This window comes from Amycolatopsis sp. lyj-84, assembly GCF_046549075.1.
In the GTDB taxonomy this organism is placed as follows: domain Bacteria; phylum Actinomycetota; class Actinomycetes; order Mycobacteriales; family Pseudonocardiaceae; genus Amycolatopsis.
The window spans coordinates 110,148-165,120 of record NZ_JAJPWO010000001.1; the positions used below are offsets into that span (position 1 = coordinate 110,148).

The 54,973-nt window shown below is 68.9% G+C and carries 56 protein-coding genes (2 of these 56 only partly in view); 26 read left to right on the top strand and 30 right to left on the bottom strand.

Going from position 1 to position 54,973, the window contains the following annotated elements; translation table 11 throughout:
- The 3 genes in view from ACLJRM_RS00545 to ACLJRM_RS00555 are tightly spaced (at most 9 nt apart) and all read right to left on the bottom strand, a layout consistent with a single transcriptional unit that may run on beyond the window.
- Nucleotides 1-136, bottom strand: the start of a protein-coding gene (locus ACLJRM_RS00545; RefSeq protein ID WP_101606578.1) for a pseudouridine-5'-phosphate glycosidase. It extends 782 nt beyond the left edge of the window; the window shows 136 of its 918 coding nt (coding positions 1-136); its start codon is at nucleotides 134-136; its stop codon lies beyond the left edge, outside the window.
- Nucleotides 137-145: 9 nt separating this feature from the next.
- Nucleotides 146-790 carry a hypothetical protein gene (locus ACLJRM_RS00550; protein ID WP_101606579.1) on the bottom strand — a complete coding sequence of 215 codons (645 nt, stop codon included), beginning with the start codon at nucleotides 788-790 and terminating at the stop codon, nucleotides 146-148.
- On the bottom strand, nucleotides 790-1,596 hold the full coding sequence (locus tag ACLJRM_RS00555; protein ID WP_410661892.1) for a sporulation protein: 807 nt from the start codon (nucleotides 1,594-1,596) through the stop codon (nucleotides 790-792). The genes ACLJRM_RS00550 and ACLJRM_RS00555 overlap by 1 nt, the downstream gene beginning before the upstream one ends.
- A 58-nt stretch (nucleotides 1,597-1,654) precedes the next feature.
- Here ACLJRM_RS00555 and ACLJRM_RS00560 point away from each other — a divergent pair, with 58 nt between their 5' ends.
- The gene (locus ACLJRM_RS00560; protein ID WP_005164469.1) at nucleotides 1,655-1,897 is read left to right on the top strand and encodes a DUF3039 domain-containing protein; all 243 of its coding nucleotides are present in this window, start codon (nucleotides 1,655-1,657) and stop codon (nucleotides 1,895-1,897) included.
- A gap of 124 nt (nucleotides 1,898-2,021) precedes the next feature.
- Entirely contained in the window at nucleotides 2,022-2,858 is an 837-nt protein-coding gene (locus ACLJRM_RS00565; protein WP_410661893.1) for a hypothetical protein, read from the top strand.
- A gap of 63 nt (nucleotides 2,859-2,921) precedes the next feature.
- Here the strand turns inward: ACLJRM_RS00565 and ACLJRM_RS00570 are convergent, their stop codons facing one another.
- Nucleotides 2,922-6,065 carry an efflux RND transporter permease subunit gene (locus ACLJRM_RS00570; protein WP_410661894.1) on the bottom strand — a complete coding sequence of 1,048 codons (3,144 nt, stop codon included), beginning with the start codon at nucleotides 6,063-6,065 and terminating at the stop codon, nucleotides 2,922-2,924.
- A gap of 134 nt (nucleotides 6,066-6,199) precedes the next feature.
- On the bottom strand, nucleotides 6,200-7,324 hold the full coding sequence (locus ACLJRM_RS00575) for a YihY/virulence factor BrkB family protein (protein WP_101606583.1): 1,125 nt from the start codon (nucleotides 7,322-7,324) through the stop codon (nucleotides 6,200-6,202).
- A 264-nt stretch (nucleotides 7,325-7,588) separates the two neighbouring features.
- Between ACLJRM_RS00575 and ACLJRM_RS00580 the strand changes: the two genes are divergently transcribed.
- The 5 genes from ACLJRM_RS00580 to ACLJRM_RS00600 all read left to right on the top strand — a co-directional run bounded on the left by ACLJRM_RS00580 (nucleotide 7,589) and on the right by ACLJRM_RS00600 (nucleotide 14,333).
- The gene (locus ACLJRM_RS00580) at nucleotides 7,589-9,343 is read left to right on the top strand and encodes a DEAD/DEAH box helicase (protein WP_101606584.1); all 1,755 of its coding nucleotides are present in this window, start codon (nucleotides 7,589-7,591) and stop codon (nucleotides 9,341-9,343) included.
- A gap of 324 nt (nucleotides 9,344-9,667) precedes the next feature.
- A complete protein-coding gene (locus ACLJRM_RS00585) occupies nucleotides 9,668-10,801 on the top strand; it encodes a sugar ABC transporter substrate-binding protein (RefSeq protein ID WP_101606585.1) in 1,134 nt (377 codons plus the stop codon).
- An 87-nt stretch (nucleotides 10,802-10,888) separates the two neighbouring features.
- Nucleotides 10,889-11,662: an ATP-binding cassette domain-containing protein gene (locus ACLJRM_RS00590; protein ID WP_101606586.1), complete on the top strand. Its 774-nt coding sequence runs from the start codon at nucleotides 10,889-10,891 to the stop codon at nucleotides 11,660-11,662.
- Between the two features lie 17 nt (nucleotides 11,663-11,679).
- Complete coding sequence (locus ACLJRM_RS00595) at nucleotides 11,680-13,140, top strand: sugar ABC transporter permease (protein ID WP_101606587.1); 1,461 nt, start codon at nucleotides 11,680-11,682, stop codon at nucleotides 13,138-13,140.
- 11 nt (nucleotides 13,141-13,151) lie between these two features.
- Nucleotides 13,152-14,333 carry an ROK family transcriptional regulator gene (locus ACLJRM_RS00600; protein WP_101606588.1) on the top strand — a complete coding sequence of 394 codons (1,182 nt, stop codon included), beginning with the start codon at nucleotides 13,152-13,154 and terminating at the stop codon, nucleotides 14,331-14,333.
- On the opposite strand, the gene ACLJRM_RS00605 is transcribed toward ACLJRM_RS00600, so the two are convergent.
- The 3 genes from ACLJRM_RS00605 to ACLJRM_RS00615 form a co-directional block, all read right to left on the bottom strand.
- Nucleotides 14,330-14,929 carry a TetR/AcrR family transcriptional regulator gene (locus tag ACLJRM_RS00605; RefSeq protein ID WP_410661895.1) on the bottom strand — a complete coding sequence of 200 codons (600 nt, stop codon included), beginning with the start codon at nucleotides 14,927-14,929 and terminating at the stop codon, nucleotides 14,330-14,332. The genes ACLJRM_RS00600 and ACLJRM_RS00605 overlap by 4 nt on opposite strands.
- Nucleotides 14,910-15,773 (bottom strand): alpha/beta fold hydrolase, encoded by an 864-nt coding sequence (locus tag ACLJRM_RS00610; RefSeq protein WP_410661896.1) that lies wholly within the window; start codon nucleotides 15,771-15,773, stop codon nucleotides 14,910-14,912. The genes ACLJRM_RS00605 and ACLJRM_RS00610 overlap by 20 nt, the downstream gene beginning before the upstream one ends.
- A gap of 105 nt (nucleotides 15,774-15,878) precedes the next feature.
- Complete coding sequence (locus tag ACLJRM_RS00615) at nucleotides 15,879-16,058, bottom strand: hypothetical protein (RefSeq protein ID WP_016332937.1); 180 nt, start codon at nucleotides 16,056-16,058, stop codon at nucleotides 15,879-15,881.
- Nucleotides 16,059-16,397: 339 nt separating this feature from the next.
- Here ACLJRM_RS00615 and ACLJRM_RS00620 point away from each other — a divergent pair, with 339 nt between their 5' ends.
- From ACLJRM_RS00620 to ACLJRM_RS00630, 3 genes are read left to right on the top strand one after another with little or no spacing between them, the layout of a single operon-like run.
- A complete protein-coding gene (locus ACLJRM_RS00620) occupies nucleotides 16,398-17,192 on the top strand; it encodes an EamA family transporter (protein WP_101606590.1) in 795 nt (264 codons plus the stop codon).
- A 46-nt stretch (nucleotides 17,193-17,238) separates the two neighbouring features.
- Nucleotides 17,239-17,655 (top strand): GNAT family N-acetyltransferase, encoded by a 417-nt coding sequence (locus ACLJRM_RS00625; RefSeq protein WP_101606591.1) that lies wholly within the window; start codon nucleotides 17,239-17,241, stop codon nucleotides 17,653-17,655.
- Nucleotides 17,655-18,323 (top strand): DUF6885 family protein, encoded by a 669-nt coding sequence (locus ACLJRM_RS00630; protein WP_410661897.1) that lies wholly within the window; start codon nucleotides 17,655-17,657, stop codon nucleotides 18,321-18,323. The genes ACLJRM_RS00625 and ACLJRM_RS00630 overlap by 1 nt, the downstream gene beginning before the upstream one ends.
- Here ACLJRM_RS00630 and ACLJRM_RS00635 read toward each other — a convergent pair.
- The 3 genes from ACLJRM_RS00635 to ACLJRM_RS00645 form a co-directional block, all read right to left on the bottom strand.
- Entirely contained in the window at nucleotides 18,298-19,737 is a 1,440-nt protein-coding gene (locus tag ACLJRM_RS00635; RefSeq protein ID WP_101613061.1) for an APC family permease, read from the bottom strand. The genes ACLJRM_RS00630 and ACLJRM_RS00635 overlap by 26 nt on opposite strands.
- A 67-nt stretch (nucleotides 19,738-19,804) precedes the next feature.
- Nucleotides 19,805-20,467, bottom strand: a complete 663-nt coding sequence (locus ACLJRM_RS00640) for a response regulator (RefSeq protein ID WP_101606593.1) — start codon at nucleotides 20,465-20,467, stop codon at nucleotides 19,805-19,807.
- Complete coding sequence (locus ACLJRM_RS00645; protein ID WP_101606594.1) at nucleotides 20,464-21,663, bottom strand: sensor histidine kinase; 1,200 nt, start codon at nucleotides 21,661-21,663, stop codon at nucleotides 20,464-20,466. The genes ACLJRM_RS00640 and ACLJRM_RS00645 overlap by 4 nt, the downstream gene beginning before the upstream one ends.
- A 109-nt stretch (nucleotides 21,664-21,772) precedes the next feature.
- On the opposite strand from ACLJRM_RS00645, the gene ACLJRM_RS00650 reads away from it, so the two are divergent.
- Nucleotides 21,773-22,363 carry a hypothetical protein gene (locus ACLJRM_RS00650; RefSeq protein WP_101613062.1) on the top strand — a complete coding sequence of 197 codons (591 nt, stop codon included), beginning with the start codon at nucleotides 21,773-21,775 and terminating at the stop codon, nucleotides 22,361-22,363.
- Nucleotides 22,360-22,569 (top strand): hypothetical protein, encoded by a 210-nt coding sequence (locus ACLJRM_RS00655; RefSeq protein ID WP_101606595.1) that lies wholly within the window; start codon nucleotides 22,360-22,362, stop codon nucleotides 22,567-22,569. The genes ACLJRM_RS00650 and ACLJRM_RS00655 overlap by 4 nt, the downstream gene beginning before the upstream one ends.
- Here the strand turns inward: ACLJRM_RS00655 and ACLJRM_RS00660 are convergent.
- On the bottom strand, nucleotides 22,561-23,763 hold the full coding sequence (locus ACLJRM_RS00660; RefSeq protein ID WP_410661898.1) for a hypothetical protein: 1,203 nt from the start codon (nucleotides 23,761-23,763) through the stop codon (nucleotides 22,561-22,563). The two genes, ACLJRM_RS00655 and ACLJRM_RS00660, sit on opposite strands and share 9 nt — an antisense overlap.
- Nucleotides 23,760-24,560: a class I SAM-dependent methyltransferase gene (locus ACLJRM_RS00665; RefSeq protein WP_101606597.1), complete on the bottom strand. Its 801-nt coding sequence runs from the start codon at nucleotides 24,558-24,560 to the stop codon at nucleotides 23,760-23,762. Before ACLJRM_RS00665 ends, ACLJRM_RS00660 begins: the two co-directional genes overlap by 4 nt.
- A gap of 85 nt (nucleotides 24,561-24,645) precedes the next feature.
- On the opposite strand from ACLJRM_RS00665, the gene ACLJRM_RS00670 reads away from it, so the two are divergent.
- The gene (locus tag ACLJRM_RS00670; protein WP_101606598.1) at nucleotides 24,646-25,845 is read left to right on the top strand and encodes a hypothetical protein; all 1,200 of its coding nucleotides are present in this window, start codon (nucleotides 24,646-24,648) and stop codon (nucleotides 25,843-25,845) included.
- A gap of 2 nt (nucleotides 25,846-25,847) precedes the next feature.
- Here ACLJRM_RS00670 and ACLJRM_RS00675 read toward each other — a convergent pair whose 3' ends face one another.
- From ACLJRM_RS00675 to ppgK, 3 genes are all read right to left on the bottom strand, one after another.
- Nucleotides 25,848-26,366 (bottom strand): pyridoxamine 5'-phosphate oxidase family protein, encoded by a 519-nt coding sequence (locus ACLJRM_RS00675; protein ID WP_101606599.1) that lies wholly within the window; start codon nucleotides 26,364-26,366, stop codon nucleotides 25,848-25,850.
- Between the two features lie 94 nt (nucleotides 26,367-26,460).
- Nucleotides 26,461-27,861, bottom strand: a complete 1,401-nt coding sequence (locus ACLJRM_RS00680) for an RNA polymerase sigma factor (RefSeq protein WP_101606600.1) — start codon at nucleotides 27,859-27,861, stop codon at nucleotides 26,461-26,463.
- Nucleotides 27,862-28,107: 246 nt separating this feature from the next.
- Entirely contained in the window at nucleotides 28,108-28,869 is a 762-nt protein-coding gene (gene ppgK, locus ACLJRM_RS00685; protein ID WP_168214538.1) for a polyphosphate--glucose phosphotransferase, read from the bottom strand.
- A gap of 67 nt (nucleotides 28,870-28,936) precedes the next feature.
- Between ppgK and ACLJRM_RS00690 the strand changes: the two genes are divergently transcribed.
- On the top strand, nucleotides 28,937-29,755 hold the full coding sequence (locus ACLJRM_RS00690) for an inositol monophosphatase family protein (protein ID WP_101606602.1): 819 nt from the start codon (nucleotides 28,937-28,939) through the stop codon (nucleotides 29,753-29,755).
- Between the two features lie 79 nt (nucleotides 29,756-29,834).
- Here ACLJRM_RS00690 and cei read toward each other — a convergent pair whose 3' ends face one another.
- On the bottom strand, nucleotides 29,835-30,518 hold the full coding sequence (cei, locus tag ACLJRM_RS00695; protein WP_101606603.1) for an envelope integrity protein Cei: 684 nt from the start codon (nucleotides 30,516-30,518) through the stop codon (nucleotides 29,835-29,837).
- 453 nt (nucleotides 30,519-30,971) lie between these two features.
- Between cei and ACLJRM_RS00700 the strand changes: the two genes are divergently transcribed.
- Entirely contained in the window at nucleotides 30,972-31,280 is a 309-nt protein-coding gene (locus ACLJRM_RS00700; RefSeq protein WP_005164528.1) for a DUF4193 domain-containing protein, read from the top strand.
- A 102-nt stretch (nucleotides 31,281-31,382) separates the two neighbouring features.
- Here ACLJRM_RS00700 and ACLJRM_RS00705 read toward each other — a convergent pair whose 3' ends face one another.
- A complete protein-coding gene (locus tag ACLJRM_RS00705) occupies nucleotides 31,383-31,877 on the bottom strand; it encodes a DUF3093 domain-containing protein (protein ID WP_168214272.1) in 495 nt (164 codons plus the stop codon).
- Nucleotides 31,878-31,901: 24 nt separating this feature from the next.
- Here ACLJRM_RS00705 and dut point away from each other — a divergent pair, with 24 nt between their 5' ends.
- Together dut and ACLJRM_RS00715 are read left to right on the top strand one after the other, a co-directional pair.
- Entirely contained in the window at nucleotides 31,902-32,384 is a 483-nt protein-coding gene (gene dut / locus ACLJRM_RS00710; RefSeq protein ID WP_007033571.1) for a dUTP diphosphatase, read from the top strand.
- On the top strand, nucleotides 32,384-33,046 hold the full coding sequence (locus ACLJRM_RS00715) for a DUF3710 domain-containing protein (RefSeq protein WP_101606604.1): 663 nt from the start codon (nucleotides 32,384-32,386) through the stop codon (nucleotides 33,044-33,046). Before dut ends, ACLJRM_RS00715 begins: the two co-directional genes overlap by 1 nt.
- Here the strand turns inward: ACLJRM_RS00715 and ACLJRM_RS00720 are convergent.
- On the bottom strand, nucleotides 33,043-33,756 hold the full coding sequence (locus ACLJRM_RS00720) for an alpha/beta fold hydrolase (protein ID WP_199193127.1): 714 nt from the start codon (nucleotides 33,754-33,756) through the stop codon (nucleotides 33,043-33,045). The two genes, ACLJRM_RS00715 and ACLJRM_RS00720, sit on opposite strands and share 4 nt — an antisense overlap.
- 103 nt (nucleotides 33,757-33,859) lie before the next feature.
- On the opposite strand from ACLJRM_RS00720, the gene ACLJRM_RS00725 reads away from it, so the two are divergent.
- Nucleotides 33,860-34,240: an OB-fold nucleic acid binding domain-containing protein gene (locus ACLJRM_RS00725; RefSeq protein WP_034316985.1), complete on the top strand. Its 381-nt coding sequence runs from the start codon at nucleotides 33,860-33,862 to the stop codon at nucleotides 34,238-34,240.
- 9 nt (nucleotides 34,241-34,249) lie between these two features.
- Entirely contained in the window at nucleotides 34,250-34,993 is a 744-nt protein-coding gene (locus tag ACLJRM_RS00730; protein ID WP_101606606.1) for a DUF3159 domain-containing protein, read from the top strand.
- Here the strand turns inward: ACLJRM_RS00730 and ACLJRM_RS00735 are convergent.
- A complete protein-coding gene (locus tag ACLJRM_RS00735; protein ID WP_007033567.1) occupies nucleotides 34,990-35,646 on the bottom strand; it encodes a potassium channel family protein in 657 nt (218 codons plus the stop codon). The two genes, ACLJRM_RS00730 and ACLJRM_RS00735, sit on opposite strands and share 4 nt — an antisense overlap.
- A complete protein-coding gene (locus ACLJRM_RS00740; RefSeq protein WP_101606607.1) occupies nucleotides 35,646-36,311 on the bottom strand; it encodes a potassium channel family protein in 666 nt (221 codons plus the stop codon). Before ACLJRM_RS00740 ends, ACLJRM_RS00735 begins: the two co-directional genes overlap by 1 nt.
- 98 nt (nucleotides 36,312-36,409) lie before the next feature.
- Here ACLJRM_RS00740 and ACLJRM_RS00745 point away from each other — a divergent pair, with 98 nt between their 5' ends.
- The 3 genes from ACLJRM_RS00745 (at nucleotide 36,410) to ACLJRM_RS00755 (ending at nucleotide 40,159) form a co-directional block, all read left to right on the top strand.
- Complete coding sequence (locus tag ACLJRM_RS00745) at nucleotides 36,410-38,443, top strand: APC family permease (RefSeq protein ID WP_101606608.1); 2,034 nt, start codon at nucleotides 36,410-36,412, stop codon at nucleotides 38,441-38,443.
- Nucleotides 38,440-39,645: a class I SAM-dependent RNA methyltransferase gene (locus ACLJRM_RS00750; protein ID WP_410661899.1), complete on the top strand. Its 1,206-nt coding sequence runs from the start codon at nucleotides 38,440-38,442 to the stop codon at nucleotides 39,643-39,645. The genes ACLJRM_RS00745 and ACLJRM_RS00750 overlap by 4 nt, the downstream gene beginning before the upstream one ends.
- A 160-nt stretch (nucleotides 39,646-39,805) precedes the next feature.
- On the top strand, nucleotides 39,806-40,159 hold the full coding sequence (locus ACLJRM_RS00755) for a hypothetical protein (protein ID WP_233224235.1): 354 nt from the start codon (nucleotides 39,806-39,808) through the stop codon (nucleotides 40,157-40,159).
- A gap of 63 nt (nucleotides 40,160-40,222) precedes the next feature.
- Here ACLJRM_RS00755 and ACLJRM_RS00760 read toward each other — a convergent pair whose 3' ends face one another.
- Nucleotides 40,223-41,476, bottom strand: a complete 1,254-nt coding sequence (locus ACLJRM_RS00760; protein ID WP_410661900.1) for a DUF222 domain-containing protein — start codon at nucleotides 41,474-41,476, stop codon at nucleotides 40,223-40,225.
- 157 nt (nucleotides 41,477-41,633) lie between these two features.
- A complete protein-coding gene (locus ACLJRM_RS00765; protein WP_410661901.1) occupies nucleotides 41,634-42,107 on the bottom strand; it encodes a DUF6326 family protein in 474 nt (157 codons plus the stop codon).
- Nucleotides 42,108-42,268: 161 nt separating this feature from the next.
- Between ACLJRM_RS00765 and ACLJRM_RS00770 the strand changes: the two genes are divergently transcribed.
- Together ACLJRM_RS00770 and ACLJRM_RS00775 are read left to right on the top strand one after the other, a co-directional pair.
- Nucleotides 42,269-43,420, top strand: a complete 1,152-nt coding sequence (locus ACLJRM_RS00770) for a sensor histidine kinase (RefSeq protein ID WP_410661902.1) — start codon at nucleotides 42,269-42,271, stop codon at nucleotides 43,418-43,420.
- Nucleotides 43,417-44,064, top strand: a complete 648-nt coding sequence (locus ACLJRM_RS00775) for a response regulator (protein ID WP_410661903.1) — start codon at nucleotides 43,417-43,419, stop codon at nucleotides 44,062-44,064. Before ACLJRM_RS00770 ends, ACLJRM_RS00775 begins: the two co-directional genes overlap by 4 nt.
- A 143-nt stretch (nucleotides 44,065-44,207) precedes the next feature.
- Here ACLJRM_RS00775 and ACLJRM_RS00780 read toward each other — a convergent pair whose 3' ends face one another.
- Genes ACLJRM_RS00780 through ACLJRM_RS00790 form a run of 3 tightly spaced genes read right to left on the bottom strand, consistent with a single transcriptional unit; the run spans nucleotide 44,208 to nucleotide 48,769 of the window.
- The gene (locus ACLJRM_RS00780) at nucleotides 44,208-45,761 is read right to left on the bottom strand and encodes a GMC family oxidoreductase (protein WP_101606615.1); all 1,554 of its coding nucleotides are present in this window, start codon (nucleotides 45,759-45,761) and stop codon (nucleotides 44,208-44,210) included.
- Nucleotides 45,758-47,269 carry an APC family permease gene (locus ACLJRM_RS00785; protein ID WP_101606616.1) on the bottom strand — a complete coding sequence of 504 codons (1,512 nt, stop codon included), beginning with the start codon at nucleotides 47,267-47,269 and terminating at the stop codon, nucleotides 45,758-45,760. Before ACLJRM_RS00785 ends, ACLJRM_RS00780 begins: the two co-directional genes overlap by 4 nt.
- Before the next feature lie 15 nt (nucleotides 47,270-47,284).
- The gene (locus ACLJRM_RS00790; RefSeq protein ID WP_101606617.1) at nucleotides 47,285-48,769 is read right to left on the bottom strand and encodes an aldehyde dehydrogenase family protein; all 1,485 of its coding nucleotides are present in this window, start codon (nucleotides 48,767-48,769) and stop codon (nucleotides 47,285-47,287) included.
- 219 nt (nucleotides 48,770-48,988) lie between these two features.
- Here ACLJRM_RS00790 and dxs point away from each other — a divergent pair, with 219 nt between their 5' ends.
- A complete protein-coding gene (gene dxs, locus ACLJRM_RS00795; RefSeq protein WP_101606618.1) occupies nucleotides 48,989-50,893 on the top strand; it encodes a 1-deoxy-D-xylulose-5-phosphate synthase in 1,905 nt (634 codons plus the stop codon).
- A gap of 142 nt (nucleotides 50,894-51,035) precedes the next feature.
- On the opposite strand, the gene ACLJRM_RS00800 is transcribed toward dxs, so the two are convergent.
- Nucleotides 51,036-51,287 (bottom strand): hypothetical protein, encoded by a 252-nt coding sequence (locus ACLJRM_RS00800; RefSeq protein WP_410661904.1) that lies wholly within the window; start codon nucleotides 51,285-51,287, stop codon nucleotides 51,036-51,038.
- A 77-nt stretch (nucleotides 51,288-51,364) separates the two neighbouring features.
- Nucleotides 51,365-51,892, bottom strand: a complete 528-nt coding sequence (locus tag ACLJRM_RS00805; RefSeq protein ID WP_101606621.1) for a TetR family transcriptional regulator — start codon at nucleotides 51,890-51,892, stop codon at nucleotides 51,365-51,367.
- 92 nt (nucleotides 51,893-51,984) lie between these two features.
- Between ACLJRM_RS00805 and ACLJRM_RS00810 the strand changes: the two genes are divergently transcribed.
- Complete coding sequence (locus tag ACLJRM_RS00810; protein WP_101606622.1) at nucleotides 51,985-52,800, top strand: oxidoreductase; 816 nt, start codon at nucleotides 51,985-51,987, stop codon at nucleotides 52,798-52,800.
- Here ACLJRM_RS00810 and ACLJRM_RS00815 read toward each other — a convergent pair.
- Together ACLJRM_RS00815 and ACLJRM_RS00820 are read right to left on the bottom strand one after the other, a co-directional pair.
- Complete coding sequence (locus ACLJRM_RS00815) at nucleotides 52,797-54,239, bottom strand: purine-cytosine permease family protein (RefSeq protein ID WP_410661905.1); 1,443 nt, start codon at nucleotides 54,237-54,239, stop codon at nucleotides 52,797-52,799. The two genes, ACLJRM_RS00810 and ACLJRM_RS00815, sit on opposite strands and share 4 nt — an antisense overlap.
- Before the next feature lie 20 nt (nucleotides 54,240-54,259).
- On the bottom strand, nucleotides 54,260-54,973 hold the 3' portion of the coding sequence (locus ACLJRM_RS00820) for an aminobutyraldehyde dehydrogenase (protein WP_410661906.1). The gene runs 693 nt beyond the window's last position; 714 of the gene's 1,407 nt are visible here — the last part of the coding sequence; its start codon lies beyond the right edge, outside the window — the gene reads right to left on this strand; the stop codon is at nucleotides 54,260-54,262.

Genomic DNA, 54,973 nt, shown 5'->3' on the forward strand with positions numbered 1-54,973 from the left:
CCAGCCGCCGGGCGACCTCGAGGTTCCGGCCGGGCGGGAGACCGTGGGAGAGGATGGTGCTCTCCAGCGCGACGACGGGGTCACCGTCGGCGAGGGCGGAGGCGACCTCTTCGTGAAGGGACAGTTGCGGAGTCACGAACGAACATCATCGGTGATGTGGGTCCGCGCCACGCCAGCGGGTCAGTTCGCCCGCGAGGTTCTCCCGCGCCTTGCTCTCCCAGCGTGCCCGCGCGATGTCGCTGCGATACAGCCGCGGCCGCGCCAGCAGGCTTTCCAGGACGGTCGCGCGTCCGACGCGCCAGTCCTCGTCCGAATAGATCGAGTACTCCTCCCGGACACCGTTCGCGTACTCCTGGTACTTCTCCGGCGAGGCGCCGAGGATCGCGAGGTCGGCGTCGAGCAGCGCGGTGGCGAGGACGTCGTCGTCGGGGGCGGCGTGATGGATCGTGCTGAGGACCAGCTCCTCCGCACGGGTGATTTCGGCCTCGGGGACCCGGGCGTTGGCGAGCTCGTCGCGGGTCCAGGCCGCGCTGGCCTGTTCGTCCTCGCCGGGGCGGGCGTCGTAGACGACGTCGTGCGTCCAGGCGGCGACGGCGATGAGGGCTCGCTCACGGGAACTCAGGCCGAAGGCGACGGCGAGGGCACCGCTGTCGCGGGCGACGGCGCTGGCGTGCCGGAGGTCGTGATAGCGGCGATGCGGCTCGGCGTAGCGGGTTTCGAGGTCGTTCCACGCGACGGCGGCGATCTGGTGATCGCCACCGAGCCTGGTGATCGCGGTCGGCCAGTCCATCAGTCGAAGATTCCGCGTGATTTGGCCACTTCGTGCAGCCAGCCCTCGATCTGTGGCTCCCACTTGACCCGTTCCAGCGCCCCGTGGTCGACCTTGAACAGGCCGAGGAACTCCTGGCCGCGCCCGCCGAACCCGCCGCTCTTGGACACCCGGACCCGTTTGGTCACCTCCAGCACGACCTGCGTCTCCGCCGCCGAGGACAGGAACGTCACCGCCACGGAGGTGAAGACGTTCGTGAACCTCGGAGAGGGGGTGAAGCGGATCTCCTGGAAGAACGGGAGCTGCTGGGTCGCGCCGTTGATCCGGCCGCGTTCCAGCACGGCCTCGCGGAAGACGAAGCCGATCCGGCTGAAGGCGTCCAGTATCCGTTTCTGCGCGGGCAGCGGCTCGATCGCGGCGCCGTCGACGTCGACCGGGTCGGTGACGGAGTTCGCGATGTCGAGGCTGGTCTGCAGGCCGACGGCCATCCCGTGCAGCGGCTTGCCGAAGACGCTGGAGATCGGCGTCTCCCACGGCAGGGCGACCTCGAACGGGATGCGAACCTGCTGACCAGGGGTGACGCGCTCGCGGCCGGCGAGTTGCTGGGTGCCGAACTCGAGGTCCTCGACGCCGGGAGCGCGCTCGTCCGGCGTCTGGACGCGGGCGAGCAGCTTCACCGAGAGACCGTTGATCTCTTGATCGACTTCACCGCCGAGCAGCAGGACCTCGCCGCGCAGGGGACGGCCGGGGGAGACCGAGCGATCGAGCAGCCGGGCGTCGATCTTCGCCCCGCCCGAACCGAATGTCGCGAGCACCTTCTGGAACATGGGCGAGATCCTGCCAGGTCGCCGGTGTGCGCAGGAGGATTTGGGGCATTATGGAGGGGTGAGTACACAGACCCTTCCGAAGCCGGATACCCGCCCCGAGGGCACCGACGGCACCGATGACGACGCGCCGAAGATGTTCCACTACGTGCGCAAGAACAAGATCGCCGAAAGCGCGGTCATGGGCACGCACGTGGTGGCGCTGTGCGGCGAGGTCTTCCCGGTGACGAAGTCGGCGAAGCCCGGTTCGCCGGTGTGCCCCGACTGCAAGAAGATCTACGACGGTCTCAAGCCGGGCGACTGACACCTGGCCGTCCGGTGTCCGAAACCGGACAAAATCTGAAAATCCTTCACATGGTGGCTGCCCGTCGCGGTTTTCGCTGGTAATTCAGTACCCGCCAGCGAAAACCCGTCGGGACGGAGCCTTCATGCGCAAAACCGGGATCGTGCTCGCCATCGCCGCCTTGCTCGCGGTGTTCTCCCCCACCGCGGCCCAGGCCGTGACGGGCTGGACCACGGTCGGCTCGGACAACGCCCGCCCGCTCGACGAGGGCCAGGGCCTGGCCACCATCGAGCGGCCCTCCGGGACCATCTACCGCTACACCGGGATCGCGACAGTTCCCGTCAACCTGTCTTCGCAGGGCTGGAACCACATCGGCGACCCGGGTTCGGCGCAAGGCTGGTACGTCGAGCCGTACCAGCGCGACGACAGGGGTGCGAAACTCTTCCGCGTCGAGTCGCCCGATGGGACCTGGGCGAACTACACCCACGCGCTGGAATCGTGGGAAGCGAACAACAACTCGTTCGCCGCCGTGACCCCCGACGCGCGCTGGATGGTGGCGGGCGAGTGGGGCACGATGGACCGGCTCCTCGTGCACCCGATGCCCGGCGTCGCGCACACGAACCCGTCGGCGAACCTGCCGTACTCGTCCGCGATCCGGCTCGACCGGCCGGTGCGGGACATCCAGGGCTGCGACTTCGTCACCGCGACACGGCTGCTGTGCGCGTCCGACGATCCCGAAGGCGCGCTGTTCGGGACGACCAAACCGCTGCTGCAGGTCGATCTTTCCGGCGCGCTGTCCGGTTCGGACGTCACCGGGCGGGTGACCTCGCTGGGGCAGTTGCCGTTGAAGAGCACCTGCAGCGGGAACTTCGAGACCGAGGGCGTCGACGTGGCCGCCGACGGGACCCTGCGGGTCGTCGTGCTGTCGCCTTCGTGGTGCGTGGCCTTCGACAGCAAGACGTGGCGGTTCCGGAAGGCGTGAGCGAAAGGCACGCCGGGCGTCCCACCGGCCCGGCGTGCCTTCCTCCCCCGTCCCCCCCCAGGTCTACGAAGTCGGCTCGGGCGTCAGCGTCTCGGAAGCCGGGGCCTCCGAGGAACGCGACCGTCGAGCGTCCTTCTTCGCGCGGCGCTTCTCTTTCCGCGTCTCGACCGTCGTGTACAGCGTCGGCACCAGGATCAGCGTCAGCAGGGTCGAACTGACCAGCCCGCCGATCACCACGATCGCCAGCGGCTGCCCGATGAACCCGCCCTGACCGGTCAGGCCGAGCGCCATCGGGACCAGCGCGAAGATGGTCGCCGCGGCGGTCATCAGGATCGGCCGCAGCCGTCGCCTGCCGCCCTCGATCACCGCTTCGGACACGCTCATCCCCGAAGCCCGGTACTGGTTGATCAGGTCGATCAGCACGATCGCGTTGGTCACCACGATGCCGACGAGCATCAGCATCCCGATCAGCGCGGGCAGGCCCAGCGCGGTGCCGGTGGCCAGCAGCAGCCCGATCGCGCCGGTCGCCGCGAACGGGATCGACACCAGCAGGATCAGCGGCTGGAGCAGGCTGCGGAACGTCGCCACCATGATCAGGTACACGATCGCGACCGCGGCCAGCAGCGCGAGGAACAGGTTCCCGAAGGCTTCCTGCTGGTCCTCGCTGACGCCGCCGAGCTTGTACGCCGCGCCACCGGTGAAGGTCAGGCCGTCCAATTTGGACTGGATGGCCTTCGTGGTGGCGGCCAGGTCCGCGCCGGTGTTCTTGGCGGTGACCGTGGTGCTCAGCTCGCCCGAGGTGCGGTGCACCGCGGCCGGGCCGTCCACAGTGGACACGTTGGCGACCGAGTCGAGCCGGACGACGCCCGTCGCGCTCGGGATCGGCAGCGCCTTGACCGCGTCCACCGACACCGGGGCCGAGCCGGCGCGCAGCACGATGTCCGTGCGCTCGCCGTCCACCGGCAGCTGGGTCACCGTGCGGCCGGCGATCGCCTGGTTCGCGATCTGGCCGATCGTCGTCGCCGAAAGCCCGCTCGCGGCGGCCTTGGCGGCGTCGACCTCGACCTGCACGCGCGGCGAGCCCTGCGAGAGGTCACTGGTCACCTCGGTCAGGTCCGGCACCGAGGACAGGGCCTGGCGGACCTGCTCGGCGGCGGGCTTCAGCGAGGCCTCGTCGGGAGCGGTGACGGTGATCGAGACGCCGTCGGAGTTGAAGCCGCCCGCTTCGGCGCCGACCTTGACCTCGCCGAGTTCCGGCGCGCTCAGCTTGCCGCGCAAGCGATCCGAGAGCGCCTCGACGTCGGTGTCCTTGGCGACGGTGACCTGGATGCTGGTCGCCGTCCCGCCACCGCCGAAGAAGCTGCCCCCGCCGATGCTCACCTGATAGGTCTCGACGGCGGGTTCGGCGGCGAGCGCCTGTTCCACCGCGCCCGCGGCCTTCTCCTTGGCCTCGGGACTGGTGCCGGGCGGCAGCTTCTGCGAAAGGCTCAGCGTCGTCGAGCCGGACTGGTCGAGGAAGTTCGTGTTCAGCTGCGACGCGAGCCCGACCGTGCCGCCGAAGATGATCAGCGCCAGCAGCACCACGGTGACGCGGCGACGGGTGGCGAACTTGATCACCGGCACGTAGCCGCGCTGCAGCAGCCCGCGACGTTCCTTGTCCTCGGCCGCCTGGCGCGTGAGCTCGGCTTCGTGCTCGTTCGCGGGGGTCTTCGGCGGCTTGAGGAACCAGTACGCCAGCACCGGCACGATGGTCAGCGAGACCAGCAGCGACGCCAGCAGCGCCACGGTGACGGTGATCGCGAACGGCGAGAACAGCTCGCCGACGAACCCGCCGACGAAGGCGATGGGCAGGAACACCGCGACCGTGGTGAGCGTCGACGAGGTCACCGCGCCCGCCACCTCGCGCACGCCGTCGAGGACCGCGCGCTGTTTCTCCTCGCCGTACGCCAGATGTCGTTTGATGTTCTCCAGCACCACGATCGAGTCGTCGACGACCCGGCCGATGGCGATGGTGAGCGCGCCGAGGGTGAGCAGGTTCAGCGACAGATCACCGGTCCACAGCGCGAGCAGCGCCACGACCACCGAAAGCGGGATCGACACCGCCGTCACGAGTGTGGACCGCAGTGACATCAGGAACAGCAGGATCACGATGACCGCGAAAGCCAGGCCCAGCAGGCCTTCGGTGGTCAGCCCGCTGATCGCGTCCTTGACCGGGGTGCCCTGGTCGAACACGACGCTCATCTCGGCGCCGATCTTCTTCGACAGCTCGGGCAGCCTGTCCCGCACGGATTCCGAGATCGCGACCGCGTTCCCGTTCTCCACCATGGTGATCGAGAGCCCGAGGCTCGGCTTGCCGTTGGTGCGCGTGATCGACGTCGGCGGCGCGAAGCCCGCCTGGACGTCCGCGATCTCACCGAGCTTCACCGGCTTGGGCGCCTGGGCACCGGGACGCGATCCCGGCGTCGCCGACGGCGTCAGGTAAAGGTTCTTGATCGTGTCCACTGTGGTCGGTCCGCCGCCGACCTGGACGGTGAGCGTCTTGTCGCCTTCGGTCAGCGTCCCGGCCGGGACGGCGGCACCGGCGGTCTGCAGCGTGGTGGCGATCGACGACGGGTCGACGCCCGCCGCGGCCAGCTTCGCGTAGTCCAGCGCGATGGTGACCCGCGGCTGCCGCGCACCGGTCACCTCGACCTCGCGGACGCCGTCGATCTTGCGCAGCTCCGGCGCGACCTCCCCGGTCAGCGCGGGCGCGAGGGCCTGTGGGTCACCGGTGGTCCCGGCGGCGAGCAGGACGACCGGGAGGTCGTCGGTGGAGCCCGCCGAAACGGTCGGTTCGCTGTTCTGCGGCAGCCGCGCCTTGACCCCGTCGACGACGCGCTGGATCTGCCCGACGGCCGCGTCGATGTCCGTGCCGAATTCGAACTGCGCGGTGATCCGCGACAAGCCCTCCGACGACGTCGAGTTCAGTTCTTCGAGCCCCTTGAGGCCCTGCAGCCCGCCTTCGAGCGGTTCGGTGACCTGACGGTCGACCGCGTCCGGCGACGCGCCCGCGTACGGCGTGATGATCTGCGCCTGCGGGAACTGCAGCGACGGGAACAGCTGTTGCTTCAGCTGTGGCAGGGCGAAGGCGCCGAAGCCGATGACCACCAGGGCGAGCAGCCCGATGAGACTTCGGTTGCGCAGGCTCAGTCTGGCCAGCGTGGACATGACGGGATCCCCCAGAAAGGCGACTCGGGAACGTGCGGATTACCGCGAGCCTTTCATGGCGGAGGGCGGACTGGATTCACACCACGGGTGGAATCGGAGTACGACTTCGGGATGAGGTCATCCCCCGGCCGGTGTCAACTTCGCCGTTCTGTCACCTGATCGGCTTCGCTCTGCGTTTCTTCGTTCACCGATTGTTCCGAAGCGTGTTCGGCGTCACCGTCGGAAGAATCGCCGTTCGGACGGGGACGCCGGAGCGGGACGGTCGTGCGTTCCCACAGTTTGCGACCCTCTTCGGCGCGGATCCGTTCGCTGGCGCGTTCCATCTCCAGCCGCCGCCATTTCCGGCGCTGGCGTTTCGTCGCCTTGGCGGGCCACAGTTCTTGGATCGCGCTGTTGAAGTACGCGCCGCCGACCACCGCGAGCCCGATGAAGAACATCAGCAGCAGGAACGCGATCGGCGCGGCGAGCGCGCCGTAGGTGTAGCCGGTCTGGGTGATCCAGTTCAGATAGATCCGCAGGCCGATGCTGGAGAGCAGGAACACGACCATGGCGAGCATCGCGCCCGGCAGCCCGCGGTGCCACGGCAGCCTGCGCGGCAGGGACAGCTTGTACAGCGTCGTCAGCGCCAGCACGATCATCACGGCCAGCACCGGGTAGTAGAGCGTGCCGACCCAGTACGACACCGTGTCGCGCCAGTCGTTCGGGAAGAACTGGGGGAGCAGGTCCGGGCCGATCGCCAGCAGCGGCAGCCCGACCACCAGGATGACCAGCCCGGCCAGGTACAGCAGCAGCGCGAAGATCCGTTGCCAGACGTCGTTGCGGACGCCGTACTGGTCGTGCGCCACGGTGATCGCGTCGACGAACGACGACATCGCCGACGAGCCCGCCCACAGGGAGATCAGGAACCCGATGGAGACGATCTCGCCCTTGCCGACGAACAGGATGCTGTTGACCGTCGGCTCGATGATGTCGTGGACGGCGTTGTCGCTGAAGATCGTCTTGCTGAAGGTGATGATCCGGTCGTGGACCGCGGTCACGACCTCCTGGCCGAACCAGTCGCCGACGAAGCCGAGGCAACCGAGGAGCCCGAGCAGCAGCGGCGGCAGCGACAGCGTCTGCCAGAACGCGGCTTCGGCGGCCTCGGAGAAGATGTTGCCTTCCCAGGCCTTGTTGAGCGTGCGGCTGAGCAGGCGCAACGGTCGCCTGCGGGCCTTCGCGACCTCGGCGGCCGGCTCGTTCCGGCCGTTCTCCTCGCTCATGCAGCTCCTCCGCCGGCGCCGAGCGCCCTTGACGGGGTCCAGCATGGTCCATGTCCGGGCATTCGGCTCGTCACCCCTGGGTTTTCGGGTGAGTAAACCGACAACGGGGGTGGCGCTTCCGGCGTTCCACGGGCCCGGCAGGTAGGCTCACTGGAGTGCCCTCACCTCAGGCGCCGGCGTCGCGGCCGGATACCAAAGTGGGGGTTTTCGCTTGTGACAGGGCGGATGACCAGGGGTTTCGGGTGAGGGAGGAGGGGAACCGGCATGTCGGAAACGGTTGAGCGCAATCGAGGCGAGCTGGGCGCGCCTCCCGCGTCGAAGGACAGCACCGCCCGCCCGCTGCGTGCCTGGCAGCGCCGCGCGCTGACGAAGTACCTGACGAAGAAACCGAAGGATTTCCTGGCCGTCGCGACGCCGGGCGCGGGCAAGACGGTGTTCGGTCTCCGGATCGCCGCCGAGCTGCTGAGCGACCGGACCATCGAAGCGATCACCATCGTCGCGCCGACAGAGCACCTGAAGCACCAGTGGGCCGCCTCGGCGGCGGCCGCGGGGATCGCGATCGACTCGAACTTCCGCAACGGCGCCGGTGCCACCTCACGCGACTACCAAGGTGTCGCGGTGACCTACGCGCAGGTCGCGGCGCATCCGACGCTGCACCGCGTGCGCACCGAGAACCGCAAGACGCTGGTCATCCTGGACGAGATCCACCACGGCGGCGACGCGAAGTCCTGGGGTGACGCGATCCGCGAGGCGTTCACGCCCGCCGTCCGCCGTCTCGCGCTGACCGGGACGCCGTTCCGCAGTGACGACTCGCAGATCCCGTTCGTCACCTACGAGCCCGACGGTTCGGGCTTCCAGCGCAGCAAATCCGACCACTCCTACGGCTACGCCGACGCGCTCGCCGACGGCGTGGTCCGGCCGGTCGTCTTCCTCGCCTACTCCGGCGAGGCATCCTGGCGCACGAGCGCGGGGGAGGAGTTCACCGCGCGGCTCGGCGAGCCGCTGACCGCCGAGCAGAACGCGCGGGCCTGGCGCACGGCGCTCGACCCGGCCGGTGAGTGGGTCCCGGCGGTACTGCAGGCCGCGGACACGCGCCTCGCGCAGCTTCGCGCCAACGGCATCCCGGACGCCGGCGGCCTGGTGATCGCCACCGACCAGGACTCCGCGCGCGCCTACGCCAAGATCCTGGAGCGGCTCTCCGGCCAGACCCCGACGGTCGTCCTCTCCGACGACCCCAAGGCGTCCGGGCGGATCAAGGAGTTCTCCGACTCGACCGACCGCTGGCTGGTCGCGGTCCGGATGGTGTCCGAAGGCGTCGACGTCCCGCGCCTCGCCGTCGGCGTCTACGCCACGAGCGCGTCGACCCCGCTGTTCTTCGCGCAGGCCATCGGCCGGTACGTGCGTTCGCGTAAACCGGGCGAGACGGCCTCGGTCTTCCTGCCGAGCGTGCCGGTGCTGCTGGAACTGGCCAGCGAGCTGGAAGCGCAGCGCGACCACGTCCTCGGCAAGCCGCACCGCGAGAAGGAGGGCTGGGAGGACGAACTCCTCGCCCAGGCCAACCGCACCGAGGACGAGCCGGGCGAAGAGGAGAAGGCGTTCACCTCGCTGGGCGCCTCCGCCGAGCTGGACCAGGTCATCTACGACGGCAACTCCTTCGGCACCGCGGTGTTCTCCGGTTCCGACGAGGAGCAGGAGTACCTCGGCCTGCCGGGGCTGCTCGAACCGGACCAGGTCCGCGCCCTGCTGCGGAAGCGGCAGGAGGAGCAGCTCTCGGACGAGAAGCGCCGGAAGCCCAAGGCCGAAGAGGCGGCGCCGGTCGCGCGGCCGCAGTCGGTCAGCGAGCGGCTCGGCGCCCTGCGCAAGGAGCTGAACGCCCTGGTGGGCGTGCACCACCACCGGACGCGGAAGCCGCACGGCGCGATCCACAACGAACTCCGCCGGATCTGCGGCGGCCCGCCGACCGCGATGGCGACGGTCGAACAGCTCGAAGAGCGCATCGTCACCCTGCGTACCTGGTAGCGCCCCGTACCCGTGCAATGAACGGGACTTTCATTGCAAAATTTGCAATGAAAGTCCCGTTCATTGCGTCCAGGGGTGGGACGCGCGGACCGGCGCACATCACGCTGAGTGAGTGGTGGCGGTCACACCGTCAACGGACCTAGACTTCGTACGTCTTGCTACGGCCACGTTGCCAAACCGTGTCCATTTGATGAGGCTTAATCGATTCAGCCGTCTTCCGCGAAACCCGTTCGGCGGCATATGTTGTCGCCCACAACATATGCGCGATGGTGCGACCGGTCCTCCAGGATCGCCGCCCGCGAGCAAGATCCGGAAGGAACGAGGATGCGCAGCAGAACCCTTACCCTCCTCGCCGCGACGGTGGGCGCCGGCCTGGTGCTCTCCGCCTGTGGCGCCAACTCCGCCGACTCGGGCAGCAGCAACTCCTCGCAGTCCGCCCCCGCTCCGGGCGGTGCCGCCGCCGGCGGCAAGGTCGGTGTCATCCTGCCGGAGACCGCCACCTCCGCGCGCTGGGAGTCCTTCGACAAGCCGTTCCTGACCAAGGCGCTCAAGGACGCGGGCTTCGACGCCGACGTCCAGAACGCGCAGGGCGACGTCCAGAAGTTCACCACGCTGGCCGACGGCATGATCGCGCAGAACGTCAAGGTCCTGATCATCGCCGCCATCAACGGCGAGGTCGGCTCGGCCGTCGCCAAGAAGGCGCAGGCCGCGGGCATCCCGACGATCGACTACGACCGCCTGAACCTCGGCGGCAGCTCCGACTACTACGTCTCGTTCGACAACGAGAAGGTCGGCCAGCTCCAGGGCCAGGGCCTCGCCGACGCGCTGAAGGACAAGAAGGGCGCCGAGGTCGTCATGATCGAGGGTGCCCCGACCGACAACAACGCGACGCTGTTCGCCAACGGCCAGAAGTCCGTCCTGCAGCCGAAGTTCGCCAGCAACGACCTCAAGCTCGTGCGCGAACAGGCCATCGACAACTGGGACAACCAGAAGGGCGGTCAGACCTTCGAGCAGATCCTGACCGACAACAAGGGCAAGGTCGACGGCGTCGTCGCCGCGAACGACGGTCTCGCGGGCGCGGTCATCACCGTGCTGAAGAAGAACGGCCTCAACGGCAAGGTCCCGGTCACCGGCCAGGACGCCACCGCGGACGGCCTCATGGCCATCCTGCGCGGCGACCAGTACATGACCGTTTTCAAGCCCATCAAGGAAGAGGCCGAGGCCGCGGCGAAGCTCGCCGTCCTGCTGGCCAAGGGCGACAAGGCGGGCGCCGACGCGCTGGCCACCGGCAAGGCGAAGGACCCGAAGGGCAACCGCGAGGTCAAGTCCGTGCTCCTCGAGCCGAAGCTGACCACCAAGGACGGTGTCAAGGAGGTCGTGACGCAGGGCTACGTCAAGGCGGCCGAGATCTGCGGCGGCGACCTGGCCGCGGCGTGCACGCAGCTCGGCATCTCCTGACCCGTTAATCCAGACGACCGGGCCGGGGCGTACTCCCGACAGCGCGCCCCGGCCCGGTTCCCACCCGGGAGAATTCGAGAAACCCCCATGAGCGAACCCATCCTCGAACTGAAGCAGCTGAACAAGAGCTTCGGGCCGGTCCACGTCCTCCACGACGTGGACTTCAACGTGCGCGCCGGTGAGGTCACCGCGCTCGTCGGCGACAACGGTGCCGGCAAGTCCACTTTGGTCAAGTCGATCGCCGGCATCCACGGCTACGACTCGGGCACGGTGAAGTTCCAGGGCGAGCAGGTGCACATCCACGGCCCGCGCGACGCCGCGGATCTGGGGATCGAGGTCGTGTACCAGGACCTCGCCCTCGCCGAGAACCTCGACATCGTGCAGAACATGTTCCTCGGCCGCGAACGCGGCAGCAAATGGCTGCTCGACGAGGCCAGCATGGAGAAGGCCGCCCGCGAGACGCTCGCCTCGCTTTCGGTCCGCACCGTGAAGTCCGTCCGCACACCGGTTTCGGCCCTCTCGGGTGGGCAGCGGCAGACCGTCGCGATCGCCAAGTCCGTGCTGTGGGACTCGAAGGTCGTCCTGCTCGACGAGCCGACCGCCGCACTCGGTGTCGCGCAGACCCGTCAGGTGCTCGACCTCGTCCGCCGCCTCGCGGAACAGGGCCTCGGAGTGGTGCTGATCAGCCACAACATGGCCGACGTCTTCGAGGTCGCCGACCGTATCGCGGTGCTCTACCTCGGCCGTCTCGTCGCCGAGGTGCACACCAAGGACGTCACCCACGGCCAGGTCGTGGAACTGATCACCGCCGGCCGCTCCGGCGACCTCGGCCTTGCCCGCCCCGAAGCCGCCGTCCTGTGAGTGAGAAAGAACCGGAAATGACTGAGACTCCTGCAAAGCCCGCCTCGCCGGAGGGGGGCAAGTCGGCGGCTTCCGCGCTCAACCCGTCGGCGGCCATCACGGACTTCGGCATCGACACGACATCGATGTCAACGGGTGAGGCGATCGGCGACTACTTCTCCCGGCTCAAGGCGGGACAGCTGGGTTCGCTGCCCGCGCTGCTCGGCCTGCTCGTCCTGGTGATCGTGTTCGCCTCGCTGTCGGACACCTTCCTGACGATGAACAACATCGCGAACCTGATGGCGCAGGGCGCCGGCAAGGCGATCATCGCGATGGGCATCGTGTTCGTGCTGCTGCTCGGCGAGATCGACCTGTCCGCGGGCACCGCGTCCGGCGTGACCGCCGCCGTCCTCGCGATGCACTACGTGCGCAACGGAAACCTGCTGGGCGGGATGGGGAACGGCGTGTTCATCACGTTCCTCGTGGTGCTCGCGATCGCCGGTCTGCTCGGGGTGATCCTGCGGATCTGGGCGGGTGTCGGGTTCGCCGTGCTCGCCATCGTGCTGGTGCTCTCGGGAGCGGCGGCCAACCCGTGGATCGAGATCGTGCTCGCGATCAGCGTCGGTGGCGCGATCGGTGTCCTCACCGGGTTCCTCGTCTCCAAGATCGGCATGCCGTCGTTCGTCGTGACGCTGGCGCTTTTCCTTGCCTGGCAAGGTGTCATCCTCCAGTTCATCGGTGAGGGCGGCACGCTCGGCATCAGCACCTCGGACGTGCTGTTCAAGGTCGCCAACGGCAACCTGTCCACTTTGGGCAGCTGGATCCTGTTCGTGGTCGCCGCCGGTGGTTTCGCCGCGGTGAGCCTGGGTCAGCACTTCTCGCGGCTCAAACGCGGCCTGGTCACCCAGCCGACGCCGATGGTGCTGTTCAAGGTCGGCGCGATCGCGGTCGTCGCGGCCATCGCGACCTATCTGCTCACGATCAACCGCGCGCCCAACCCGAACATCGTGATCTCCGGTGTCCCGTACGTCGTGCCGATCGTGCTCGCGCTGCTGGTGCTCGGCACCTACGTGCTCAACCGCACGCAGTACGGCCGCCACATCTACGCGGTCGGCGGCAACCGGGAAGCGGCCCGCCGCGCCGGTATCAACGTCGAGAAGATCCGCGCTTCGGTGTTCGTCATCTGCTCGGCGGTGGCGGCGATCGGCGCGATCGTCTACTCGTCGAAGGTCGGTTCGGTCGACCCGCAGGCCGGTGGCCTCAACACGCTGCTGTTCGCGGTCGGCGCCGCCGTCATCGGTGGTACCTCGCTGTTCGGCGGCAAGGGCCGGGTCGTGGACGCGGTGATCGGTGGCCTCGTGCTCGCGGTCGTCGAGAACGCGCTGGGCCTGCTGAAGCAGTCGGCGGCGGTGGTCAACATCGTCACCGGTCTGGTGCTGCTGCTCGCGGCAACGGTGGACGCGCTGTCCCGGCGCCGCGCGGCTGCGTCGCCGCGCTGAGTCCGCATGGAATGATGAAGTCCGTGACCAGCACACCCGTTGCACGACCAGACGAGGTGCGCAGGCACAACCGCACGACCCTGCTCCGGTTGCTGCACGTCAGCGGCCCGAGCACCAGGGCGACCCTGGCCACCGAGCTGGGGCTCAACCGCAGCACCATCAAGACCCTCGTCGACGGCCTCGCGGAAGCGGGCGTCGTCGAGGAGAGGGTCCCCAGGCCGGGACGAGGGGCGGGCCGCCCCTCGCTCCTGGTCCTGCCCCAGCCGCACGCGGCGGTGGTGCTCGCGGTCGATCTCCAGGTCGAACACGTGGCGATCGCGCTGGTCGGGTTCGGCGGCCAGATCCTCGGGCGCAACAGCTGGAACCTCCGCGGCCGGATGCGGGAGGCCGACGAGGTGATCACGCACGTGATCGAGTCGACCACCATGCTGGCGGGCGATCTCGGCGTGCAGCCGATCGCGGTGGGGGTGTCCGTGCCCGGCGTCGTCCGCCGGGGGGACGGGCACGTCCACGAGGCGCCCAACCTGCGCTGGACCGACGTGGCGCTCGGGGAACGGCTCGGCGGTGTGCTGCGCGTCCCCGTCCTGGTCGGCAACGACGCCGAACTCGGCGCCATCGCCGAACACCTGCGCGGTGCCGCGCGGGGCTCCTCCGACGCCGTGTACGTCTCCGCCGACGTCGGGGTCGGGGGAGGGATCATCGCGGACGGCTCGTCGCTGCGCGGCGGCTCCGGGTACGTCGGCGAGATCGGGCACATGGCGATCCGTCCGGGCGGCCGTCCCTGCTACTGCGGGTCCAGCGGCTGCTGGGAGACCGAGGTCGGCGAGGCGGCCCTGTGCCGCGCGCTCGACCTGCCCGAGGACACCCCGCGCGGGGCGATCCTGTTCGAACTGCGCGAACTGGGCCGGGACCCGCACGCGGCCGAAGAGCGGCTCTCGGAGTTCGCGGAATGGCTGACGCTGGGCCTGGTGAACGTGGTCAACCTGCTCGGCCCGCAGCTGGTCGTGCTGGGCGACCTGCTCACCGTGCTGCCCGATTCGGTCGTGCGGTCGGTGGCGGCCGAGGTCCGGCGGCGGAGTCTCGTCAGCCGCGCCGTGGGCGGGACTCAGATCGTGAGTTCCGCGCTGGGTGCCGACGTGAAGCTGCTGGGTGCCGCCGAGGCGGCCTTCGAGATGATCCTGGACACGGTCTAGGTCCGCAGAAGACCGGAGAGCAGGGTCACCAGAGCGGCGAGGGACTTCTCCTTCGCCGCTTCGGGGTCTTCGGCGTGCGCGATCATCAGCGCGGCCTCCGCGCAGGCGCTCAGCACCAATTGCGCCAGCTCCGGGATCGGCGCCGCGACCAGCCGCCCGTCCGCGGCGACGCCCTCCAGGATCTCCGTGATCAGGCCCAGCCCGTACCGGTTCTCCAGCTCGCGCCATTCCTGCCAGCCGAGGACGGAGATGGCGTCGGTGAGCGAGATCCGCACCACCTCGGGCCGCAGGCACAGGTCGAGGAAGCGGCTCAGCGCGCCGAGCGCCGCCGCCCACGGGTCGTCAGCCGAGCGCAGGACGTCCTGGAGCTCCTCGGTGATCTCCGTTTCGATCTGCTCGATCACGGCGCGGAACAGCCCCTGCTTGTCCCCGAAGTGGTGATAGAGCGCGCCACGGGTGACGCCCGCGGCCCGGACGATCTCGTCGGCGGGCACGGCGGCGTAACCCGGATCGGCGAACAGCGTCCGCGCCGCGGTGATCAGCGCGGTCTGCGTCGACTGCGATCGTTCGGTCTGGCTACGTCGTGGCGTGGGCACGCAGGAATTCCACCACCATGCCGCTCAGCCGCTCCGGCTGGTCCTCCGGCACGAAGGTGTACGAGTCCTCGATCGTCTTCAGTTCCGCGTTCGGCAGGACATCCGCGAGCTTGCGGCCCAGCCGCAGCGGGAAGTGCCGGTCCTCGGGCGCCCAGACCAGCAGCACCGGCTTCTCGAACGCGGGGAGCCGTTCGGCCGCCGTCAGCGTGTAGCGCTTGTCGATGCCCGCCATGAAGCGGCGCAGGTCGTCGCGGATCTCCGGGCTCCGCCTGCTGGGCAGCAGGTAGGCGTCGAGGATGTGGCCGGGCACCGGATGCTTGATCGCCCAGACGAAGTTCGTGGCCTTCAGCAGCGCTCGTGACCGCATCACCTGCACGAGTGACCAGGTGCCGCCGGGGATCCGCGCCAGCGGGCTCAGCGCCGCGAACATCGGCGGCAGGAACCGCTCGAAGCAGTCCGACGGGGTCAGCACGACCCGGCCCACCCGGTCCGGGGCCGTGGTCATGAGCAGCTGCGTGAGCGCGCCGCCGGTGTCGTTCGCGACCACGGTGACGTCGGTCAGGTCGAGCGCTTCGAGGAATCGTGCGATGAGCGCGGCGACCCCGGGCGGGCTCAGGTCGGCGCCGGGGGCCGGGACGTCGTGCGAGCCCAGCGGCCAGTCCGGGGTCAGGCAGCGGAAGCCGGCACCGGCGACCGCGGGGACCACCTTGCGCCAGAGCAGGCCGTTGGTCAGCAGTCCGTGCACGAAGACCACAGGAGGGCCTTCGCCGCGGTCGCGGTAGCGGATACGGGCGCTGCCGAGGTCCACCTCGTGCACCTCGCCCAGGAGGTCGCTGGTCGTCATGCTCGTTAACATACATTCTGTCTGTATGTATTTACAAGACAAAAACAGGGCGGCCGGCTCTCTCCCTGGGGAGTAGCCGGCCGCCGGTGGTCGTGGACTGGTGGACTACCGCTGAATGTCCGCGGACATTTCTTTGAGCTTCGTTTCGTGTGCGCGGGCGTGGTGACCACAGAAGAGCAACTCGCCACCGGTGCTGAGAATGGCTCGAACCTGGGCTGCAGCTCCACACCGGTCGCATCGGTCGGCAGCGGTCAGTTCGGGGCGGGTGAGCGTCGGTGAAGTCATTGGAGTCTCCCTCCGTCCCGGCACCGGTGACCCGGTGCCATCGATCCAGCTACGACCACTTCGGCACTGATGCCGGAAACGTTCGTTCCCGGCCCCGCCGTGTTCGTGCTTCCACTCTTCCAGACGTTTGGCGACCCGCAAGTGTTCCCGTGCGGGTGTCTCATTTGTCACTGGTAATTACCTCGGATGCCGTAGCGTAATCACGCAACGTAGGAGAAGACTCCCCGCCGAACCGGCTTTTCCCACGTCAGGCACCATGCGAGGGTGGGTATCGCAGTCGTCCGGCACCGCCTCTCGAGCGTGCCGGCGCCGTTCTTGTTCGTTCTCAGCGGAATTTCCATGTACGCCGGTGCGGCCGTCGCCGTAGGTCTCTTTTCGGTCGCCTCACCCGCGGGGGTGGCATGGCTGCGCTGCCTCGGCGCCGCGGTGGTCCTCCTGGCGTGGCGCAGGCCACCCCGTTCCGCGTGGACCGGCCGCACGTTCCTGCTCGCGGGCGCGTTCGGCATCGTCACCGCCGGGATGAACGTGCTCTTCTACGAGGCGATCGCGCGGCTGCCCCTCGGCACCGCGGTCGCGCTGGAGTTCGCCGGGCCCGTCGTGGTGGCGGCTTTCGGCTCGCGGAGCCGTCGCGACGTCTTCGCACTGCTGCTGGTGGTGGCCGGGGTGATCGCCATCGCGGACGTCCGGCTCGAAGGCAGCCTGCTCGGCGTGCTCTTCGCGCTGGGCGCGGCGGCCGCCTGGGCCGGGTACATCCTGCTCGGGAAGCGGGTGGCGGTCGGCGGGAACGGGATCGACGGGCTGGCCGTCGGGTTCGCCGTCGGCACCGTGGTGCTGTCGCCGCTGGCGTTCGGCACCGGCGCGGTGTGGGGTTCGCCACGGCTGCTGCTGCTCGGCATCGGGGTGGGCGTGCTCTCGACCGTCGTGCCGTACGCCCTCGACCAGGTGGTCCTGCGCAAGGCCGGGCAGGCGCGGTTCGCGCTGCTGCTCGCGTTGCTGCCGGTCACGGCGGGCGTGGTCGGCTTCCTGTGGCTCAAGCAGGTCCCGGCCCTGCCCGAGGCGCTCGGCACGCTGGCCGTCGTCGCCGGGGTGGCGCTGCGGTCGCCGAGGAAAGACGATGGCTCGGCGCCGCTCTGAGCGGGATACTGACCAGCCTGTGGCGCTACCACCATCAGGAGGACCCGTGGCCGAGATCCGGCGGGCCGGCACCGTCGAAGAGGTCGTCGCCGCCCAGCACCTGTTCGACGGTCCCGCGGACCGGGCGGCGTCCGAGAAGTTCCTCGCGGGGGAGGAGAACCACCTGCTGATCGCCTACGAGGACGGCGAACCCGCGGGGATGATCACCGGTACCGAGGTGACGCATCCGGACAAGGGCACCGAGATGTTCCTCAACGAACTCGACGTCAGCCCGGATTACCAGCGGCGCGGGATCGGCCGCGACCTGGTCGACGCGCTGGCCGGGGTCGCGCGGAAACGAGGGTGCCGGGGAATGTGGGTCGGCGTCGAAACGGACAACGAGGCCGCGCTGGCGACCTACGCTTCGGCCGGTGCGGCGAACGAAGGCCGGTTCGTCATGCAGTCGTGGACGTTCGACGACTGATGTCCTCCGGAATCGACGGCGACCGGACCGGTCTGTCCGGTCGCCGCTGGCTGCCCGGCGGCGAACATCTCGTCGCCGTCGCACGAGCCGAACTCCCGCAGAAGGACGGGCTCGCCGGGCCGTTCGCGACGCTGGCCGCCCTGCGCGCGGCGGGTTTCGACGTCACGGACCAGGACGAGGTCGCGGCACTGGCGGGCGCCACCCAAGAGGGTCTGGCGCGGGCGATCGGGACGCTGTCGGGAGGACGGCTCGTCGCGGTGCCCGCCACCGGCGACTGGGCGCCGCAGTCGTTGTTCATGCTCCTGGCCGCGCTCTGGCCTCTGCCGCGGGTCGCGCTGATCGCGGAGGTCGACCCGGCCGAATTCGGCGCGCACGACACCCCGGTGCGGGCGCTGCTCGACTACCTCGACACGGGTGTCCCGCCGCTGTGGTCGTCCCGCTGGCGTCCGGCGACCGCGCATTCCGTACTGGTGGCCGGGATGCGGATCGGCGCCGAAGGAACCCTGGTGTCCATTATGGACGGTTATCCGTCCTCGGGGGACAACGGGTTGCACGACCAGCCGGTGGAATGGCTGGCCGCGGCGCTGCACCGGATGCTGGTCGTGGTGGACGACGGCGACGCCGGGGCCGCCGTCGCCGCGATCACGACGGCAGGTCTGTGGAGCTGAGGCCGTCCTTCGCGAAGCGGGAATGCTTGCGCCCGTAGAGGACGTAGATCAGCAGGCCGAGCGCCATCCACGCGGCGAACCGCAGCCAGGTCATCACGTCCAGGTTGAGCATCAGGTAGAAGCACGCCAGCGCCGCCACGATGGGCAGGTAGGGCGAGAACGGCACGGTGAACGGGCGCTCCAGATCGGGGCGGCGCTTCCGCAGCACCGGGACCGCGACCGCGACGATGATCATCGCCGACAGCGCGCCGATGCTGACCATGTCGGCGAGTTCGGAGATCGGCACGAACGCGGCCAGCACCGCGATCAGCACGGCACCGGCGATGGTCATCCGGTGCGGGGTGCCCCAGCGCGGATGCGCGGTGCCGAACTTCTTCGGCAGCAGGCCGTCGCGGCCCATCGCGAACCCGATCCGGCCGATCGTCACCAGTTCCACCATCATCACCGACGTCAGCCCGGTGACCGCGCCGAGCGAGATCAGCGCGCCCACCCAGTGCTGCCCGACGCGGTCGAAGGCGTCGGCCAGCGGGGCACCCGTGTCGATCTCGGTGAACGGCACCATCCCGGTCAGCACCAGCGAAACCCCGATGTAGAGCAGCGCGCAGACACCGAGCGCGCCGAGGATCCCCACCCGCAGATCGCGTTTGGGGTTCACGGTCTCCTCGCCGAGGTTGGCGAGCGCCTCGAAACCCGTGTACGCGAAGAAGACGACCGCGGCGGCCGTCACCATCCCGGCGATGCCGTAGACGGACTGTTCCAGGCCGAGGACGGCTTGCACGATCGGCTGGTGCAGCGCCCCCGCCGTGTCCGTCGGCGGCTGGGCGGTCGGGATGAACGGCGTGAGGTTCTCGCCGCGGATGTAGAACACGCCGACCGCGAGGATCAGCACGCACACCGCGACCTTGACCAGCACGAGCACATTCGTCACCCGCGCCGATTCCTTGATCCCGATCACGGCGATCACGGTCAGCACGGCGATGATCGCGACCGCGCCGATGTTCACCTTCGCGTCTTCGCCGAACCAGTCGGGCGAAAGCCCCATCAGATTCGCGAGGTATCCGGACCAGCCGCGCGACACGACGGCCGCGCCGAGGGCGAACTCGAGCAGCAGGTCCCAGCCGATGATCCAGGCGAACGTCTCGCCGAGCGTGGCGAAAGCGTAGGTGTACGCGCTTCCGGCCGTCGGCACGCTGGAGGCGAGTTCGGCGTAACAGAGGGCGGCCAGCCCGGCCACGACGGCGCCGAGCACGAACGACAGCGTGACCGACGGGCCCGCGTGGGTCTTCGCCTCGACACCGGCGAGGGTGAAGATCCCGGTGCCGATGATGATGCCGACCCCGAAGCCGATCAGATCGCGCCCGTGCAGGCGCCGTTTCAGCTCACCCGAGTCCTGTCGCTTCAGGACTTCGTCCACGTCCAGAGTTCGCCGCATGAAGGGTCACGCTAGAAGATCGCCGCCCACCTCGCAGATCGGTGGGAGCTCAGTCGTCCAGGACGACGCCGTTCTCCTGCGCCAGGATCGCCGCCTGCACCCGCGACCGCAGCTCCAGTTTCGTCAGCACCCGCGAAACGTGCGTTTTCACCGTGGTCTCGCCGATGTGCAGCCGCGTGCCGATCTGCGCGTTGGACAGGCCTCCGCCCAGGCACGCCAGGACTTCGCGCTCGCGTTCGGTCAGGTCGTCGAGCCCGTCGGGGACGAGGGAAGGTTCGCGGGTCCCCGCGGCGAACGCGGCGATCAGCTTCCGCGTGACCTGTGGGGCGAGCACCCCTTCGCCCGCCGCGACCAGTTTCACCGCCTCGATCAGCCGCGACGCCTCCACCGACTTCAGCAGGAACCCGGCCGCTCCGGCCCGCAGCGCGGCGTGGACGTACTCGTCGAGGTCGAAGGTGGTCAGCACGAGGACTTCGCACAGGTTCTCGGCGATCAGTTCCCGCGTGGCCGCGATGCCGTCGACGCCGGGCATCCGGACGTCCATCAGCACGACGTCCGGCTTCAGGGCCTTCGCCTGCCGGACGGCGGTGGCGCCGTCCGCGGCCTCGCCGATCACCTCGATGCCCTCGGCGTTGCCGAGGATCATCATCAACCCGGCACGGATCGCGCCGTGGTCGTCGGCGACCAGCACTTTGATGTTCCCGTCACTCAAGACCCCTCCAGAGGCAGTTCGGCACGGACCAGCCAGCCACCGCCGGACGGCCCGGCGGCGAGAGTGCCGCCCACCGCGGCGGCGCGTTCCCGCATGTTCAGCAGGCCGAGTCCGGTCCCGCCGTCGTCACCCGAGCCGGAGCCGGGACGGAGATCGTTGCGCACTTCGACGGTGAGTATGCCTCCGTGTGCGCGGATGTCGAGCAGCGCCCGCCCGCCCGCGGCGTGCTTCGCCGCGTTGGTGAGCGCCTCCTGCGCGATCCGGTACGCGGTCAGATCGATCGCGGCGGGCAGGGCCGGGGACTCGTCCACGATGGACCCGACCTCGACCGCCAGCCCGCTGGCGCGCGCCGATTCGACCAGTTTGGACAGTTCGGCCAGCCGGGCGGGCGCGGTCGCCTCGATCTCGGGATTCCCGGTGGCGGGATCCGCGCGCAGCAGCCCGATCATCGCGCGCATCTCCTCCAGCGCGCTCACGCTGTTCTCCCGCACCGATTCCAGCACCTTCCTGGACAGCTGCGGGTCGGCGGTGGACATCGTCAGCGCGGCCTCGGACTGGATGGCGATCGCCGACAGGTGCCCGGCGATGACGTCGTGCAGGTCCCGCGCCATCTTGGAGCGTTCCCCGGCCACCGCGACCTTCCGGTCCATCTCGCCGATCTTGGCCAGCTGCACCGCGTTCGCCCGTTCGTTCTCGGCGATGTCCCGCTGCTGCCGCACGTTCGCCGCCCACCACACCGGGGTGACCAGGAACGGCAGCAGCGCGAACGCGACGATGACCGCGGTCCGCCACTGCGCGGTGAAAAGGAGCGCCAGGCAGACCACCCCGAGCGTCCCCAGCGCGGCGATCCCGATCATCAGCCTGCTGGTGCGCCGCGAACCGTAGAGCGTCGCCGCGTACAGGAAGTCCGTGAAGACGACGATGATCGGCAGCGAGGGCCCGAAAGTGGCGTCCACGCCGACCACGACCAGCGAGCACAGCAGCGCCAGCGGGACCTTGCGGCGCAGGACCTGCAGCGAGCACAGCACGGTCAGTTCGGTCAGCCGGATCCACAGTGGTGTCGTGTCCGGGCCGTTGAGCAGTACCTGCATCCCGCTGAGGTAGACCAGGACGCCGAGCACCCACGTCCCCGCCGCGATGACGAGGTCCTGCTTCCACAAGGGAAGGTGGCGCAGGCGTGGGAAGAACGTGGGCACCCGTCCATCCCAGCACACCGGGCCGCGTGACGGGGTCCTACTAACTGATGACGGTGATCTCGTGCCGTACGCCGACGCGGAGCCGCCGGACGCGAGCCAGACTCGGACCGTGAACAAGATCCTGGACTTCATCGCGGAAAACCCCATGGCGGCCGTGGTCGCCGGCGGGGAGATCGGCTTCTGGGTCGCCATCGTCGCCGGCCTGGTGGCCCGCTATCTGTTCAAGCTGAAGCGGACGAGCATCGTGCTCCTGCTCCTGACCCCGGTGATCGACCTCGTCGTCCTGGTCGCGACGGTCATCGATCTGCAAAACGGCGCGAAGGCGAACTTCGTGCACGGTCTCGCCGCGGTGTACCTGGGCTTCAGCGTGGTGTTCGGGCACTCGATGATCAAGTGGGCCGACGTGCGCTTCGCCCACCGGTTCGCGGGCGGGCCGCCACCGCCGCCCAAGCCGAGGGGCCGGGCGAAGGCGCGTGCCGAATGGCATGACTGGTTCAAATGCGTGCTGGCCTGCGGGCTCGCCGCGGGGGTGCTGCTCCTGCTGATCGCGATGGTCGGTGACACCGAGCAGGTCGACCCGCTGTGGGGCTGGCTGCCGAGGCTGGGTGTCGTGACGGCCATCTGGTTCGCCACCGGACCGCTGTGGCAGGAGCTGTCTCCCAAGGACGACGACCGGGTCAAGGAAGGGGCGCGACGATGATCGAGCTGCTGGGAATCCTCCTGCTGGTGCAGGGCGGGGGCGGGCTGATCAACCGGCTGCTGGGCAGCAGCAACCCGAGCTGGTTCGTCCAGCTCCATCTGCTCCCGCCGGGGATGCACGTCGTGGCGAGCGCGCTGATGGTGGCCGCGGGCGTGGGGGTGCTGTTCTCCGAACGCGCCCGCAAGCAGCGCCGCCGGTCAGAGTGACACGAGCACCTGCAGGACGCCGAGAACGATGGTGACGACCGTCAGCACGACGGTCACCACGGTGAGCCGCGTGACCCGCGCGCTCACCGTGTTCTCGTAGGCGTACCTGGTCTCCTCGTCCATCGCCTCGGCCTGGCGGTCGAGCTGGGCGATGATCCGCTCGACGCCCATGCTGGTGACCAGGCGGCGCTCCAGCGAGTCGACCTCGGGCGGGAGCACCGAATGCAGCATTTCGAGGATGTCGTCGAGTGAGCCCCGGAGCAGCCGGGTGCGGCTCGCGCCCTTTCTGATCGACGCCAGCCATTGGTCGGCCAGCGCCATCCGGATCAGGACCCGTTCGAGGATGAAGAGCATCCCGTGGTCGAGCCCGCCGATGTCGCTGTCGATGCCGAAGTACGGTTCGGCCGCGCCGAACGGGCCGCGCATCAGCTCGTCCTGGTGCTCGACGTACTCGGAATCCTTGCTGTTGAGGCAGACGATCCCGCCTGCCATCGTGTACGCGGCGACGAAGGACCGCGTGCCCCAAGACGGGCCGAGCGCGTCCCTGGCGACCTCGCGGGGCACGAATCGCCAGCCCTCGTCGCTGGTCGCCAACCCGTAGTACGGCCGGGGATCGGCGGCGACCCGCTGGGCGGGCGGATGCCCGTCGTGGGACCGCAGCTCGACGCACCAGCCCTTGCGACCGAGCCCCTCGGTCAGGCCGCAGCCCTTGGTCAGGTCCTCGAAGATGTGCGTGACGGCTTTGAGCAGCGAGGGGAAGGACTTCTCGCCGTAGCCGCCGTGCAGCCCGTCCTCCCCGTTCGTCGTCTCGCGGCCTTGGAGGCTCTGCAGCACGGCGATGGCGAGATCGAATTCGGCGGCGGGCCGGTCCACGGCCGGTCCGGTGATCGTGGTGGCGAGGACCAGCGTCATCGCGTGGTAGGCCGGATGCCAGGTGACGACGAGTTCGCACGGCAGGCTGACCCCGCCGACGCGGATCGACAGCCGCGAACCGCCGGTGCGTTTCCGCAGCACGCGACGGAGCGGCGGAGTGGTGTAGCTGGTGAGGAAGTTCTCCGCGGCGGCCCATTCCTCGCCGAGCTTCCCGTCGAGATGGACCAGCAGGCCGCGATCCCGGCCGCCGTCCAGCACCTTCGCCGCCTCCTTCCCGGACAGCGGGACCGCCCAGGCGAAGGTGAGGAGGACCGCGGTCACGCGCGTTCGCGGCGCAGCAGGGTGACCAGATCCCGGCCGAGGTGGCGGCGCAGCGGGCCGGAGGCGTTGACCAGCTCGTCGCGGTCGATGTGCTCGTCGGCGGGACCGAGATCGTCGAGGACGTGGTAGGTCCACTCCCACTCGGTGCGCCAGCCCGCCGCGGCGGCGTCGGCGGCGACCTCCGCCGGGTCGAGGTAGTGGACGGGGAGCGCCGGGCCCTCGCCGTCACGCAACGCCTTGTCGAACTCTTCGCGCGACACGCGGCGCGAGCGGACTTCGCCACCGGCCTCGACGCTGTCGAGACTGAACGCGCCTTGCCCGAGCGGCGACCGGCTGTGGGCCAGCACCAGTGCGCCGCCGGGCGCGGTGATCGCGGCCAGCCGTCGCAGGATCGGCACGACGTCGGGCGTCGGCACGTGCTGGATGACGTGACTGCAGATCACGAGGTCGTACGGGCCACCGCCCAGTTCGGTGATCGGTGAGACGGCGAAGGAGAACTCGGTGTCCTCGACGACGGTCTCGCTCGCCTTCGCGAGCCTGTCCGGGTCGGGGTCCGCGGCGGTGATGTCCGCGGAGAAACCGGCGAGCCAGGGGAGGAGGCGGCCCTCGCCGCATCCGGCGTCGAGCGCTTTGACCTCTTCGCGCGGGCCGAGGATCCCGGCGAGCTTTCCGGCGACCTTGCCGAGCGCGCGGTCCTCACTGGCCGTCCAGTAGCCGTCGTAGGGCTCGTGCCGTCGGATGAACATCCCGGTGACGTGGTCGCCGGTGTCCGGGTAGCGGTAGCTCTCGGTCAGCACGTCGCGAATATAGCCGGATTCGCGGTCTTTCCGTGTCCTGACGCGTTTGTATCGAAAGTATGCGCGCGGCCGGGAGGCTCGCGGCATGAAGAGGCTGGGACTTCTCGCTTCACTTCTGCTGGTGTTCGCCCTCGTCCCCGGGGTCGCCTCCGCCGCGGCCGCCTTCCCGAGGATGGACGCGGCCACGGTCGACGGCTACCGCTGGACGCCGGGTTCGGCCTTCGACGTCTACGGCGCCCGGATCGCCGCGCTGGAGAAAAAGCTCCCGCCGCGCGGCTTGCCGGAGATCCTGTCGTCGGCCAACCGGAAGGCGCGGCCGCTGTGCCACGGCACGTATCTCGCGGCCGCGCTGAAACCGGCGGGATTCTGCTGGGAGGACGCGGGCGACGACAAGACCAACGACTGGATCCCGCAGGGACTGACCGGTTCCGGCGACGCCGACGCGGCGACCGGCAAGGTCGGCGGCAAGCGGGTCGTGGCGACGTCCTGGCACACGCCCGGCGACACCATGGTCCGGCTGTCCTTTGTGGACGCCACCGGCCTGGGGTACCGGCACGTCCTGCTCGTCGAGCCCACGTCGGACGACAACTTCGCCGTCGTGCAGGGACACGGGCACGGGATGACCTGGATCGGGAACCGGCTGTTCGTCGCGACGACCGGTGGAGTGGTGCGGGTCTTCGACACGACGCACTTCTGGAAGGTCGACGACAGTTCCGGCGTCGTCGGGAAGGGCCCGGACGGCAAGTACCACGCGGCGTTCTACGACTACGCGATGCCGCAGGTCGGCGCCTACTGGTACCCCGGCGGCGGAACGTGCACCACCGCGACCGGACCGCGGCCCTGTCTGTCGACGATGTCGTTCGACCACGGTGACAGCTCGATCGTGACCTCCGAACACGTGCCCAAGGCGGCGGGCAGCCGGGTGCTGCGGTGGCCGTTCGACCGCGCGACCGGCCTGCCGAAGCTGTCGGCCGACGGCACCGTGCACGCGAAGGAAGGATTCGTGTCGCCGGTGTGGGGCATGCAGGGAACGGTGGCGCGCAACGGGTACTTCGTGATGACCGGCACCTGCCCCGAGTACGCCGGGGTGGCGGGTGACCATCCGGCGTGCCTGCACGGTGGCGTCGGCGGCACCTCGACGTCGAGGCTGAGCGGGAAGGCGCCGGTGAACTCCCAGAACCTGTCGTACTGGCCGGCGACGGGGGAGCTGTGGCTGATGAACGAGCAGCTCCGGGAACGGGTGACCGTGCACGTCCCGTGGACCACGCTGACCGGGAGGCCCTGAGCTCACGGGGTGAAGTCCCAGCGCGTGGCGCCGTACGGTTCGGCGCCCGCCACGCCGATGGCGCGGTGCAGGGTGAGGCGGTACAGGTGCCACGGCGGGGCTCCCGCGCTGGGCGCGCTGAAAGGAGCCGTGAGCGCGTCGCCCTCCACCGTCGCGGGCCAGCCGCCCGTCCGGTAGACCGCCGCCACCCGCTCCAGCGTCGCGGGTTCGGTGACCCGGCGCGCCTCGCCTTCCATCGTGAGATCGATTCCCCGCAGGCGCACCGAAACGGCGCATGCCGGGTTCACCGCCAGGTTGCGGGACCGGCGAGTGCCCGGCCCGCCCTTGAAGTACAGGGTGTCGTCCAGCCAGACGGCACCGACACCCGCCGAGTGCGGCCGCCCGTCGGGTCGCACGGTCGTCACGAAGAAGGTCAGGTCGGCGGTGGGAGTGTCCTCGGTGAGGATGTCGCGGGGGCGGCTCCAGGGCAGTTCCGCGGAGCCGTAGCGGTCGAGGTTCTTGGTCGCGTGAGGTTTCGTCATACCAACGCGTCGAACGGGCGGGCCGCGAATCGACAGCGGACGCGAAAAACCCCGTCACCGGAAAACGGTGACGGGGTTTTCGTGAGCCTGGGACCTAGTCCAGGTAGTCGCGCAGCACCTGCGAACGCGACGGGTGACGCAGCTTCGACATCGTCTTCGACTCGATCTGCCGGATGCGCTCACGGGTCACCCCGTACACCTGGCCGATCTCGTCGAGCGTGCGCGGCTGGCCGTCGGTGAGGCCGAACCGCAGCCGCACCACACCCGCCTCACGTTCGGACAGCGTCTGCAGCACCGACTGGAGCTGGTCCTGCAGCAGCGTGAACGACACCGCGTCGACCGCGACGACGGCCTCGGAGTCTTCGATGAAGTCACCGAGCTGCGAGTCGCCCTCGTCGCCGATGGTCTGGTCGAGCGAGATCGGCTCGCGGGCGTACTGCTGGATCTCGAGGACCTTCTCCGGGGAGATGTCCATTTCCTTCGCGAGCTCTTCGGGGGTGGGCTCGCGACCGAGGTCCTGCAACAGCTCACGCTGTATACGGCCGAGTTTGTTGATGACCTCGACCATGTGCACCGGGATACGGATGGTGCGGGCCTGGTCGGCCATCGCGCGGGTGATCGCCTGACGGATCCACCAGGTGGCGTACGTGGAGAACTTGTAGCCCTTGGTGTAGTCGAACTTCTCGACCGCGCGGATCAGACCGAGGTTGCCCTCCTGGATCAGGTCCAGGAACGCCATGCCACGACCGGTGTAGCGCTTGGCCAGCGAGACCACGAGCCGGAGGTTCGCCTCCAGGAGGTGGTTCTTCGCCCGCTCACCGTCACGCACGATCCACTTGAGGTCGCGCCGCATCTGGGTGACGAGTTTCTCGCCCTCCTCCTCGGCGTTGCGGACGCGTTCGGCGGCGTAGAGCCCGGCCTCGATGCGCTTGGCGAGCTCCACCTCCTCCTCGGCGTTCAGCAGGGCGACCTTGCCGATCTGCTTGAGGTACGCGCGGACCGAGTCGGCCGAAGCGGTGAGCTCGGCGTCCTTACGGGCCTGGCGCAGCGCCTCGGACTCTTCCTCGTCCCAGACGAAGTCCGGGTTGTCGGAGGTCTTTCCGGCGTTCTTGTCGGTCGAGGTGCGGCGACCGCGGGGAGGCGTCTCTTCGACGTCCTCCTCGGACTCCGCGTCCTCTTCCGTCTCCTCGGTGACGGTCGCGTCGACGACGTCCACCTCGACCTCTTCGAGGTCGGACAGATCCGGGGTTTCGAGGTCGGCTTCGTCGAGCTCGCCAGGACCGTCTTCCGGTTCGCCGTCTTCGGTCTTGGCGCCCTTGGTGGTGGGTTTCTTGGCCGGAGCCTTCTTCGCCGGGGCCTTCTTCGCGCCTGCCGCCTTGGCGGCGGTCTTGCGCGCAGCGGGCTTCGCCTCGCCGGTGGCTGCCTCGTCGGCCGGCTCGCCGGTTGCGGTCGCTGTCTTCGTCCCGCTTCGGGTTGCGGTTCTTGCGGCTGCCACTTACGCCCTTTCGCAGCGGTCGAACATGACGAGCCGAGGCGTGATGGTCTCGGCTGCCTCAAACTTCGGGGAACACCCCTCGGCCTGCGGTTTCCCTCGTTCTCGTGGGTGCCGCCGCCGTGGGCCGTGTTCCATTGTAACGACGATACGTGACAGCGTCGCGGCGCGGATCACCACCCGGCGGGCGCGACACGCCGTCCGACCCGCCGAAGTGACATCCGCGGCGCGGATGTCAGCACGGGCGCGTCAGTGCTCGATGCCCTCCGCGGCGGCGGCCGCCGCGCCGACGATGCCCGCGTTGTTCTGCAGGGACGCGACGAGCACCGGCGTGCGGATGTCCAGCAGCGGGACCCACTTGTGCGACTTCTTGCTGACCCCGCCGCCGACGATGAACAGATCCGGCCAGATCAGGTTTTCCAGCACGGTGAGATACCTGTTCACCCGTTCCGCCCATTGGGGATACGACAGGTCCTCGTTGTCCTTCACCGACGCCGCGGCCTTCTTCTCCGCGTCGAAACCGTCGACCTCGATGTGGCCGAACTCCGTGTTGGGCACGAGCTTGCCGTCCTGGAAGACCGCGCTGCCGATGCCGGTGCCGAAGGTCAGCAGCGCCGTCACGCCACGCCGCGCGACCGGGTCGCCCCAGCGGATCTCGGCCATGCCCGCGGCGTCGGCGTCGTTCAGCATCGCGATGTCGTCCACGCCGCGGCCGAGGCGCTTGGCGAACAGGGCGTCGGCGTCGGTGCCGATCCACTTGTGGTCGATGTTGGCCGCGGTGTGCGCGACGCCCTTCTTGACCACCGCGGGCAGCGTGACCCCGACGGGCCCGTCCCAGCCCGCCTGGCCGGTGATCTCCGCGACGACGTCCGCCACCGCCTCGGGCGTCGACGGCTTCGGCGTGTCGAACCGGATCCGGTCGCCGATCAGCTGTCCCTCCGCCAAGTCGACCAGCGCGCCCTTGATCCCGCTGCCGCCGATGTCGATACCGAAACCTCGGGTCGCCTCCACCACGGACGTGGTCCCTTCTCGCACGATTCAGAAGCCTGCCTCGGAGACTTTAACCGGATGTGGTGACATGGCGGACGTGGGAGTTGACGAGACGTTGCTGAAGGGTGTCGCCGAGCGTGTCGCGGGCGAGGCCGCCGAACTGGTCCACGAGGCCTGGACCGGGATGAACGCGGGCCGCGAGGTGCGGGTGGACACCAAGTCCGCCGACACCGACGTGGTGACCGCGGTGGACCACGAGTCGGAACGGCTGGTGCGCGCGCGGCTCGCCGAACTGCGCCCGGACGACGCCGTGCTCGGCGAGGAGGGCGGAGGGGTCGCCGGCGACGGGGTGACCTGGGTGGTCGACCCGATCGACGGGACGGTGAACTTCCTCTACGGCCTGCCGTGGTTCGCCGTGTCGGTGGCCGCGCAGGTCGGCGGGGTGTCGGTGGCGGGCGCCGTCGTCGAACCGGTCAGCGGGCGCCGCTGGACCGCCGCGCGCGGGCAGGGCGCGTTCCTCGACGGGCGGCCGCTGTCGGTCAACTCCCCGGAACGGCTCGATCTGACGCTCGTCGGCACCGGATTCGCCTACAAGGTGGAACGGCGTACGAAGCAGGCCGGGTTCGTCGCCGAACTGGCCACCCGGGTCCGCGACATCCGGCGCAACGGCGCCGCCTCGCTCGACCTGTGCGCGGTCGCGGCGGGCTGGCTGGACGCCTACGTCGAACACGGCCTCGGGCAGTGGGACTGGGCCGCGGGAGCGCTCATCGCCGCCGAGGCGGGGGCCCTGGTCTCGCTTCCGGGTGAAGACGCCGAGCTGGGACCGGACGCGACCTTCGCGGTGGCGCCCTCGATCGCGACGCCGCTACGTCAAGCGCTGATCGACTCGGGCGTCGGCGTGATCTAACGGGTGCCGGACGCTATGAAAGGCCCGTTACTTGCAAAATTTGCAAGTAACGGGCCTTTCATGGCATTGGGGGTACGGCTCAGCAGGGGGCTTCGCGAGCGGCCTTCAGCAGTGCCTGGTCGATCACCGGCGCGCCGCCGCCCGCCGACTGCTCACCGCCGCCGCTGCCCTGCTGCGCCTTCGACCACTGCGTGAGCTGGTCGAGGACCTTGCGGGCCTCCGCCTTCGGGCGGATGTCGCCGAGCAGGGTGCCGGTGGTGAGCGTGACCGAAGCGTCCTTGCGGTTGTCCTTGACCAGTTCGGCGCACGGGACCACCAGGCTCAGCGTGCGGGCCGCGGCCGCGCCGTTCTCGCCGAAGCGGATCTGGCCGCGGCACTTGGCTTCCGCGTCCTTGTAGGCCGGGTCGCTGGCGGGATCGACTATCTGGGAGAAACCCAGCTCCCTGAGCGTGTTGGTGGCGATGCCGCCCTGGCCGCGCACCTGGGAGCCGTTGAGCACCTGGACGGCGACCTTGTCCGGCGGGACCGGCGCGCGGTCGTCCAGTCCGTCGTGCGCCATCTGCGAGTAGGTGACACCTTGCTGCGGGATGGGCGGCGGATCACAACGGACCCTGGCGTCGATATCGGACCTGCCCGCCACGACATTCACCCAAACGATCACCGCGCCGAGCGCCAGCACCCCGATCACGATGAGTGCGGGCAGCGGCTTGTGCTTGCGGTACGGCCTCGCCCCGCGGTCCCCGATGCCGTTCCCCGACGCCACCTGCCAGTCCCTTCCCCAAAGCCCGGATCCCCGGACGGTGCTTCATCTCACCATCGTGTCCGATCAGCCTAGGCGTTGCGGCGAAGCTGAGCGGCGCGGGCCTCCGGATAGCACCACGCGACGACCGCTCCGGGCAAGCGGCCGGGCCCATGGGGTGAGGTTCCCGACGCGGGGGCAACCCATTCGGACGACAGGCGTCTCAAGACCGGGTTCCCCCTGTTGGGTGACGTAATCGCAGCAATGTCTGACTCGTTGCAGAGCCGGTATCGGCGTGAGCTACCCTTCGCGGGCTCAGGCGGCAGTAAGAGGCGCAAAAGAGAGACCTCGCTCACTGCCCAGTCGGGCACAAACAGGGGCGCTGGGACGTTAACCAGCGGCACGAAGGACTCACGAGCCGCGCGCTCGAGGGTCCGGGCCATCTGACATCGAAAGCATCGCAGGGGTGAGGGACAAATGGCGACCGACTACGACGCTCCGCGCCGCAGCGAAGCCGACGAGCTGGCCGAAGACTCGTTGGAAGAGCTGAAGGCACGGCGCAACGAAAACCAGTCCGGCGTCGTGGACGTCGACGAGGACGCGACCGCCGAAAACTTCGAACTGCCGGGCGCGGACCTCTCCGGACTTTCCGGTGAGGACCTGACCGTGAAGGTCGTGCCCAAGCAGGCCGACGAGTTCACCTGCTCCGTCTGCTTCCTGGTGCATCACCGCAGCAGGCTGGCGGAGGAGAGTGGCGGACGGCTCATCTGCCGCGACTGCGCCTGAGCCTACGGGCACAGGGGACGGCGCGACAGGGGTTTCGGGATCTGAACAGGAATAAGGGGGCCGGCCGCGAGGCCGGCCCCCTTTCCTTTGCCAGGGTGTTTTCTAGGACTTCGAGGCGGGCTGGCGGAGCAGCGCGGCCACCTTCTCCGGGTTCCGGGTGCTGAACAGCCAGTACGGCGTCGGGTCGTCGGGGTCGGTGAGCCAGACCCGCACGACCGGGCCGACCCAGCCCCGGTGCAGCACGAAGGCCGCCGGATCCGCGTCGCGGCCGAGCGCCTTCCGCTTCGCTTCCTTGTCGATCACGTCGACGTCGCCGACGAACTTCAGCGGCAGATGCGCGTCGCGCAGCCACAGCTCCGGCTCGTCTCCTCCGGTCACCCGCACGCGGGACCGGCCGAGCGAGACCATCAGCGCGATCACCGCGGGGATCAGCACCACGTACGGCAGCCAGCCGCGGAGCCCGGGATAACCCATGTCGATCTCCGCCGCCAGCAGCCCGCCGCCCAGCAGCGGCAACGGCCAGCCCCACCACGGGACGTAGAGCCGCTCTGAATGCTTGACGGCGCCGCCTTCGGCCGTGTTCACGCTTTCACCCACGCGTTCAGGGTAGTCTCGCCGCCCGTGTCCACCGTTCAGGTACTGCTTTCCCGGATCGATCCTTCGGTCCCCCTTCCCGCCTACGCGCGCCCCGGCGACGCGGGCGCCGACCTCGTCACCACTTCGGATCTCGTCCTCGCGCCCGGTGAACGCGGCGTGGTCGGAACGGGCGTCGCGATCGCCCTTCCGCCCGGGTACGCGGGTTTCGTCCACCCGCGCTCGGGCTTGGCGGCCCGTGTCGGCCTCTCGGTCGTCAACACCCCGGGCACGATCGACTCCGGGTACCGCGGTGAGATCCGCGTCTGCCTGATCAACCATGATCTCTCCGAGAAGGTCGTGCTCACCCGCGGCGACCGGATCGCGCAGCTGGTCGTGCAACGGGTCGAACAGGCCGAATTCGTCGAGGTCGCCGAACTCGAGCCGTCCGAGCGCGGCGAGGGAGGGTATGGCTCCACGGGCGGACACGCCACACTGGGAGCCGGAGCCAGGGAAGGAACGGAGAACTAGTGGGGATTTTCGGACGCAAGCGCGAGGCCAAGCCCAGCGGACGGCACGCCGCGCCCGAGGCCGAGGACCGCCCCGGCTTCGACAGCGCGGACAGCGGCGAGGAGATCGAGGCCCAGCTGTCGGAGACCGCGGACGGCCCCTTCGACGTCGCGGACGCGCCCGAGGACGGCATCCCGAGGATCGACCTCGGTTCGGTCAAGGTGCCGGTACCCGACGGTTCCCAGGTCCAGGTCGAGATGGACCCGGACAGCGGCGGCGTCCGCGCGGTGCACGTCGTCACCGAACAGGGGCAGATCACCGTCAGCGGTTACGCGGCACCCCGGTCCGGCGGCCTCTGGAAGGACGTCAGCACCGAGCTCACCGAGCAGCTGCGGGCCGACGGCGCCAAGGTCTCGGTCGGCATGGGGGAGTGGGGACTGGAGCTGTCCGCGATCGTCGGTGACGTCGCGCTGCGGTTCGTCGGGGTCGACGGACCGCGCTGGATGCTCCGCGGTGTCATCGCCGGACCGCAGTCGCAGGCGTCGCAGGCGCCCGCGGTGCTGCGCGAGATCGTGCGGCACACCATCATCGACCGCGGTGACGCGCCGATGCCGGTCCGCACCCCGCTGACCATCACGCTGCCCGACGCCGTCGCGCAGCACATCGCCGAGCAGCAGGCTTAGTTTCGCGAGGCTTTGAGCCAGGCCAGCACGGTCGCCCGGCCCAGTGATTCCCGGTCCGCGCCGAGGGCGGTGAGCGTCGACTCGCCGACCTCGGCGCGCGGCAGGGCGTCCGCCCAGGCACGGGCGACCCCGGCCGGATGGATCGGATCGTCCACGCACGCGCCGATCCCCGCGGGCACGTCGAGCCCTTTCAGGTCTTCGAGCGCCGGGGCGGGATGGGCCGCCGCCGTCCGCAGGCTCGCCGCCAGTCCGGCACCGTGCCGCCGCCACGCGCGGCCGAGTTCCGCCGAAAGCCACTCCGGCACGCCGTCCGCCGATTTCGCCAGTGCGCCGTCGACCCCGTTTTCGGCCACCAGATCCGCTGACAGCCGCGCGGCGAGCGACGCGGGTGCTTGCCCGGCGGGGCCGTTCCAGGCCGGGAGCGCGGCGAGCAGGCCGGTGCAGCGGCCCGGATTGCGCGCCGCCCACTCCGCGGAGAGATGCGCGCCGAACGAAATGCCGCCGACGAGCAGCGGACCGTGCTCGCCGGACAGCCTGTCCAGCTCCTCGAGATAGCCGTCCGCGAGACGGTCTCCCGGAGGAGGCGGCGGGGCGAGCAACCGGATGCCCAGTGCCCGCAGCGGACCCGAGAACACGCTGCGCACGAACACTTCGTCGGACCCGGTGCCGGGGAGTACTACTGCCGTCGTAGGCGGAATAGCGGAGGTCACGTTGCGATCTTCTCCCAAACCGGTTTCCCTGGCTTGAGCACAGTTACGCTGGATTACGCACGGGCCGTTCAAGTCGGGGGCCCCGGAGCACAGGAGCACCGTTATGTCCGCCAAAGACGGCGGCTACTTCAGCCGGTTGGTTCGCAAGCTGACCAGCGACGTCGAGGATCTCGACGCCGACGACCTGTCCGAAAAATCCGAGGCCGGCGGCGCGCAGCGCGCCTGTGACTGCCGGTCGGGTCAAGAGGTGACGGTGCTCGGCAGGCTCCGCAGCGTGGAGCTCTGCCCGACCAACGAGGCCGCGACACTGCAGGCCGAGCTGTTCGACGGCACGCAGGGTGTGACGCTAATCTGGCTCGGACGCCGCCGGATCCCCGGAATCGAACCCGGGCGAACCATCAAGGTGCGCGGCCGGATGGCCGAACGTGATGGTCAGAAGGTGCTTTACAACCCTTATTACGAACTTCAGAGCCCTGTGAGTTGATCCCGTATCGTGACTGAACCCGCCGGCGGCGAGCAGAAGAACACCGGGAAACCGGACGACGACGACAAAAAGCCTCAGCCCACCCTGCTGGAACAGATGGGTGGGCTGTCGGGGCTGTTCTATTCCTCGCTGCCGGTCATCGTGTTCGTGATCGCGAACGCCATCTTCGGTCTCACGGTGGGCATCTGGGCCGCGGTCGGCAGCGCGGTGGCGATCACCGTGCTGCGGATCGTCCGCAAGGAGCCGCTGCAGCCCGCCATCTCCGGGTTCTTCGGGGTGGCGATCGCGGCGTTCATCGCCTACCGGACCGGATCGGCCAAGGGCTTCTTCCTGTTCGGCATCTGGACGAGCCTGGTCTACTTCGGGGTCTTCGTGCTGTCGATCGTCGTCCGCTGGCCGCTGGCCGGCGTGGTGTGGAACGCGCTCAACGGCAGCGGCCACGCCTGGCGCAAGGACAAGAAGTCGCTGATCGCCTATTCGATCGCGACCGGTGCGATGGCACTGATCTTCGGCGCCCGGTTCGTCGTCCAGCGCTGGCTCTACGACGAGGACTACACCGGCTGGCTGGCCTTCGCGAAGATCGCGATGGGGTACCCGCTGTACGCGCTCGGCCTGCTCGCCGTCGTCTGGGCGGTGCGGCGGTCGGACAAGCACCTCAAGGCCCTCGCGGAAGAAGCACCCGCCGAGGAGACCGACGAAGAGGTCGAGGCGCGCCTGCGCGCCAAGTACGCGCAGGCGCCCGACTCGGCCTAATACCCCAGAGCGGTCCGGATCTCCGGCTCCACGTCCGACGTCGCCACGAACAGCAGCTCGTCACCCGGCTCCAGCGGGTCTTCGGGCTGCGGCACGATCACCCGGTCACCGCGCAGGATCGTCACCAGCGCGGCGTCACGCGGCAGGTTGATCTCGCTGACGGCCTTGCCCGCCAGCGGGGTCTCCTCCGGGAGGGTGAGTTCGACCAGGTTCGCCTGGCTCTGCCGGAACGTCATGAGCCGCACCAGATCGCCGACGCTCACCGCCTCCTCGACCATCGCCGCGAGCATCCGCGGGGTCGACACGGCGACATCGACGCCCCAGGCGTCGTTGAACAGCCATTCGTTGGCCGGGTTGTTCACCCGCGCCACCACCCGGCGCACCGCGAACTCGGTCTTCGCCAGCAGCGACACCACCAGGTTCGCCTTGTCGTCACCGGTCGCGGCGATCACGACGTCGCACTGCTCGATCCCGGACTCCTCGAGGATCGACACCTCGCACGCGTCGCCCAGCACCCAGTCCGCCTGCTCGACGGTGTGCGGCTCGAACTGGTCGGCCTCGCGCTCGATGAGCATCACCTGGTGGCGCCCGTCGATCAGCTCCGCGGCGATCGACCGGCCCACCGCGCCCGCCCCGGCAATCGCGACCCGCATCAGTTCTCCTCTTCCGGTTCGCGAGCGGCGACGGTGGTCACGTCGCTGACAGTGCCCGATTTCGCGGCGACGTACACGACGTCGTCGGCCTGGATCACGGCCTTGGTGTCGGGCAGCACGGCGGTGCCGAACCGCATGATGAACGCGACCCGCGCGCCGGTGGTGTCCTGCAGATCGCGCACGCTGTGCCCGATCCACCCCTCGTGCAGCGGGAGCTGCAGCAGCGCGACGCTGCCGGACGGGTCCCGCCACTCCGAGGCGACGCCGTCGGGAAGCAGGGTGCGCAGGAACCGGTCGGTCGTCCACGGGACGGTCGCCACGGTCGGGATGCCCAGCCGTTCGTAGACCGCCGCGCGCTTGTGGTCGTAGATCCTGGCGACGACCTTGTCGATGCCGAAGTTCTCCCTGGCCACCCTCGCCGAGATGATGTTGGAGTTGTCGCCACTGGACACCGCCGCGAAAGCACCCGCGCGTTCGATCCCGGCCTCGATCAGCACCTGGCGGTCGAATCCGACGCCGACCACCTGCTGACCGTGGAAATCACTCCCGAGCCGCCGGAACGACTGCCTGCTCTTGTCGATGACGGCGACCTCGTGCCCCAGTCGCTCCAGCGCCGCGGCCAGGGATGCGCCGACCCGGCCGCATCCCATGATCACCACGTGCACGCCCTGCCTCCTTAGTTCGCGGACGTTTCACCCGTCCGCAGGTACCCAGACACACCAGCGCCGAACCTACCGTGAGCACCGCCCGTTACGCTTCTGCGGTGTCGAAGTTCCCGACCGTATTGAAGCGGCTAGTCCTCGGACGTCCATTCCGGAGTGACCGCCTCTCGCATACGCTGCTGCCGAAGCGCATCGCGCTGCCGATTTTCGCGTCCGACGCGTTGTCGAGCGTCGCCTACGCGCCTGAGGAAATCTTTCTGACGCTCAGCGTCGCCGGCCTGTCCGCGTACGCGTTCGCGCCCTGGATCGGGGTCGCCGTCGCGCTCGTCATGCTGGTCGTGGTCGCTTCCTACCGGCAGAACGTGCACGCCTATCCCAGCGGCGGCGGTGACTACGAAGTCGCCAACACCAACCTCGGCGGCAAATTCGGGCTCACCGTGGCCAGCGCGCTGCTGGTCGATTACGTGCTCACCGTGGCGGTTTCGACGTCGTCCGGGGTGGCGAACATCGGTTCGGCCATCCCGTGGGTGGCGCAGCACAAGGTGATTTTCGCGGTCGTCATCGTGGTCGTGCTGACCGCGCTGAATCTGCGCGGAGTTCGCGAATCGGGCAAAACCTTCGCCATCCCGGTCTACGGATTCATCATCGGCATTCTCGGCATGGTGATCTGGGGGCTGATCGAGGCGGCCTCCGGCGCCGACATGCGGGCCGAGAGCTCCTCCTTCGAGCTGCACGAAGAAGCCTCCTTGACCGGTTTCGCGTTCTTCTTCCTGCTGCTGCGGACGTTCTCCTCCGGCGCCGCGGCCCTGACCGGGGTCGAGGCGATCAGCAACGGCGTCCCCGCGTTCCGGAAGCCGAAATCGAAGAACGCCGCGACCACGCTGCTGATGATGGGCGTGCTCGCGGTGACGATGCTGGTCGGCATCATCACGCTGGCGATCATCACCGACGTCAAATTCGCCGAGCACCCGGAAACCCAGCTGACGGGCACCCCGGCGGGCTACGAGCAGAAGACGATCGTCGCGCAGATCGCGCAGGCGGTGTTCTCCGACTTCACCCCGGCGTTCTACTACATCTCCTTCGTCACCGGCATCATCCTGCTGCTGGCCGCGAACACCGCGTTCAACGGCTTCCCGGTGCTCGGCTCGATCCTCGCGCAGGACCGGTACCTGCCGCGTCAGCTGCACACCCGGGGCGACAGGCTGGCGTTCTCCAACGGCATCCTGTTCCTCGCGGCGTTCGCGCTGGTGCTGATCATCGCGTTCGACGCCGAGGTCACGAAGCTCATCCAGCTCTACATCGTGGGCGTGTTCGTCTCCTTCACGATCAGCCAGGCGGGCATGATCCGGCATTGGAACCGCTTGCTGGCGAGGGAGACGGACCCGGCCGTGCGGCGGCGGATGCGGCGTTCGCAGACGGTCAACGCCGTCGGGCTCACGATGACCGGAACCGTGCTGATCATCGTGCTGATCACCAAGTTCCTGCTCGGTGCCTGGATCGCGATCGCGGCGATGGTGGCGATCTACATCCTGATGACCGCGATCCGGAAGCACTACGACCGGGTCGCCGAGGAATTGCGCGAAATGGACCGGAAGCCGGTCGTATTGCCTTCGCGCAACCACGCGATCGTGCTGATTTCGAAACTGCACCTGCCGACCCTGCGCGCGCTTTCCTACGCCAAGGCCGTGCGGCCCGACGTCCTCGAAGCGGTCACCGTGAACGTCGACGACATGGAGACGCGCAAACTCGTCCAGGAATGGGACGACCACAATTTCAAGGTGCCGCTGAAGGTGATCGAATCGCCGTACCGCGAGATCACGAAGCCCGTGCTGGACTACGTGAAACGTGTCCGTGGCGACAATCCGCGCAATGTGGTGACCGTGTTCATCCCCGAGTACGTGGTCGGGCACTGGTGGGAGCAGGTGCTGCACAACCAGAGCGCGCTGCGGCTCAAGGGACGCCTGCTGTTCCAGCCCGGTGTCATGGTGACCAGCGTGCCGTGGCAGCTCGAATCGTCGGAAAAGGCGATCAAACGCGACCGGAAGGCGCGCCCCGCGGCAGGCGACGTGCGGCGCGGTTTCTCCCCCGTGGTCAAGCAGACCGAAAAGCCGAAGGACAAGGAAAAATCAGAATGAGTGTGGACGCGTCGACCGGTACGTGGCTCGGACGGACGATCGAGCTGGAGGTCGGCGCGGTGGCGCACGGCGGGCACTGCGTCGCGCGGGCGGAGGGCCGGGTCGTGTTCGTGCGGCACGCGCTGCCCGGCGAGCGGGTGCTGGCCTCGGTCACCGAGGACAAGGGCGGCGCGTTCTGCCGCGCCGACGCGATCGAGGTCCTGGAGGCCTCACCGGAACGCGTGGAGCCGCCGTGCCCGCTCGCGGCGCCGGGGGAGTGCGGCGGCTGCGATTGGCAGCACGCCACCCCCTCGCATCAGCGTGAACTCAAGGCCGCGGTGGTCATGGAGCAGCTGAAGAGGCTGGCCGGGATCGAGCGCGAAGTCGTCGTCGAGGCACTCGAGGGCGGCCCGTTGGACTGGCGCAGCCGCGTCCGGCTCGTCGCGGGCAAGGACGGCCGCGCGGGCTTCCGGGCACACCACAGTCACCGCGTGATCGCGATCGACGACTGCCCGATCACCGTTCCCGGCGCGCTCGACGACGTGGTTTCGCGGAAGTGGCGGCCCGGCAGCGAAATCGAGGTCACCAAGGACGGCGCGGGGCACGTGCACCTTCGCGACCTGTCGACGGTCCACGGGAAGACCAAGTCGCGGCAGCTCGCGGGCGGCCTCGCCGTCCAGCACGCCGCCGGCCGCGACTGGCGCCTCGACGCCCACGGCTTCTGGCAGGTCCACCCGGCCGCCGCCGACACGCTCGCCGCCGTCGTCGCGGAATGGGCCGAAGCCCCGCGCGATGGGGTGGCGTGGGACCTGTACGCCGGTGTCGGCCTCTTCGCGTCGGTGCTCGCTTCGCAGGTGGGCCCGCGCGGGCGTGTCCTGGCCATCGAATCCGGCCGCCGCGCCGTGTCGGACGGCGAGGAGAACCTGGCCGACCTCCCGCAGGTCCGCTGGCGCTCCGGCCGCGTCGAACACCTGCTGGCCGACGCCCCGAAACCCGTCGACGTCGTCGTCCTCGACCCGCCGCGCAAGGGCGCGGGCAAGGCCGTCGTCGAGTCCATTGTGGAGGGTTCACCGGACCGGATCGTCTACGTCGCGTGCGACCCGGCGGCACTGGCCAGGGACATCGCGCTGTTCGCCGGGCACGGCTACCGGCTGGTGGACCTGCGCGCTTTCGACGCGTTCCCGATGACGCAGCACGTCGAATGCGTTGCGTTGTTGCAATAACGGCTTATTTGTAGACCGTCGGAATGGATCGGCTTCGTTCGGCTTGTCCGGATGCCGGGTGCTCGTCATCCTGAGTTTCGTGTTCGAATTTCGGGAAACGAGATCTCTTGCTCCGGTATTCGGTGATCGCGGCGGGAGAGGCTGACCCGTGCTCCCCTCGATGCTTCCGCCCGGTATCGCCACACAGGAGGTCAGCTACCGGAGCGGCCGGAAACAGGTCATCTACACGGCGCCCTACGTGTCGGACGGGCCGGTGCTCACCCGGGATCTTCTGGGCAGGCAGGCGTGGGTTTTCATGTACGCCCATTTCGTCTTCACCTGGGGCGAGGGCGCCGTCCAGGTCCAGGTCAGCCACGGAACTCTGAGCGGGCCGAAGATGCCGCTGTGGAAGGGCGTGAGCATAGGGGCCTACTGGTCGGGGCCCGCGCTGGCCGAGTTCGGCCAGGTCTGGGCGCTGAACCAGATCTCCGGGGACCGCGGTACACCGGCTGTTATTTCGGATTCGATTCCCTAAAGGACCGTGGGCATGCCGAGGGGCCCGTCGCCGGTGTGGCCGACGGGCTCCTCGGTTCTGCTGTCAGGTGACGCGGTGCAGGGTGTTGCGCCGTGGTTGTCGTAGCGGATCCAGATATTGGGGTGGCACGAATTCCGGTATGCCATCGGGTGCCATTCGGACTTGCCAGTCGTCGTGGTGGATGAGCCGGTGATGGAACGAGCAGAGCAGCACGAGATTGCGCAGGTCGGTGGGTCCGCCGTCCGCCCAGTGCTGAATGTGATGGGCGTGGCAGTGTTTCGGCGCCCGATGACACCCGGGGAAGGCGCAGCCCCCATCGCGGATGTTCAACGCCCGGCGCTGGCCGGGGGTGACGAACCGTCTCATCCGCCCGACGTCGAGCGGCTCACCGGCGGCGCTGAGCACGACGGGGATCATCAGGCAGTCGCAGGCGGCGAGGCGGGCTTCGCGGGCGGTGATGGTGCCGACGAAGTCCAAACAGGCGTTCCCGATACCGGTCTTCAGTTCCTCGAGGCCGATGGTGACGTGCACGAGGGTGCGGTACCCGGAAGTGCCGGGCTGGTCGGGGCAGGCGATGGCGAGGTCGATCAGGTCGGCCCAGGCGTCGCCGCGGCGTTGGGGCAGGGTCCGGTGGTCGGCCTGGCCGAACTCGTCGACCGGGCGTCGTCCGGCGTGGGCGTCGAGCGCGGCCGCGGTGCGGGCCCCGGTCTCGGGATCGAGCAGCCCGGACAGTTTCCAGAAGCCGTCTTTGCGGCGTTCGACGAACACCTCACGCCGCGGCGGGGCGGGTTCGGGATCCTTCGGTTCGTTCCCGTCCGGGTCCAGATGGGCGAGCAGGTCGGCACCGGCTTCGGTGATCTCTTTCGGCCCGGCCTTCCGGGCGAGGTCGGCGAGGATCTTTTCCGCGCCGTCGCGCTCGTCCGTGGGCACGTCGGACGGGATCTTGCGGAGAAAGCCGAGGATGAGGTCGATGTGCTGCTCGGCGAGCGCGCCGTCCTCGGCCGCGGCGGCTGTCGCGGGCGCGAACACCGTTCCCGCGCCACCGGCCTCCGGGACGGGGTTGAGCGCCAGCGCCCGATTCACCACGTCCTGCGCGTCACCGTGGGAAATCCGGGCCACGTCAGCGAACCAGCGTGACGCACTCCCGTAGCCGTACAAGTCTTCCGCGCCCCGCGTTTCGACCTCGGCCAGGTATTTCCCCAGCCCGGCCGAGGCGACCCTCATCACCTGCAGCAGATGCGTCACGCCGTGGGCAAGCTCCAGCTTGCCGGCGCGCCACAACTCTTGCGGCAGTTCGGGTATGAGGGTCTCGGACACCCCTCCACAATACCGAAATCCACCGAACAATTGTTCGTAATTTTAAGCGACAATGCTTATTGCACATTGACCACTAGAGGGTGAATCGGCGCGAAAGACATTGTGACGCACAGTTTCTCATTCAGCTCGTCTTCGCCAGGTGGTGGCGGACAAGCTGTCACGCCTGCTGCGGCGTGCGGTGTGGCCAGGTCCAGGCGGAGCGCAGGATGAAGGCCAGGAGCAGCACCTCGAGTCCGATGGAGATGCCATAGAAGTAGGAGTAAGTCCAAGTCTCCCCTGTCGCGTTGAACATCGAGACGGGGATGTAGAGCGTTGCGACGACGAGGTTGATGGCGCGGTTGACACGGGCGGGCAGTGTCGCGGAGAGCAGGATCATGAGGATCGGGACGGCCATGAGCGTGAGCGCGATGGTGACGAAGGTCGGGCCGGTCTCGAACTTGTGGACGACGCCGGCCAGGAGGCCGTCGAGGAAGCCGGGCTTGTACAGGGCGAGGTAGTCGACGTAGATGTAGAGGAACATGAAGCTGGTCCATGCTGCCGCGAGTCTGACTCGCACGGGCATGCGCAGATCTTCCAGCGTGTTCTGGGACGGCGCGTTCTCCGGTTCGGTGCGGGATCGAGGCGTTCTCATCACGATGCTCCTTGGCTTGTTCGGGTGGGTGCTTTCACCTTCACGGACGCCGTCGGCGGGCACATCGGCCGCGGAGCCTGGTTCGACCTGGCCGTTGGCACAGCCGGGTTCTTGTACTTTCGGCGGAGGCACCGAGCACGCGGGCTGCCTAGGCTGATCAGATGGCCACCAACGCGCTTCGCTCGCTGTGGGCCGAACCTCGACCTGTGAATGCCCCGGGCCGGGGGCCGCGGGACTGGGCTTTGGTCGCAGTACTGATCTGCTGGTCGGTGGTGGAAGTGGTGCTTCGCCAGGACCTGGCGCCAAGCCCGCTGCTGCTCATCGCGGTGCTCGCGGTGCTCGGCCCCCTGCTGTGGCGACGTACGCACCCGCTGGTCGCGGTCGCGGTCTCCTTCGGCACGTTGACGATCGTCGACATCGTCAGAGTTCTCACCGGGTCGCAAGGTGCCCTGCTGAACAGCAGCATCGCGGTGCTGATCCTGGCCTACGCCTTGTTCCGGTGGGGCTCCGGCAGGGAAGCCACGAGCGGCCTCGGCGTCATCCTGCTCTGGCTGGCCGTCATCATCACCCTCGGCGCCGACACCACCACCCGGGCGGAGGCGATCGCGGGATATGCGTTCTTCCTGTTCGCCGCCGCGCTCGGCACCGCGATCCGCTATCGCGCGAAGATCCGCATCCGCGACGTCGACCAAGCCAAGTCCCGCGAACGCGAACAGCTCGCTCGCGAGCTCCACGACACCGTCGCCCACCACGTCTCGGGCATCGCCATCCAGGCCCAAGCAGGACGCGCCATCGCGGCCTCCCACCCCGAGCGTGCCGTCGAGGCCCTGGCCGTCATCGAGGACGCGGCGACCCGCACCCTCACCGAGCTGCGCGCTCTCGTCGGCGTGCTCCGCGCCACGCAGGACACCGGGTTCGCGCCGCAGCCCGGCGTGGCCGAGGTCGAGCAGCTCGCCACCGACGGCCAGACGGGTCCCTGCGTCGAGGTGACGCTGTTCGGCGAGCTCGACGACCTCAGCCCGGCGGTCGGGGCCGCGATCTACCGCCTGGCCCAAGAGTCCATCACCAACGCTCGACGGCACGCCCGTCACGCGACCCAGGTCACCGTCGCCGTCACCGGCGACGCAGACCGGATACGGCTGACCATCGACGACGACGGCTCCGCCGCCGGCGGCCGCGCCCCGGCGGGCTACGGCCTGGTGGGCATGCGCGAACGCGTCTCACTGCTCGGCGGCACCTTCCACGCGGGCCCCGCCGCTGAGCGGGGCTGGCGGGTGGAGGCCGTCCTGCCTCGAACCGGGACGCCACGATGAGCATCAGGGTCCTCATCGCCGACGACCAGCCCATCGTGCGCACCGGGCTGACCATGCTGCTCGACGCCCAACCCGGCATCGAAGTGGTCGGCGCGGCCGCCGACGGGCGCGAGGCGGTCCGCTTGGCGCTCCAGCTGCGCCCCGACGTCGGCCTGTTCGACGTCCGAATGCCGCTGATGGACGGCATCGAAGCCACCCGGCGCCTCGCCGGCCCCGACGTCACCGACCCTCTGCCGATCGTGGTCATCACCACCTTCGACCTCGACGAGTACGTCCACGGGGCGCTCAAAGCCGGCGCCCGTGGGTTTCTGCTCAAGGACGCCGGACCCGCCCTGCTGACCCAGGCCATCCACGCCGCCGCTGACGGAGACGCACTGATCGCGCCCAGCGTGACCGTCCGGCTGCTGGAAGTGTTCGCCCACGCGAAGACCCCACGGCCGAGGCAACCGATGGAACCGCTCACCGCCCGTGAGGAGGAAGTCCTCGTGCCGGTAGCCCGGGGCCGCACCAACAATGAGATCGCCGGCGAGCTCTATATCACCCCGAGCACCGTCAAAGCCCACCTCGCCAGCCTCATGCGCAAGCTCGGCGCCAGAAACCGCGTCGAGGTCGCCATGTGGGCCCACGAGACCGGCCGCGTCTGACCTCGCAAAGGCTCCGCCGCCGAGCCCGAGTCCCAGCCTCACCGTTTCAGCGTGAAAGTGAAGGCACCGGCGGGACCGCTCCACCGGTTTTCGGGCAAAGAGAAGGCCCCCGGGCCGAAGCCAGGGGGCCTTCTCAAGCACCTTTAAGCGCGCGCATCCTCCTTCAGCAGGTCCGCGCACTTCTCGCCGATCGCCATCGTCGTGATGCACGGGTTCACCGCGACCAGGAACGGCATCGCCGAACCGTCGGCGACCCGCAGGCCTTCGACGCCGCGCACCCGCAGCCGCGCGTCCAGCACGGCCAGCGGGTCGTCGTCGCCGCCCATTTTCGCGGTGCACGCGGGGTGATAGACCGTGTTGTGCGTCTTGCGCAGGTAGTCCGCGATCTCGTCGTCGGTCTTGACGTCCCTTCCGGGCGCGAGTTCCGTGCCCGCCCATTCGTCCAGGGCGGGTTGTTCGGCGATCTTGCGGGCCAGTTTGATGCCGTAGGTCATCACGCGCATGTCGTGCTCGTCGGTGAAGTAGCGCGGATCCACCTTCGGCTTGTCCCGGTAGTCACGGCTGCGCAGCCGCACGGTCCCGGTCGAGCGCGACCGGGTGACGTTCGGGGTCAGGCAGAAGCCGTTCTCCGTGGTGGGATAACCCTGCCGGAGGGTGTTCATGTCGAACGGCACGGAGCCGTAGTGGAACATCAGGTCCGGCCGGTCGAGGCCTTCCTCCGTGCTGGTGAAGATGCCGATTTCCCACCATTGCGTGGATTCGGTGGTCATCGGTTGCAGCGCGTCCCACTGGATGACGCCTTCGGGGTGATCCTGCAGGTTCTCGCCGACGCCGGGGGAGTCCACCAGCACGTCCACGCCGACCTCGCGCAGATGCGCGGCCGGGCCGATTCCCGACAGCATCAGGAGTTTCGGGGTGTCGATCGCGCCCGACGACAGGATGACCTCGCGGCGCGCGCGCAGCTTGACGCCGTGGATCAGGTCGTCGGCCAGGTATTCCGCGCCGGTGCAGCGTTTGCCGTCGAACAGCAGCCGCCGGACGCGGGCGCCGGTGATGATCTCCAGGTTCGGCCGCTTGCCGATGATCGGGTGCAGGTAGGACACCGACGCCGACGACCGCGTGCCGTCTTCGCGCGCGTTGATCTGGAACCAGTTCGCGCCGTGCGTGACGGTCTTGCCCGAGTTGAATTCCGTCCTCGGGATGCCTGCCTGCTCGCACGCCTGCAGCAGCGCGACGCCGGTCGGGTCGTTCGGCGGCACCGAGCGGATGGTCACCGGGCCCGAGCGGCCGTGGTGGTCGCCGGGGCCGTCGTTGGTCTCAAGACGCTTGTACAGCGGGAAAATGTCCTTGGCGGACCAGCCGGGCAGGCCGAGCGAGGCCCATTCGTCGAGGTCTTCAGCCGGTGCCCAGAACGCGATGCACGAGTTGTGCGACGAGCAGCCGCCGAGCACCCGCGCGCGGGCGTGGCGCAGGAAGGAGTTCCCGGAGTCCTGCGGTTCGACCAGGTAGTCCCAGTCGTAGCCGGATTCCAGCAGGGCCATCCACTTCGTCAGTTCCAGCACCGCCGGGTCGTCCACATCGGACGGTCCGGCTTCCAGGAGGGCCACGGTGACGTCCGGGTCTTCCGAGAGTCTCGCCGCGACCACCGAACCCGCCGTCCCGCCGCCGACGACGATGTAGTCGAACTCTCCGGTCACTGTGCTGCCTCCTCGGGATGTGCTTCCGCGGCGTGATCGGCCAGGACGCCGCTCTTGTGCCGCAGGACGAACCAGTAATACGCGAAACCGACGACCGCCACCGCGCCGACGAACAGCACGGCCCCCCATTCGAGGTACCAGTGGTAGGGCTCGGTCGCGTTGTAGACCTCGCGCCGCGGCCACGCCAGGTTCACCACGATCGCGCCGCCCCACAGCACGCCGAGGATGTTGACCGGCAGGCCCAGTTTGCCGAGCGAGAAGTACTTGGTGCCCTCGGCCTTGGGCGGCGGCCACTGGCCGCGGAAACGCTTGACCAGCATCGGGATGGTGACCAGCAGGTACGCCAGGTAGATCATGATGATGCCGATGCTGGTGATCACCGTGAAGATCTGCGGCTGGCCGACGTTGACCACCAGGATCAGCACCGCGATGACGCCGGACACGATCGCGGGGACCACCGGCGTCTTCGTCTTCGGCGACACTCGCGCCAGGTGCTTTCCCGCGGGCAGGTTGTTGTCCCGGCCCATCGCGAACATCATCCGGATCGACGCCGACTGCACGGCCAGGTTGCACACCGTGATGGCGATGACGACCGCCAGCAGGAAGATCGTGCCGATCGTGCTGCCGAGGACGTCCTTCACGATGAACTGCAGCCCGCCCGTGGCGATCTCCGGGTTGTTGATGTCACCGACGGCCATCAGCGCCAGGATCAGGATCAGCCCGCCGATGACGAACGACGCGATCAGCGCCCGCAGGATCGCCTTGGGCGCGTTCTTGCGCGGATCGTGGGATTCCTCGCCGAGCGAGCTGGCCGTGTCGAAGCCGTACATGACGTAGGTCGACGCGAGCGAGGCGACCAGGAACGCCCCGAAATAGCCCCACGGCTGGTCGGCGCCGGTGTTGTTGGTCTGCATGACGACCTCGGGGCCGCGCGTGATGTTCACCGCGAGCGCGATGATCAGCAGGACCGCGGCGACCAGTTCGATGAACACCCCGGCGCTGTTGATCCGCGCCATCAGCTTGACGCCCCACGCGTTCACCAGCGTGGTGAACAGGATCAGGATGGTGCCGAGGATGACCGCGTTCACCGCGCTGTCGCCGGAGAACGAGAAGAACGACGAGATCTGGGGGAGCGTGATCTGGTACGCCAGCGCGACGGCGGCGATGCTGACGATCGAGGCGGTCAGCATCATCCACCCGGCCATCCAGGCCACATGCGGGCTGCCGAGCCGTTTCGACCAGTTGTAGATCGAGCCCGCGACCGGGTAGTGCGCGGCCAGTTCGGCGAACGACAGCGCCACCATCAGCTGGCCGACGAACACCATCGGCCATGACCACCAGTAGGCGGGCCCGCCGAAGCTGAAGCCGAAGTAGAACAGCTGGAAGGTGCCCGTCAGGATCGAGATGTAGCTGATCCCGGCGGCGAAGGTGTGGAAATTGCCGAGCGTTCTTTCGAGTTCCTGTTTGTAGCCGAAACCGGCGAGGCCGTCGTCGGAAGGATTACTCATCGGCACTTCCCGTCTTTAGTTGGACGCTGACTCCCCTGAGAACCAGCGCTGTGGTTCGGGCCGGAGGTTCTGGTAGATGTGCTTCGCCTCCACGTACTCGGCCAGCCCCGTCGGGCCCAGCTCGCGCCCGAAACCGGATTGCTTGTAGCCGCCCCATTCCGCCTGCGGCAGATACGGGTGGAAGTCGTTGATCCAGATCGTGCCGTGCCGCAGCCGGTTCGCGACCCGCTGCGCGCGGGAGGCGTCCGAGGTGAAGACGGCGCCCGCGAGGCCGTAGTGGGTGTCGTTGGCGATGCGGACGGCGTCGTCCTCGTCGGTGAAGGTCTCGACGGTGAGCACCGGGCCGAACGACTCGTCGACGACGGCGCTGCTGCCCTGCTTCACGTTGTCGAGGATGGTCGGCAGGTAGTAGTGCCCCTTCGCGAGTTCGCGATCGTCGGGGCGTTTGCCACCGGTGCGCAGGACGGCGCCCTCTTCGAGAGCCGCGGCGACGTACCGTTCGATCTTTTCCAAATGGGCGGCCGAGATCAGCGGACCGGTTTCAGCCTTCGGGTCGAAAGGTCCACCCAGTCGGATCAGTTCGGCACGGCGGACGAGTTCGTCGACGAACCTGTCGTGCCACTCCTCTTGGACGATCAGCCGCGCGCCCGCCGAGCAGACCTGACCGGAGTGCAGGAACACCGCGGTCAGCGCGTAGTCGACGGCGGTATCGAAGTCCGAGTCGGCGAAGACGACGTTCGGGTTCTTGCCGCCCAGTTCCAGCGCGACCTTCTTGATCGTCGCGGCGGCGGACGCGGCGATGATCTTCCCGGTCGCGAGGCCGCCGGTGAACGAGACGAGATCGACATCCGGATGCTCCGAAAGGGGCGCCCCGGCCTGCGCGCCGGCGCCGAGCACCAGGTTCGCGACGCCGCCGGGCAGCCCGGCCTCGGTCAGCAGATTCATCAGCATCATGCAGGTGTGCGGCGTCAGTTCGCTGGGTTTGAGGACGAAGGTGTTGCCCGCCGCGAGCGCGGGGGCCACCTTCCAGATGGTCTGCAGGAGCGGGTAGTTCCACGGCGTGATCAGCCCGCAGACGCCGACCGGCTCGTGCACGATCCGGCTGAACGCGTCCGGGTTGCCGGTGTCGACCACCCGGCCCGCGTCGTTGGCGGCGAGTTTGCCGAAGTAGCGCAGGCACGCGGCGATGTCGGCCATGTCGTACTTGCTCTCCACCAGCCGTTTCCCGGTGTCGAGCGACTCGGCTCGGGCGAAGGCCTCGGCGTCGCGGTCGAGCAGGTCCGCGACCTTCAGCAGCAGGTCACCGCGTTCGGGGGCGGGGGTGTTCGGCCAAGGGCCGGTGTCGAAGGCCTTCCTCGCGGCGGCGATCGCCGCTTCGGTGTCCTCACGGGTGCCTTCGGCGACTTCCGCGACCAGCGACCCGTCAGCGGGGCAGCGGATCTCCCTGCGACCACCGCCGATCGCGTCGACCCACTCGCCGCCGATGAAAAAGTCCGCCATCAAGCCCCTCCGAAACCGGCTCCTGCTCAACCGTCGATCAGCGATTATCGCGGCCACCCGACGTGACCGCTACTTGGCAAAAGAGACCATGTTCACACCGTCGGGTGCCGTGTGGTGATTTTCTGACATGTGACCCGTGACGCGGGGGACGGAAGACTCTCAGGCGCCCTCCGTAGACTGGCTGGAACGGCGGAATGAGGAACCAGGCGAGGTGGGAGAGTGACGTTGCTCGAGTCCGTGCACGGACCGGCCGACTTGAAGCGGATGGACCAGGAACAGCTCGGCGAGCTGGCCGCGGAGATCCGCGACTTCCTGGTCGAGAAGGTGCGGCTCGCCGGTGGTCACCTCGGCCCGAACCTGGGTGTGGTCGAGCTGACGATGGCGTTGCACCGGGTCTTCGACTCGCCGAACGACGCCATCGTGTGGGACGTGGGTCACCAGGCCTACGTGCACAAGATCGTCACCGGCAGGCACGACGGCTTCGGCAAGCTGCGCCAGCTCGGCGGCCTCACCGGCTACCCGGCGCGCTGCGAGAGCGAGCACGACCTCGTCGAGAACAGCCACGCCTCGACCGCTCTGTCCTATGTGGACGGCCTGGCGAAGGCGTTCGAACTCGGCGGTGGCGGCAGGCACGCGATCGCGGTCGTCGGCGACGGCGCGCTGACCGGCGGCATGTGCTGGGAGGCGCTCAACAACATCGCCGCGAACCCGCGGCGACCGGTCGTCATCGTCATCAACGACAACGGCCGCTCGTACTCGCCGACCATCGGTGGCGTCGCGGATCACTTGGCGTCGCTGCGGCTCAAGCCGGGCTACGAGCGCGTACTGGACCGTGGCAAGGAACTGCTGCGGCACACGCCCATCGTCGGCAAGCCGATCTACGCGGCGCTGCACGCGGCGAAGGCGGGGCTCAAGGACGCGCTGAGCCCGCAGATGATGTTCTCCGACCTCGGCCTCAAGTACCTCGGGCCGGTCGACGGGCACGACCTCGGCGCGCTGGAGAAGGCGTTCCAGAGCGCCCGCGACTTCGGCGGCGCGGTCATCGTGCACGTGGTCACCGAGAAGGGTCACGGCTACGAGCCCGCGGTCACCAACCAGGCCGACCAGATGCACCAGACCGACCCGATCGACCCGGAAACCGGCCTGCCGCCGGTCAAGGGGCCGAGCTGGACCGGCGTCTTCGCCGACGAACTGGTCAAGATCGGCGCCGACCGCGAGGACGTCGTCGCGATCACCGCGGCGATGCTGCGCTCGACCGGGCTGCACAAGTTCGCCGAGGCGTACCCGGACCGCTGGTACGACGTCGGCATCGCCGAGCAGCACGCGGTGACCTCGGCCGCCGGTCTCGCGATGGGCGGCAAGCACCCCGTCGTCGCGGTCTACTCGACCTTCTTGAACCGCGCGTTCGACCAGGTCCTGATGGACGTCGCGCTGCACCGCCAGCCGGTGACGCTGGTGCTGGACCGCGCCGGGATCACCGGGCCGGACGGGCCGAGTCACCACGGCATGTGGGACCTCTCGCTGCTGGGCATGGTGCCGGGCATGCGGGTCGCCGCGCCGCGTGACGCCGGGACGCTGCGCGAGGAGCTGCGCGAGGCCGTCGCCGTCGAGGACGGGCCGACGGCGCTGCGGTTCTCCAAGGGCGGCGTGATCGACTCCGTTCCCGCCGTCGAACGCGTCGGGGTGGTGGACGTGCTGCGCAAGCCGTCCGGCGACGCCGACGTCCTGCTGGTCGCGGTGGGCGCGTTCGCGATGCTCGGGCTCGCGGCCGCGGACAGGCTGGCCGACCAGGGCATCGGCGTGACCGTGGTGGACCCGCGCTGGGTCGTCCCGGCGCCCGCCGAACTGGTGGCGCTGGCCGAGCAGCACAAGCTCGTCGTGAGCGTCGAGGACAGCGGCCGTCACGGTGGTTTCGGTTCCGCGCTGGCCGCGCTGTTCCGCGACGCGGAATGCGACGTGCCGCTGCGGGATCTGGCCGTGCCGCAGGTGTTCCACGACCACGGCTCGCGCGAGGAGGTGCTGGCCCGCGTCGGGCTCACCGCGCAGGACGTCGCGCGGCGGGTCACCGAATGGTCCGCGAACCTGGCGAGCCGGACGCCTGCGCCGGAGGACACGCACCGCTGACAAGCGCTATGAAAGGCCCGTTACTTGCAAATTTTGCAAGTAACGGGCCTTTCATGTCACGCGCTAGGCCCGCCAGACAGTGCCGCCGCGGACAGCACCATCGTGCCGGTGCAGATCCCGACCGGAAGCGCCCGCGAAGCCTTCAGGCGACGCAGGAAACTCTGATCGGCGTTGAGCCGGTGCGCGCCCGGACCGTTCCGGTCCTTGTAGCCGCCGCCCGGCACCACGAGGACTGGAGAGCGCCGCCGGTGAGTTTCCCGGCCAGCCCGAGTACTTCGACGGGCGCGATGAAGTCCTGTTCCTCCACGCCGTCGAACATCAGGATTTGAACGCGCAAAGGTGACGCCGCCGTGGCGGCGGGCACGGTGACCCCGGCGGCGACGCCGGCGGACAAGGCTGAAGCACGCAGAAAAGTTCGACGCTGCAAGACGACCTCCCAGGTGTGTACCCAGTGGTCGCGCGAAAACCCGGTCAGGTTCCCGTGATCCGGGCGACCGACCGGACGACGAGGTCACGCGTCGCGGCGGGGGAGGAGAAACCCAGGATCGACAGGTGCACGACGAGGCTCAGCAGTTCCTCGGCGTCGAAGTGGTCCGGCACGGATCCGGCGCGCTGGGCTTCCCGGATCGCGGCGACCTTGTCCGCGTGCGCCCGGACTTCGGCCTCCGGCGCCGCGTCGAAGCCCTGCTCCAGCCGGAGCCAGCCCATGAGCCGCAGGACTTCGGGGTGCTCCAGATACCGGTCGAACAGCCGTCCCGCGTAGCCGGGCAGATCGTCGGGAGTGATCGGGACCGACTTGATCGCGAGGTCCACCTGCTCCTGCACGACCACCTCGAAAAGGTATTCCTTGCTGCAGAAATAGGCGTAGATCAGCGCCTTGTTGGCGCCGGCGTTCTTCGCGATGCGATCCACCCGGGCGCCCGCGATGCCGTACGTCGCGAACTCGGTCGTCGCCGCGTCCAGCAGCTTCCGCTTGGTCGCTTCCTTGTCCCTGACCATGTGACCCAGTCTAACTAACTGGTTGGTTGACAGCCAGTCCGGTCCCGTGGCAACCTGAGTTAGCAACCAACCGGTTAGTTAAGGAGATCGACATGAAGGTCGCACTGGTTACGGGCGCTTCCGCGGGCATCGGCGAAGCCACCGCCCTCGCGCTGCAGGAAGCGGGCTACACGGTCTACGGCGCCGCGCGGCGCGTCGAGCGGATGGCGGGGCTCGCCGAACGCGGGATCAAGATCCTCGCGATGGACGTCACCGACGACGCGTCGATGGTCGCGGGCGTCGAGCGGATCATCGACGAGACCGGCCGCATCGACGTCCTGGTCAACAACGCGGGCTACGGCTCGTACGGCGCCTTCGAAGACGTGCCGCTCTCGGAGGGGAAGTACCAGTTCGAGGTCAACCTCTTCGGCCTCGCGCGGCTCGTCCAGCTGACCACGCCGCATATGCGGGCCCAGGGCTCGGGGAAGATCGTGAACATCTCGTCGATCGGCGGCAAGATCTACGAACCGCTCGGCGGCTGGTACCACTCGACGAAGTTCGCCGTCGAAGGCCTGAGCGATTCCCTGCGGCTGGAACTCAAGCCGTTCGGCATCGACGTCGTGGTGATCGAACCCGGCGCCATCAAGACCGAATGGGGCGGCATCGCGGTCGAGAACCTGCTCAAGACCTCGGGCGACACCGCCTACGCGCCGCAGGCCAAGGCACTGGCGAAGTTCTTCGGCCAGGCCGCGCGCGGCTCCCATCCGAAGGTGATCGCCGACGTCATCCTGAAGGCGGTCCAGGCCCGGCGCCCGAAGACCCGCTACGCCGCGGGACTCGGGGCGAAGCCGATCCTGTTCGTGCGCCGGGTGCTCCCGGACCGTGCCTTCGACGCGTTGTTCCTCGGCGTGCTGCGCCGCTTCGCCTAGACCGCGACAGCCGGTTCCGTGACGGGCTCCGCGTACGAGTAGACCTCCGGCGGCTCGGGGAAGAGCTTGACCAGCACGGGATACGCGATCGCCGCCGTGCAGAGCGTCACCACCATGCTGACGTCCACGCCGCCCGCGATGTCCTTGAACGGCCCGGCGATCATCGGGGTGTTGGCGGTCAGCAGGCCCAGCGTCGTCGCCGGGATCCACGCGGCCATCGCACGCCAGTTCACGCCGCGGGTGAACCAGTAGCGCCCGCCCTTGCGGCCCTGGTTGAACACCTGGAGGTCGTCCGGGTCGTAGAACCCGCGCCGCAGCAAGAAACCGATCATCATGATCACCATCCACGGCGACGTGCACAGCACGATCAGCGTGGCGAAGGCGTTGATGCTGGAGACCATGTCCAGCACGAAATTGCCGACGAAGATGAACACGACGCTGAGCGAGCCGATCAGCAACGTCGCCTGGACCCGGCTCAGCTTCACGAAGATCGAGCTGAAGTCGAGGCCGGTTCCGTAGAGCGACGTCGTGCCGGTGGACAGCCCGCCGATCAGCGCGACCACGATCAGCGGGATCGCGTACCAGAGCGGGGAAATCGCGGTCAGGCCGGTGATGTAGTCGGCCGGATCCGCGACCAGGGTCGCGGTGGCGATGCCGAACCCGAACGGCAGCAAGGTCGCCACCTGCGCCAGGAACGGCGCGGCCAGCAGGGAACGGCGGCTGTGGCGCGCGGGGATGTAGCGCGTCCAGTCGCCGAGGAAGGCGCCGAACGAGATCGGGTTCGCCATCGTGGTGAGCGCGGCCAGGATCCAGGTCGGCCAGAAGTCCCCGAGCGCGTAGGTGCCGGTGCCGGCGAACCCCGGGTCGAACGTGCCGCCGTAGGCCACGATCCCGAGCAGCATGATCGCCGTGCCCAGGGTGACCGCGACCCGGTTCACCAGCAGCATGAACCGGTAGCCGTAGATGCACACCACCAGCGTGGCGATCGCGATGACGCCGTACGCGACGCCGCGCAGCACTTCGCCGCCGTCGAAGCCGAAAAGCCGTTGTGCCGCACCGGCGACGGCGTCGCCGCTCACCCAGACCGAGATGGCGAAGAAGGTGATCGCCGTCAGCAGGGAGAGGAAGGAGCCGACACAACGGCCGACGACGCCGAAGTGCGCGCCGGAGGAGACCGCGTTGTTGGTCCGGGTGAGCGGGCCGAACAACGACATCGGCGAGAGCACCAGCGCGCCGACGACCACCCCGGCGACCGTGGCCGCCACCGCCGCCCAGAAGCTCAGGCCGAAGGCGATCGGGAGCGTCCCGAGGATGATGGTGGCGAAGGTGTTCGCGCCACCGAACGCCATCCGGAACAGGTCGCGAGGCCGCGACGTCTGTTCCTCCGGCGGGATCGGCGCGATGCCGTGCTGCTCGACTTCGGTGACCTTGTCACCCATAGGGACCTCCGGGTACAGCTTCAGGCGAAGCGGGTCATGACGTGCTTGACGCGGGTGTACTCGGCGAAGGAGTAGGACGAGAGGTCCTTTCCGTGGCCCGAGTGCCCGAAGCCGCCATGGGGCATTTCCGAGACCAGCGGCCCGTGGGTGTTGACCCAGACGCAGCCGAAGTCGAGTTCGCCCGAGACGCGGGTCGCGCGTGACAGGTCGTGGGTCCAGATCGACGACGCCAGCCCGTACGGGACGCCGTTGGCCAGCCGCACCGCCTCGTCCTCGTCCACAAAGGACTGGACGGTGATGACCGGGCCGAAGACCTCCTCCTGCACGATCTCGTCGTCCTGCTTCAAGCCGGAGATCACGGTGGGGGAGAAGAAGAAACCTCGGTCACCGGCGGGCGAGCCACCGGTCTCCACGCGGGCGTGGGCGGGAAGCCGCTCGACGAGGCCGCGAACCCGGCCGAACTGCGCCTCGCTGTTGAGCGGGCCGAAGTCCCGGCCGGGTGCCTGCGCGGCGGCGGCCTTGGTCAGCTCCGCGACGAACTCGTCGTGGATCGCCGCGTCCACCAGCACCCGGCTGCCCGCGGTGCAGTCCTGCCCGGCGTTGTAGAACGCCGCGCCGACGATGCCCTCCGCCGCCTCGGCGAGGTTCACGTCGCCGAACACCAGCAGCGGCGCGTTCCCGCCGAGCTCCAGGTGCGTGCGCTTGAGGTCGGCCGCCGCGACGGTGGCGACGTC

What these genes read in the sequence shown, in the direction of transcription:
- ACLJRM_RS00550 (WP_101606579.1), bottom strand. Translation starts at nt 790, where the DNA reads ATGGACTGGCCGACCGCGATCACCAGGCTCGGTGGCGATCACCAGATC.
- ACLJRM_RS00555 (WP_410661892.1), bottom strand. Translation starts at nt 1,596, where the DNA reads ATGTTCCAGAAGGTGCTCGCGACATTCGGTTCGGGCGGGGCGAAGATC.
- ACLJRM_RS00565 (WP_410661893.1), top strand. Translation starts at nt 2,022, where the DNA reads ATGCGCAAAACCGGGATCGTGCTCGCCATCGCCGCCTTGCTCGCGGTG.
- ACLJRM_RS00570 (WP_410661894.1), bottom strand. Translation starts at nt 6,065, where the DNA reads ATGTCCACGCTGGCCAGACTGAGCCTGCGCAACCGAAGTCTCATCGGG.
- ACLJRM_RS00575 (WP_101606583.1), bottom strand. Translation starts at nt 7,324, where the DNA reads ATGAGCGAGGAGAACGGCCGGAACGAGCCGGCCGCCGAGGTCGCGAAG.
- ACLJRM_RS00580 (WP_101606584.1), top strand. Translation starts at nt 7,589, where the DNA reads ATGTCGGAAACGGTTGAGCGCAATCGAGGCGAGCTGGGCGCGCCTCCC.
- ACLJRM_RS00585 (WP_101606585.1), top strand. Translation starts at nt 9,668, where the DNA reads ATGCGCAGCAGAACCCTTACCCTCCTCGCCGCGACGGTGGGCGCCGGC.
- ACLJRM_RS00590 (WP_101606586.1), top strand. Translation starts at nt 10,889, where the DNA reads ATGAGCGAACCCATCCTCGAACTGAAGCAGCTGAACAAGAGCTTCGGG.
- ACLJRM_RS00595 (WP_101606587.1), top strand. Translation starts at nt 11,680, where the DNA reads ATGACTGAGACTCCTGCAAAGCCCGCCTCGCCGGAGGGGGGCAAGTCG.
- ACLJRM_RS00600 (WP_101606588.1), top strand. Translation starts at nt 13,152, where the DNA reads ATGATGAAGTCCGTGACCAGCACACCCGTTGCACGACCAGACGAGGTG.
- ACLJRM_RS00610 (WP_410661896.1), bottom strand. Translation starts at nt 15,773, where the DNA reads ATGACGACCAGCGACCTCCTGGGCGAGGTGCACGAGGTGGACCTCGGC.
- ACLJRM_RS00615 (WP_016332937.1), bottom strand. Translation starts at nt 16,058, where the DNA reads ATGACTTCACCGACGCTCACCCGCCCCGAACTGACCGCTGCCGACCGA.
- ACLJRM_RS00620 (WP_101606590.1), top strand. Translation starts at nt 16,398, where the DNA reads ATGTACGCCGGTGCGGCCGTCGCCGTAGGTCTCTTTTCGGTCGCCTCA.
- ACLJRM_RS00630 (WP_410661897.1), top strand. Translation starts at nt 17,655, where the DNA reads ATGTCCTCCGGAATCGACGGCGACCGGACCGGTCTGTCCGGTCGCCGC.
- ACLJRM_RS00655 (WP_101606595.1), top strand. Translation starts at nt 22,360, where the DNA reads ATGATCGAGCTGCTGGGAATCCTCCTGCTGGTGCAGGGCGGGGGCGGG.
- ACLJRM_RS00670 (WP_101606598.1), top strand. Translation starts at nt 24,646, where the DNA reads ATGAAGAGGCTGGGACTTCTCGCTTCACTTCTGCTGGTGTTCGCCCTC.
- ACLJRM_RS00675 (WP_101606599.1), bottom strand. Translation starts at nt 26,366, where the DNA reads ATGACGAAACCTCACGCGACCAAGAACCTCGACCGCTACGGCTCCGCG.
- ACLJRM_RS00690 (WP_101606602.1), top strand. Translation starts at nt 28,937, where the DNA reads ATGGCGGACGTGGGAGTTGACGAGACGTTGCTGAAGGGTGTCGCCGAG.
- ACLJRM_RS00700 (WP_005164528.1), top strand. Translation starts at nt 30,972, where the DNA reads ATGGCGACCGACTACGACGCTCCGCGCCGCAGCGAAGCCGACGAGCTG.
- ACLJRM_RS00725 (WP_034316985.1), top strand. Translation starts at nt 33,860, where the DNA reads ATGTCCGCCAAAGACGGCGGCTACTTCAGCCGGTTGGTTCGCAAGCTG.
- ACLJRM_RS00735 (WP_007033567.1), bottom strand. Translation starts at nt 35,646, where the DNA reads ATGCGGGTCGCGATTGCCGGGGCGGGCGCGGTGGGCCGGTCGATCGCC.
- ACLJRM_RS00750 (WP_410661899.1), top strand. Translation starts at nt 38,440, where the DNA reads ATGAGTGTGGACGCGTCGACCGGTACGTGGCTCGGACGGACGATCGAG.
- ACLJRM_RS00755 (WP_233224235.1), top strand. Translation starts at nt 39,806, where the DNA reads ATGCTTCCGCCCGGTATCGCCACACAGGAGGTCAGCTACCGGAGCGGC.
- ACLJRM_RS00765 (WP_410661901.1), bottom strand. Translation starts at nt 42,107, where the DNA reads ATGAGAACGCCTCGATCCCGCACCGAACCGGAGAACGCGCCGTCCCAG.
- ACLJRM_RS00770 (WP_410661902.1), top strand. Translation starts at nt 42,269, where the DNA reads ATGGCCACCAACGCGCTTCGCTCGCTGTGGGCCGAACCTCGACCTGTG.
- ACLJRM_RS00775 (WP_410661903.1), top strand. Translation starts at nt 43,417, where the DNA reads ATGAGCATCAGGGTCCTCATCGCCGACGACCAGCCCATCGTGCGCACC.
- ACLJRM_RS00785 (WP_101606616.1), bottom strand. Translation starts at nt 47,269, where the DNA reads ATGAGTAATCCTTCCGACGACGGCCTCGCCGGTTTCGGCTACAAACAG.
- ACLJRM_RS00790 (WP_101606617.1), bottom strand. Translation starts at nt 48,769, where the DNA reads ATGGCGGACTTTTTCATCGGCGGCGAGTGGGTCGACGCGATCGGCGGT.
- ACLJRM_RS00805 (WP_101606621.1), bottom strand. Translation starts at nt 51,892, where the DNA reads ATGGTCAGGGACAAGGAAGCGACCAAGCGGAAGCTGCTGGACGCGGCG.
- ACLJRM_RS00810 (WP_101606622.1), top strand. Translation starts at nt 51,985, where the DNA reads ATGAAGGTCGCACTGGTTACGGGCGCTTCCGCGGGCATCGGCGAAGCC.
- ACLJRM_RS00815 (WP_410661905.1), bottom strand. Translation starts at nt 54,239, where the DNA reads ATGGGTGACAAGGTCACCGAAGTCGAGCAGCACGGCATCGCGCCGATC.